General features: G+C 73.2%; 52 protein-coding genes and 1 tRNA gene (1 of these 53 running past the window's edge). 35 read left to right on the top strand and 18 right to left on the bottom strand.

The window, feature by feature from the left end; all coding sequences use genetic code 11:
- On the bottom strand, window positions 1–109 hold the start of the coding sequence (locus ACZ45Z_RS01170; RefSeq protein WP_468354174.1) for a TetR/AcrR family transcriptional regulator. 506 nt of this gene lie to the left of the window's left edge; the window shows 109 of its 615 coding nt (coding positions 1–109); its start codon is at window positions 107–109; its stop codon lies beyond the left edge, outside the window.
- Between the two features lie 34 nt (window positions 110–143).
- On the bottom strand, window positions 144–947 hold the full coding sequence (locus ACZ45Z_RS01165) for an SDR family oxidoreductase (RefSeq protein ID WP_468354172.1): 804 nt from the start codon (window positions 945–947) through the stop codon (window positions 144–146).
- A 63-nt stretch (window positions 948–1,010) separates the two neighbouring features.
- Here ACZ45Z_RS01165 and ACZ45Z_RS01160 point away from each other — a divergent pair, with 63 nt between their 5' ends.
- The 4 genes from ACZ45Z_RS01160 (at window position 1,011) to ACZ45Z_RS01145 (ending at window position 5,710) form a co-directional block, all read left to right on the top strand.
- Window positions 1,011–2,180 carry an acyl-CoA dehydrogenase family protein gene (locus ACZ45Z_RS01160; protein WP_468354170.1) on the top strand — a complete coding sequence of 390 codons (1,170 nt, stop codon included), beginning with the start codon at window positions 1,011–1,013 and terminating at the stop codon, window positions 2,178–2,180.
- Window positions 2,181–2,302: 122 nt separating this feature from the next.
- Window positions 2,303–3,337, top strand: a complete 1,035-nt coding sequence (locus tag ACZ45Z_RS01155) for an acyl-CoA dehydrogenase family protein (RefSeq protein ID WP_468354168.1) — start codon at window positions 2,303–2,305, stop codon at window positions 3,335–3,337.
- 25 nt (window positions 3,338–3,362) lie between these two features.
- Window positions 3,363–5,135 carry an FUSC family protein gene (locus ACZ45Z_RS01150; RefSeq protein ID WP_468354166.1) on the top strand — a complete coding sequence of 591 codons (1,773 nt, stop codon included), beginning with the start codon at window positions 3,363–3,365 and terminating at the stop codon, window positions 5,133–5,135.
- A gap of 68 nt (window positions 5,136–5,203) precedes the next feature.
- Window positions 5,204–5,710, top strand: coding sequence for a MarR family winged helix-turn-helix transcriptional regulator (locus tag ACZ45Z_RS01145; protein ID WP_468354164.1), 507 nt, complete (start codon window positions 5,204–5,206; stop codon window positions 5,708–5,710).
- Between the two features lie 47 nt (window positions 5,711–5,757).
- Here ACZ45Z_RS01145 and ACZ45Z_RS01140 read toward each other — a convergent pair whose 3' ends face one another.
- The 3 genes from ACZ45Z_RS01140 to ACZ45Z_RS01130 form a co-directional block, all read right to left on the bottom strand.
- Window positions 5,758–6,084: a hypothetical protein gene (locus ACZ45Z_RS01140; RefSeq protein WP_468354162.1), complete on the bottom strand. Its 327-nt coding sequence runs from the start codon at window positions 6,082–6,084 to the stop codon at window positions 5,758–5,760.
- 204 nt (window positions 6,085–6,288) lie between these two features.
- Window positions 6,289–7,512: a WD40/YVTN/BNR-like repeat-containing protein gene (locus ACZ45Z_RS01135; RefSeq protein WP_468354160.1), complete on the bottom strand. Its 1,224-nt coding sequence runs from the start codon at window positions 7,510–7,512 to the stop codon at window positions 6,289–6,291.
- Window positions 7,513–7,644: 132 nt separating this feature from the next.
- Complete coding sequence (locus ACZ45Z_RS01130; RefSeq protein ID WP_468354158.1) at window positions 7,645–8,256, bottom strand: TetR/AcrR family transcriptional regulator; 612 nt, start codon at window positions 8,254–8,256, stop codon at window positions 7,645–7,647.
- Between the two features lie 127 nt (window positions 8,257–8,383).
- Here ACZ45Z_RS01130 and ACZ45Z_RS01125 point away from each other — a divergent pair, with 127 nt between their 5' ends.
- The 4 genes from ACZ45Z_RS01125 to ssgD all read left to right on the top strand — a co-directional run bounded on the left by ACZ45Z_RS01125 (window position 8,384) and on the right by ssgD (window position 12,004).
- Window positions 8,384–8,902: a PH domain-containing protein gene (locus ACZ45Z_RS01125; RefSeq protein ID WP_468354156.1), complete on the top strand. Its 519-nt coding sequence runs from the start codon at window positions 8,384–8,386 to the stop codon at window positions 8,900–8,902.
- The gene (locus ACZ45Z_RS01120; RefSeq protein ID WP_468354154.1) at window positions 8,899–10,467 is read left to right on the top strand and encodes a PH domain-containing protein; all 1,569 of its coding nucleotides are present in this window, start codon (window positions 8,899–8,901) and stop codon (window positions 10,465–10,467) included. Before ACZ45Z_RS01125 ends, ACZ45Z_RS01120 begins: the two co-directional genes overlap by 4 nt.
- Window positions 10,468–10,664: 197 nt before the next feature.
- Window positions 10,665–11,255, top strand: a complete 591-nt coding sequence (locus tag ACZ45Z_RS01115; RefSeq protein WP_468354152.1) for a hypothetical protein — start codon at window positions 10,665–10,667, stop codon at window positions 11,253–11,255.
- A gap of 335 nt (window positions 11,256–11,590) precedes the next feature.
- Complete coding sequence (gene ssgD, locus ACZ45Z_RS01110) at window positions 11,591–12,004, top strand: spore wall synthesis regulator SsgD (protein WP_468354150.1); 414 nt, start codon at window positions 11,591–11,593, stop codon at window positions 12,002–12,004.
- Window positions 12,005–12,016: 12 nt separating this feature from the next.
- On the opposite strand, the gene ACZ45Z_RS01105 is transcribed toward ssgD, so the two are convergent.
- Window positions 12,017–12,784: a polysaccharide deacetylase family protein gene (locus tag ACZ45Z_RS01105; RefSeq protein ID WP_468354148.1), complete on the bottom strand. Its 768-nt coding sequence runs from the start codon at window positions 12,782–12,784 to the stop codon at window positions 12,017–12,019.
- Between the two features lie 159 nt (window positions 12,785–12,943).
- On the opposite strand from ACZ45Z_RS01105, the gene ACZ45Z_RS01100 reads away from it, so the two are divergent.
- The 4 genes from ACZ45Z_RS01100 to ACZ45Z_RS01085 all read left to right on the top strand — a co-directional run bounded on the left by ACZ45Z_RS01100 (window position 12,944) and on the right by ACZ45Z_RS01085 (window position 16,454).
- A complete protein-coding gene (locus ACZ45Z_RS01100; protein ID WP_468354146.1) occupies window positions 12,944–13,648 on the top strand; it encodes a response regulator in 705 nt (234 codons plus the stop codon).
- Complete coding sequence (locus ACZ45Z_RS01095; RefSeq protein WP_468354144.1) at window positions 13,645–15,321, top strand: ATP-binding protein; 1,677 nt, start codon at window positions 13,645–13,647, stop codon at window positions 15,319–15,321. The genes ACZ45Z_RS01100 and ACZ45Z_RS01095 overlap by 4 nt, the downstream gene beginning before the upstream one ends.
- The gene (locus ACZ45Z_RS01090; protein WP_468354142.1) at window positions 15,318–15,953 is read left to right on the top strand and encodes a hypothetical protein; all 636 of its coding nucleotides are present in this window, start codon (window positions 15,318–15,320) and stop codon (window positions 15,951–15,953) included. The genes ACZ45Z_RS01095 and ACZ45Z_RS01090 overlap by 4 nt, the downstream gene beginning before the upstream one ends.
- A 99-nt stretch (window positions 15,954–16,052) precedes the next feature.
- On the top strand, window positions 16,053–16,454 hold the full coding sequence (locus ACZ45Z_RS01085) for a DnaJ family domain-containing protein (protein ID WP_468354140.1): 402 nt from the start codon (window positions 16,053–16,055) through the stop codon (window positions 16,452–16,454).
- Window positions 16,455–16,465: 11 nt separating this feature from the next.
- On the opposite strand, the gene ACZ45Z_RS01080 is transcribed toward ACZ45Z_RS01085, so the two are convergent.
- Window positions 16,466–17,749, bottom strand: coding sequence for a DUF4185 domain-containing protein (locus ACZ45Z_RS01080; protein ID WP_468354138.1), 1,284 nt, complete (start codon window positions 17,747–17,749; stop codon window positions 16,466–16,468).
- 332 nt (window positions 17,750–18,081) lie between these two features.
- Between ACZ45Z_RS01080 and ACZ45Z_RS01075 the strand changes: the two genes are divergently transcribed.
- The 4 genes from ACZ45Z_RS01075 (at window position 18,082) to ACZ45Z_RS01060 (ending at window position 23,858) form a co-directional block, all read left to right on the top strand.
- Complete coding sequence (locus ACZ45Z_RS01075; protein ID WP_468354136.1) at window positions 18,082–19,968, top strand: methylmalonyl-CoA mutase family protein; 1,887 nt, start codon at window positions 18,082–18,084, stop codon at window positions 19,966–19,968.
- 153 nt (window positions 19,969–20,121) lie between these two features.
- Window positions 20,122–22,353, top strand: a complete 2,232-nt coding sequence (gene scpA / locus ACZ45Z_RS01070) for a methylmalonyl-CoA mutase (protein ID WP_468354134.1) — start codon at window positions 20,122–20,124, stop codon at window positions 22,351–22,353.
- 13 nt (window positions 22,354–22,366) lie between these two features.
- The gene (gene meaB, locus ACZ45Z_RS01065) at window positions 22,367–23,383 is read left to right on the top strand and encodes a methylmalonyl Co-A mutase-associated GTPase MeaB (protein WP_468354132.1); all 1,017 of its coding nucleotides are present in this window, start codon (window positions 22,367–22,369) and stop codon (window positions 23,381–23,383) included.
- A gap of 55 nt (window positions 23,384–23,438) precedes the next feature.
- On the top strand, window positions 23,439–23,858 hold the full coding sequence (locus ACZ45Z_RS01060) for a coenzyme f390 synthetase (RefSeq protein WP_468354130.1): 420 nt from the start codon (window positions 23,439–23,441) through the stop codon (window positions 23,856–23,858).
- A 36-nt stretch (window positions 23,859–23,894) separates the two neighbouring features.
- Here the strand turns inward: ACZ45Z_RS01060 and ACZ45Z_RS01055 are convergent, their stop codons facing one another.
- Entirely contained in the window at window positions 23,895–24,401 is a 507-nt protein-coding gene (locus ACZ45Z_RS01055) for an ATP-binding protein (RefSeq protein ID WP_468354128.1), read from the bottom strand.
- 194 nt (window positions 24,402–24,595) lie between these two features.
- Here ACZ45Z_RS01055 and ACZ45Z_RS01050 point away from each other — a divergent pair, with 194 nt between their 5' ends.
- Together ACZ45Z_RS01050 and ACZ45Z_RS01045 are read left to right on the top strand one after the other, a co-directional pair.
- The gene (locus ACZ45Z_RS01050; RefSeq protein WP_468354126.1) at window positions 24,596–24,838 is read left to right on the top strand and encodes a DUF397 domain-containing protein; all 243 of its coding nucleotides are present in this window, start codon (window positions 24,596–24,598) and stop codon (window positions 24,836–24,838) included.
- A gap of 93 nt (window positions 24,839–24,931) precedes the next feature.
- Entirely contained in the window at window positions 24,932–25,840 is a 909-nt protein-coding gene (locus ACZ45Z_RS01045; protein ID WP_468354124.1) for a helix-turn-helix domain-containing protein, read from the top strand.
- 85 nt (window positions 25,841–25,925) lie between these two features.
- Here the strand turns inward: ACZ45Z_RS01045 and ACZ45Z_RS01040 are convergent, their stop codons facing one another.
- Window positions 25,926–26,741, bottom strand: a complete 816-nt coding sequence (locus ACZ45Z_RS01040; protein ID WP_468354122.1) for an SAM-dependent methyltransferase — start codon at window positions 26,739–26,741, stop codon at window positions 25,926–25,928.
- Window positions 26,742–27,488: 747 nt separating this feature from the next.
- On the opposite strand from ACZ45Z_RS01040, the gene ACZ45Z_RS01035 reads away from it, so the two are divergent.
- The 3 genes from ACZ45Z_RS01035 to ACZ45Z_RS01025 all read left to right on the top strand — a co-directional run bounded on the left by ACZ45Z_RS01035 (window position 27,489) and on the right by ACZ45Z_RS01025 (window position 29,027).
- Window positions 27,489–27,737, top strand: a complete 249-nt coding sequence (locus tag ACZ45Z_RS01035; RefSeq protein WP_468354120.1) for an SCO4226 family nickel-binding protein — start codon at window positions 27,489–27,491, stop codon at window positions 27,735–27,737.
- A gap of 84 nt (window positions 27,738–27,821) precedes the next feature.
- A complete protein-coding gene (locus ACZ45Z_RS01030; RefSeq protein ID WP_468354118.1) occupies window positions 27,822–28,052 on the top strand; it encodes a hypothetical protein in 231 nt (76 codons plus the stop codon).
- A 162-nt stretch (window positions 28,053–28,214) separates the two neighbouring features.
- A complete protein-coding gene (locus ACZ45Z_RS01025; protein ID WP_468355500.1) occupies window positions 28,215–29,027 on the top strand; it encodes a class I SAM-dependent methyltransferase in 813 nt (270 codons plus the stop codon).
- Here ACZ45Z_RS01025 and ACZ45Z_RS01020 read toward each other — a convergent pair.
- On the bottom strand, window positions 29,000–29,536 hold the full coding sequence (locus ACZ45Z_RS01020) for a DUF6314 family protein (protein ID WP_468354116.1): 537 nt from the start codon (window positions 29,534–29,536) through the stop codon (window positions 29,000–29,002). The two genes, ACZ45Z_RS01025 and ACZ45Z_RS01020, sit on opposite strands and share 28 nt — an antisense overlap.
- Window positions 29,537–29,869: 333 nt before the next feature.
- On the opposite strand from ACZ45Z_RS01020, the gene ACZ45Z_RS01015 reads away from it, so the two are divergent.
- From ACZ45Z_RS01015 to ACZ45Z_RS01005, 3 genes are read left to right on the top strand one after another with little or no spacing between them, the layout of a single operon-like run.
- Window positions 29,870–31,339, top strand: a complete 1,470-nt coding sequence (locus tag ACZ45Z_RS01015) for an aldehyde dehydrogenase family protein (protein WP_468354114.1) — start codon at window positions 29,870–29,872, stop codon at window positions 31,337–31,339.
- Window positions 31,336–32,904, top strand: a complete 1,569-nt coding sequence (locus ACZ45Z_RS01010) for an APC family permease (protein WP_468354112.1) — start codon at window positions 31,336–31,338, stop codon at window positions 32,902–32,904. Before ACZ45Z_RS01015 ends, ACZ45Z_RS01010 begins: the two co-directional genes overlap by 4 nt.
- Window positions 32,905–32,918: 14 nt before the next feature.
- Entirely contained in the window at window positions 32,919–34,508 is a 1,590-nt protein-coding gene (locus ACZ45Z_RS01005; protein WP_468354110.1) for a GMC family oxidoreductase, read from the top strand.
- A gap of 100 nt (window positions 34,509–34,608) precedes the next feature.
- On the opposite strand, the gene ACZ45Z_RS01000 is transcribed toward ACZ45Z_RS01005, so the two are convergent.
- Window positions 34,609–34,696 (bottom strand) — tRNA-Leu (locus ACZ45Z_RS01000).
- 105 nt (window positions 34,697–34,801) lie between these two features.
- Here ACZ45Z_RS01000 and ACZ45Z_RS00995 point away from each other — a divergent pair.
- Window positions 34,802–36,127, top strand: coding sequence for a DUF2254 domain-containing protein (locus tag ACZ45Z_RS00995; protein WP_468354108.1), 1,326 nt, complete (start codon window positions 34,802–34,804; stop codon window positions 36,125–36,127).
- 19 nt (window positions 36,128–36,146) lie between these two features.
- On the opposite strand, the gene ACZ45Z_RS00990 is transcribed toward ACZ45Z_RS00995, so the two are convergent.
- The 3 genes from ACZ45Z_RS00990 to ACZ45Z_RS00980 form a co-directional block, all read right to left on the bottom strand.
- The gene (locus ACZ45Z_RS00990; protein ID WP_468354106.1) at window positions 36,147–37,844 is read right to left on the bottom strand and encodes an aldehyde dehydrogenase family protein; all 1,698 of its coding nucleotides are present in this window, start codon (window positions 37,842–37,844) and stop codon (window positions 36,147–36,149) included.
- Between the two features lie 553 nt (window positions 37,845–38,397).
- On the bottom strand, window positions 38,398–38,766 hold the full coding sequence (locus ACZ45Z_RS00985; RefSeq protein WP_468354104.1) for a chorismate mutase: 369 nt from the start codon (window positions 38,764–38,766) through the stop codon (window positions 38,398–38,400).
- 372 nt (window positions 38,767–39,138) lie between these two features.
- Window positions 39,139–39,846 (bottom strand): acetoacetate decarboxylase family protein, encoded by a 708-nt coding sequence (locus ACZ45Z_RS00980; RefSeq protein WP_468354102.1) that lies wholly within the window; start codon window positions 39,844–39,846, stop codon window positions 39,139–39,141.
- A 208-nt stretch (window positions 39,847–40,054) separates the two neighbouring features.
- Here ACZ45Z_RS00980 and fdhD point away from each other — a divergent pair, with 208 nt between their 5' ends.
- Complete coding sequence (gene fdhD / locus ACZ45Z_RS00975; RefSeq protein ID WP_468354100.1) at window positions 40,055–40,909, top strand: formate dehydrogenase accessory sulfurtransferase FdhD; 855 nt, start codon at window positions 40,055–40,057, stop codon at window positions 40,907–40,909.
- A gap of 109 nt (window positions 40,910–41,018) precedes the next feature.
- On the opposite strand, the gene ACZ45Z_RS00970 is transcribed toward fdhD, so the two are convergent.
- Complete coding sequence (locus ACZ45Z_RS00970; RefSeq protein ID WP_468354098.1) at window positions 41,019–41,462, bottom strand: MarR family winged helix-turn-helix transcriptional regulator; 444 nt, start codon at window positions 41,460–41,462, stop codon at window positions 41,019–41,021.
- A gap of 171 nt (window positions 41,463–41,633) precedes the next feature.
- Here ACZ45Z_RS00970 and ACZ45Z_RS00965 point away from each other — a divergent pair, with 171 nt between their 5' ends.
- Window positions 41,634–42,575 carry a quinone oxidoreductase family protein gene (locus tag ACZ45Z_RS00965; protein ID WP_468354096.1) on the top strand — a complete coding sequence of 314 codons (942 nt, stop codon included), beginning with the start codon at window positions 41,634–41,636 and terminating at the stop codon, window positions 42,573–42,575.
- A 51-nt stretch (window positions 42,576–42,626) separates the two neighbouring features.
- On the opposite strand, the gene ACZ45Z_RS00960 is transcribed toward ACZ45Z_RS00965, so the two are convergent.
- Window positions 42,627–43,709: a bile acid:sodium symporter family protein gene (locus ACZ45Z_RS00960; RefSeq protein ID WP_468354094.1), complete on the bottom strand. Its 1,083-nt coding sequence runs from the start codon at window positions 43,707–43,709 to the stop codon at window positions 42,627–42,629.
- Window positions 43,710–43,910: 201 nt separating this feature from the next.
- Here ACZ45Z_RS00960 and ACZ45Z_RS00955 point away from each other — a divergent pair, with 201 nt between their 5' ends.
- From ACZ45Z_RS00955 to ACZ45Z_RS00935, 5 genes are all read left to right on the top strand, one after another.
- Window positions 43,911–44,774: a LysR family transcriptional regulator gene (locus ACZ45Z_RS00955; RefSeq protein ID WP_468354092.1), complete on the top strand. Its 864-nt coding sequence runs from the start codon at window positions 43,911–43,913 to the stop codon at window positions 44,772–44,774.
- A gap of 264 nt (window positions 44,775–45,038) precedes the next feature.
- On the top strand, window positions 45,039–46,865 hold the full coding sequence (locus ACZ45Z_RS00950; RefSeq protein ID WP_468354090.1) for an AMP-dependent synthetase/ligase: 1,827 nt from the start codon (window positions 45,039–45,041) through the stop codon (window positions 46,863–46,865).
- A 110-nt stretch (window positions 46,866–46,975) separates the two neighbouring features.
- A complete protein-coding gene (locus tag ACZ45Z_RS00945; RefSeq protein WP_468354088.1) occupies window positions 46,976–47,983 on the top strand; it encodes a hypothetical protein in 1,008 nt (335 codons plus the stop codon).
- A 42-nt stretch (window positions 47,984–48,025) separates the two neighbouring features.
- Window positions 48,026–48,859 carry an aldo/keto reductase gene (locus ACZ45Z_RS00940; RefSeq protein WP_468354086.1) on the top strand — a complete coding sequence of 278 codons (834 nt, stop codon included), beginning with the start codon at window positions 48,026–48,028 and terminating at the stop codon, window positions 48,857–48,859.
- 201 nt (window positions 48,860–49,060) lie between these two features.
- On the top strand, window positions 49,061–49,843 hold the full coding sequence (locus tag ACZ45Z_RS00935; protein WP_468354084.1) for a VOC family protein: 783 nt from the start codon (window positions 49,061–49,063) through the stop codon (window positions 49,841–49,843).
- A gap of 74 nt (window positions 49,844–49,917) precedes the next feature.
- On the opposite strand, the gene ACZ45Z_RS00930 is transcribed toward ACZ45Z_RS00935, so the two are convergent.
- Window positions 49,918–50,910, bottom strand: a complete 993-nt coding sequence (locus ACZ45Z_RS00930; protein ID WP_468354082.1) for a class I SAM-dependent methyltransferase — start codon at window positions 50,908–50,910, stop codon at window positions 49,918–49,920.
- A gap of 120 nt (window positions 50,911–51,030) precedes the next feature.
- On the opposite strand from ACZ45Z_RS00930, the gene ACZ45Z_RS00925 reads away from it, so the two are divergent.
- The 3 genes from ACZ45Z_RS00925 (at window position 51,031) to ACZ45Z_RS00915 (ending at window position 54,062) form a co-directional block, all read left to right on the top strand.
- Window positions 51,031–52,158: a DUF1266 domain-containing protein gene (locus ACZ45Z_RS00925; RefSeq protein WP_468354080.1), complete on the top strand. Its 1,128-nt coding sequence runs from the start codon at window positions 51,031–51,033 to the stop codon at window positions 52,156–52,158.
- Between the two features lie 63 nt (window positions 52,159–52,221).
- Window positions 52,222–53,142, top strand: coding sequence for a YihY/virulence factor BrkB family protein (locus ACZ45Z_RS00920; RefSeq protein WP_468354078.1), 921 nt, complete (start codon window positions 52,222–52,224; stop codon window positions 53,140–53,142).
- A gap of 107 nt (window positions 53,143–53,249) precedes the next feature.
- Entirely contained in the window at window positions 53,250–54,062 is an 813-nt protein-coding gene (locus tag ACZ45Z_RS00915; RefSeq protein WP_468354076.1) for a helix-turn-helix domain-containing protein, read from the top strand.
- A gap of 31 nt (window positions 54,063–54,093) precedes the next feature.
- Here the strand turns inward: ACZ45Z_RS00915 and ACZ45Z_RS00910 are convergent, their stop codons facing one another.
- Window positions 54,094–54,513, bottom strand: coding sequence for a nuclear transport factor 2 family protein (locus ACZ45Z_RS00910; RefSeq protein ID WP_468354074.1), 420 nt, complete (start codon window positions 54,511–54,513; stop codon window positions 54,094–54,096).
- Between the last annotated feature and the right edge of the window lie 163 nt (window positions 54,514–54,676).

Raw genomic sequence — 54,676 nt, 5'->3', positions numbered from 1 at the left:
TGGTGGCGTTGTAGCCGTGGGCGGCGAAGACCTCCGCCGCGATGTCGAGCAGTTCGCGGCGGCGCTCGGGGGACGCGCTCACGGTCGTCGTCTTCTTCTTGGCTGGCACCTGGCCATTGTCGCTCCACCGTCGGGGCCGCCTCTCAGGCGTGCTGGCTGCTGACCGGGACGACCTCGCCGGTCATGTAGGAGGAGTAGTCGCTGGCCAGGAAGACGATGACGTTGGCGACCTCCCAGGGTTCGGCGTAGCGGCCGAACGCCTCGCGGGCGGTGAGTTCGCTCAGCAGTTCCTCGGTGGTGACCTTGGCGAGGTGGGGGTGCATGGCCAGGCTCGGGGAGACGGCGTTGACCCGGACCCCGTAGGCGGCGGCCTCGGCGGCGGCGCAGCGGGTCAGCGCCATCACTCCGGCCTTGGCGGCGGCGTAGTGGGCCTGGCCGCGCTGGGCCCGCCAGCCGGTGACCGAGGCGTTGTTGACGATGACGCCGCCCCCGCGTGCGGCCCGGCCGGGTGCGGCGCGCATCCGGCGCAGGGCGGCGCGGGTGCAGCGGAAGGTGCCGCCCAAGGTGACGTCGAGGACCTTGCCCCATTGGTCGTCGGTCATCTCGACGAGGTCGGCGGTGCCGCCGAGGCCGGCGTTGTTGACGAGGATGTCGAGCCGGCCGTGCCGCTGTTCGGCCAGGTCGAGGAGCGCGGCGATCTGCGTTTCCTCGGTGACGTCGCAGGGCAGGGCGGCGACGCGGTGGGGGCCGAACTCCTCGGCGAGCCGGTCGGCGGTTTGCTCCAGACGGCGGGTGTGGGCGTCGGAGAGGACGACGTCCGCGCCCTCCTCCAGCAGTTTGCGGGCGGTGGCGCCGCCGATGCCCGCGCCCGCGGCGGCGGTGACGACGGCCGTCCGGCCGGTCAGCAGCCCGTGCCCGGGGACGTACGAAGGCTTCTCGGTCGTCATGGCCGTACGCTAACCTACCAAACACTTGTTAGGGAACCGTCAGGCGACCGGAGGGACGGCTCGGTGGATCTCGAACACGCCCCGGGGGACGAGGAGTTCGGGCGGCGGGCACGCGACTGGCTGGCCGCGCACGTGCCCGCCACGCCGCTGCCCTCCCTGGAGACCGAGGAGGGGTTCGCGGCCCACCGGGAGTGGGAGCGGACCCTGGCCGCGGACCGCTGGTCGGTGGTCTCCTGGCCCGAGGAGTACGGCGGCCGGGGCGCCTCCCTCGCGCGCTGGCTGCTCTTCGAGGACGCCTACCATGCCGCGCACGCGCCCGGCCGGGTCGGCCAGAACGGCATCAGCCTCCTCGCCCCGACGCTTTTCGCGCACGGCTCCCCCGCCCAACTCGCCCGCGTCCTCCCGCCGATGGCGCGCGGCGAGGTCATCTGGGCGCAGGCCTGGTCCGAGCCGGAAGCCGGTTCCGATCTCGCGTCGTTGCGCGCGGCGGCCGAGCGGACCGAGGGCGGCTGGCTGCTGAGCGGCCAGAAGACGTGGTCCTCGCGGGCCGCCTTCGCCGATCGCGCGTTCGGGCTGTTCCGCAGCCATCCGGACGCGGACCGTCCGCACCACGGACTGACGTATGTGATGTTCGACCTCGCGGCGCCGGGCGTGACCGTACGGCCCATCGGGCGGCTGGACGGCAAGCCGGCCTTCGCCGAGATCTTCCTGGACCGGGTCTTCGTCCCCGACGAGGACGTGATCGGCGAGCCGGGCCAAGGATGGCGGGTCGCGATGAGCACGGCGGGCAACGAGCGCGGGCTGACGCTGCGCAGCCCGGGCCGCTTCACGGCGGCCGCCGACCGGCTCGTGGCGCTGTGGCGGCGGCGCGCCGATCCGGCCGATACGGCGCTGCGCGACCGGGTCGCCGACGCGGTCATCGGCGCCCGCGCCTACGACCTGTTCACCCGCGCCACCGCCGCGCGGCTCGCCGCGGGCGCCACGGCCGGAGCGGAGTCCAGCCTCACCAAGGTGTTCTGGTCGGAGCTGGACCTGGCCCTGCACGAGACCGCGCTCGACCTGCTGGGCGCGCGGGGTGAGCTGGCCGGTCACGCCGGCGAGGCCCCGGAGCACGGCGGTTGGGCGGAGGGCTGGACCTTCGCCCTGGCCGGGCCGATCTACGCGGGCACCAACGAGATCCAGCGCGACATCATCGCCGAGCGGCTGCTGGGCCTGCCGAAGGGCCGCCGGTGAGGCGCGCGGCCGGACAACCGGGGCGCGGGTGACTGCGGTGACGACGGCTACGTCGGTGACGGCGATGACGACGGCTACGTCGGTAACAGCGGTGACGGCGCACGAGGAGAGGACGGCGGCGGGTGGCTTTTCTTCTGGACGACGAGCAGCGCGAGTTCGGCCGGACGCTCGACCGGATGCTGGGCGCGGCGGACCCGGCGGGCACGGTGCGGGCCTGGGCCGTGGACGACACCGGGCCGGGCAGGAAGCTGTGGCGGCGGCTCGCGGACGCCGGGGTGTGGGGGCTCGCGGTCCCGCGTGAGTACGCGGGATCGGGCTTCCTGCCCGTGGAACTGGCCGTCGCCTTCGTGGAGTTGGGGCGGCACGCGGTGCCGGGGCCGGTCGTGGAGACGGTGGCCGCGGCGGCTCTGCTGGGGCGCCTGGGCGACGCGGCGCTCGGTGCCCGGTGGCTGCCGCACGTCGCGGCCGGCGCCCGGATGGTGTCGTACGCGGATGACGCCCACGGGCCGTACGCCCTGGACGCGGCGGCTGCCGAGGTGACGTTCGCCGTGACCGGTGCCCGGCTGCTGCGCGTGACCGACCACGGGCCGGTCCAGCCCTCCCTGGACCCGGCGCGGCGGCTCGTGCGGCCCGGGCCCGGCGGCGAAGTGCTGGCGAACGGGCCCGCGGTCCGGGCCGCCGCCGCGCACGCCGCCGACGTCGCGGCCTTCCTGACCGCCGCCCAGGCGCTCGGCGTCGGCTGCCGGCTGCTGGCCGACACGGTCGCCCACGCGCGCCGGCGCGAGCAGTTCGGCGTGCCCATCGGCTCCTTCCAGGCGGTCAAGCACCGGCTGGCCGACGCGCTGCTGGCCCTTGAGTTCGCCCGGCCGCTGGTCTTCGCGGCGGCGCTGGCCCTCAGGGCGGGGGACGCCGGGGCGGCCGGGCGGGAGGTGGCGGCGGCGAAGGCGGCGGCGGGCGAGGCCGCGTACGGGGCGGCGCGCGCGGCGCTCCAGTTGCACGGCGCGGTGGGCTACACCCGGGAGCTGGACCTGTCGCTGTGGATCGGCAAGGCGCGGGCGCTGCGGAGCGCCTGGGGCACACCGTCCGCCTGCCGGGCGCGGGTGCTGGCAGGGCGAGCCCTCGACCAGCAGTTCCTCCCCGAGCAATTCCTTCACTAGTAAAATACCTGTTAATCTCTTTCCCATGGGGAAGCACACCAAGCCCGCCGGGCCCGCACCGACCACCGCTCCGGGGACCCGGGCGCGCGTGCGCCCGCTGCCCCTCAAGAGCACCGTGCGGCTGCGCCGGCCCGTCGACATCTGGCACAAGCCGGCGCTCAGCGCGGTGGTGGCGCTGGCGATTCCCGACCTCGCGCTGCTCGCCGCGGACCGGCTGGATCTGATCCTCTACACCTCGGCCGGCGCGATGTGCGCCCTGTACGCACACGGCCTGCCCTACGCCGCCCGCGCCCGCACGCTGACCTGGGTGGTGCTCGGCATGGTCGCGAGCCTCGGCGTCGCCCTGACCGCCGCCTCGTTGACCGCCTCCACCGCGCTGCTCGTCGTCCTCGCGTCGCTGACCGCCGCGGTCCACAAGGTCGTGTGCGAGGCGACGCGGGTCGGACCGCCGGGCAATCTCATCCTGACCTTCATCGCCGCGTCGGCCTTCTTCGTCCCGCAGCGGGCCGGGCAGGTCCCGGGCCACCTGGCCCTGGCGCTCGCCGCCGGTGTCCTGGCCTGGCTGGTGTGCATGGCGCCGGGGCTCGTCCGGCCGCGCGGTCCGGAGCGGATCGCCACCGCCCGCGCGCTGGAGGCCGCCGCCGGTCTGCTGCGTACGGATCACGGGGGCGGCGCCGCGCCGGCCGGGGTGGCGCACGCCCGGCACACGGCCGCGGCCGCCGTGAACGCGGCCTGGCACACCCTCTTCCTGGTCCCGGTCCGCACTCCGGCGAAGGCGGCGGCCCGCGCCGGACTGGAACGGCTGCTCGTACGGGCCGAGGCGTCGTTGGGCGCGTCCGGTGGGGAGGCGGAGGCCGAGCGGCTCGCCGGCTGGGCGCGGGAGCTGCGCCGCGGCCGCCCGCTTCCCGAGGTTCCGCTCTCCGCCGCCCGGGCCGAGCAACGGGCCGGGTTCATCGCGGAGTCCGCGGCGGGGACAGCGGCACAAGCGGCGGCGTCCGGCCGCCCGCGCGGGCTGAAGGGGACCCGCACCGTCCTGGCCCGGCTCGCGCCGGGATCCCCGCTGCTGCCCATCGGTGCCCGCGTCGCCGTCGGCTGCGTGCTCGCGGGCTGGGCGTCGATGGCCGTCGGCGTCGGGCACCCGTACTGGGCGGTGGTCACGGCGGCCTCGATCTACCAGGCCAACACCACGCTGTCCTGGCAGCGCGCCGTGCAGCGCACCCTGGGCAATCTGCTCGGGCTCGTGCTGTTCACCGCGATGCTGCCGCTGATCCGCACCGGGCCGCTCGCCATGATCCTGCTGGCGCTGGCCTGCCAACTGGGCGCCGAGGCATGCATCACCCGCAACTACTGGCTCGGGTCGGTGTGCGTCACCCCCATGGCGCTGCTGCTGACCGGATTCGGCGGTCACCTGCCCGCCACGACGCTGATCGCCGACCGCTGGACCGACACGGTGGTGGGCGCGGTGGTGGGCCTGGCCTGCTGTGTGCTGATCACCAATCGGCGGGCCGCCGACCGTATCGACGCCGCGCTGGAGCGGGTGGCGGACGCCGAGGCCGCGGCGCGCCTGCTCCTGGCCGCCGCTCCGGTGCCGGGACGGGACGACGCAGGGGCGACCGCGCGGGCCCGCGACCGGCTCGCAGGCTGCCTGATCGAGCTGCGGGAGGCGGCCGAGGTCGCGGCCGGCGAGTGGTGGCAGCGGGCGCTGCCGCAGGAGCGGATCGCTCTCGCCGAGCGGCGGGGGCACCGCACGCTGGCGGGGCTGGTGCGCCGGCTGACCCAGCCCGCCCTCGCCGCGTGACCTGACACCCGCACCGGCTCGCGGCAGGCACAATGATCAGACGGCAGGAGGCCGGGAGGAGAGTGCGGGTGACCGAGGACATCGTCGCGGGGGTGCTGCGCCAGTGGCAGCAGGTGCACCCCGGGCTGGACACCGGCCCGATGGCGGTGATCGGGCGGCTCAACCGCTGCTCGGCGCTGCTGCAACAGGCGGCCGACGCGCCGCTGCGGCGCGCCGGGCTCACCCGTCCGGAGTTCGACATCCTCGGCACGCTGCGCCGGATGGACCGCGAACTGACCCCCGGACGAGTGGCCCGCGAGACGTTCGCGTCGGGGGCCGCGGTGACCAAGCGGGTGCGGCAGTTGGAGGTGCGCGGGCTGATCGCCCGGCGGCCCGACGACCGGGACCGCCGCGTCGCGCACCTCTCGCTCACCGACGAGGGCCGCGACATCATCGACCGGCTGCTGCCCGAACAGTTGCGGTACGAGGCGGCGCTGCTGGCCGGGATCGGCGACGAGCGGCAGGCCGAACTCTCCAGCGCGCTGGGCGAGTTGCTGGTGGTGCTGGAAGGGCGTCTGGGAAGCCTGATGGACTGAGGGGCCTCGCCGCCCCGCTCCTTCGGCCCTTCCGGCCGTCCGCCCCGTCAGCTCCTCGGGAACGGCTCGTCGCTCCAGCGGAACCACGCGCTGTCGTCGTCGAGGTGCAGCAGGAATTCCGCCACCGGTCCGGCCGGAGCCACCAGGCGTACGCCGCCGAAGGCCCGGGCGTAGGCGTCCTCCCACGCCGCCGGGTCGTCGTCGATCGTGTCGGTCAGCTCCAGTTCCCGTGCGCAGTGCGGCCGCAGTTCCGCGAAGGCCGGGCCGGGCGCGAACCGCCCGTTGAGCCAGGGGAATTCCGCGTCCGTGATCGTGATCTCGCCGATCACGTCCGCGCCCCGCTCCACCCGCCAGATCTCGCCGATGAACGGCATGCTGCCGCCTCCCCTATGTCGTGCGGTGACACGCACGACCGGCCCTCGCAGCGGCACGGGGGACACTCATCGCACGTGACGGTCGGACGACAGGATCGCAGACGGCCGCCGGGCCGCGCGGCGCTTCCGGCCGCCCGTCCACAGAGCGAGACGGGCGGTCCGGGGAACGGGCCTGCGTGGGAGCGGCGTGGGGCGGGAGAGGCCCTACGGCTCCAGGCGGGCGATGCGTCCCTGTTCGCCGGCGGCCCAGCAGCCCAGGTCCGGTGCGCAGTCGACGGTGTCGTAGGAGCCCGTGTCGAAGGCGTGCCAGGTGCGGCCGCCGTCGACGGTCAGATCGCTCCCGGTGGGGCCGACCGCGAGGGCGAGGCGCCGCGTGTGCGGCAGCCAGGTCACCCCGGAGCGGTACGCCCGCGGGGGTGCGGCGGCTCCGCTCCAGCTCGCGCCGCCGTCACCGGTGACCGCGGCGGCCGACGGGGAGGGCTGCCCGGTGCGGTAGTCACCGCCGACCGCCAGGCCGTGGGTGCGGTCGCGGAAGGCGAGGGCGAAGACGCCGCGGGCCGGATCACCCGCCGGGACGGGGGTGTCGGTCACCGACCAGGTGCGGCCGCGGTCGGAGCTGTGCAGGACACGGGCGGTGGCCGCGCCGCCGGTCGCGATCCAGGCGTCGTGGCCGCCCGAGGAGACCAGGCACTGCCCGCTCGCGGCGAAGGCCGCCTCGCCGCCGAGCGCCCGGGGCATACCCGCCGACGGCAGCACCCGCCAACTGCGGCCGCCGTCACCGGTGGACAGGATGCGGTACCTGCCGTCGACGGGGTCGCTGAGCGCGATGCCGTGCCGCCGGTCGAAGAAGGTCAGGCAGTCGTAGAAGGCCCGGGGGTCGGTGTTGCGGAAGCTCTCGGTCCAGGTGGCCCCGCCGTCGTCGGTGCGGAAGACGCGCGAGGACTCCCCCTCCCCGATCGCGAGGGCCACGGCGCGGCGCGCGTCGAACGCCTCGATGTCGCGGAACTCCAACTCGCCGGCGCCCGGCGGGGAGACGTCGCTCCAGTGCGCGCCGCCGTCCCGGGTGCGCAGCACGGTGCCCTTGGTGCCGGCGACCCAGGCGGTCGTGCGGCCGACGGCGGCCAGACCGCGGAAACGGGCGCTGCTGCCGCTGTCCTTGAGGTGCCAGCCGGCGGTGAAGGCGCCGGAAGCCGTCGGGGCGGTGTGCGCCGCGGTGGGAGGCTTCGCCGAGGTGAGCGGCTGCGCGGTGGCGGACGGTCCGGCGGTCAGCGCGGCGAGCACCGCCGCGCAGGCCGCGACCGCCGCGCGGCCCCGGCGGGTGCTCGGTCCCGGGCCGCCCGGCCCGCGCCCGCTCGGGCCGCCCCTCGTCCTGTCCTTCCCCCGAAGTCCCTCGCCCCGCACGCCCGCCGTATGCCTCAGCCGCCCCATCGCGCCCCACCCCGCGTCACGTTCCCCATGGGCCTCAGGTCTCTCCGGCCCCTCATTGCGCTGGAAGCTAGCCCAGCGCACCGGCCCCGTCCAGGCCGCCTCGCGACCGGCGGGGCATGTCCTGATCAGCCGTCAGCTCGCGTCGGAGTCCCCGAACAGCCGCGCCAGGTGCAGATCCAGCAGTCGCAACGCCTGCTCCGGCGGGTGGACGTCCAGCAGGACGTACGTGGAGAGCCCGTCGGCCAGGCTGATGAGCGTCATGGCCTCGTCCTCGGTGGCCCGGGCCGGGGCCAGTTCGCCCCGCTGCGCCGCGCGGCGCAGTTGGTCGGCGAGGAAGGCGCGGAGGGCGGGGATGCCGTCCCTGGCCTCGGCGCGCAGGGTCTCGTCGTGCACGGCGCGGGCGAAGTACGCGGCGCCGACGAGCGTGCCGATGCGGCTCTGTTCGTCCAGCGGCAGCATGCCCGACAGGCAGGCGCGCAGCACCGCGCGGGGTGACGGCTCCTCGGTCAGCGTCCGGATGCGTTCGCGGATCCGCCGGTCGGCCAGGCGGTTGATGTGCTGGAGGGCGAAGGCGAGCATCTCGTCCTTGGTGCGGAAGTAGTGCTGCAACCGGCCGAGCGAGATACCGGCCTCGGCGGCGACATCCCGCAGGCTCGCGCCGTCCAGCCCCCGGGTGCTCGCGATCCGCCAGAGCGCCTCGGAGATCTCCTGGCGCCTGGCCTCGTGGTCCACCTTCTTGGGCACCGGCGGTCTCCCTTCCTTCGGTGCGGCCCGCCGGCCGCCAGGTTCTCACCCTCGATTTTTACAAGTCGCTTGTACCGTTATAACGTACCGGCATTCAATACGTTTGACTTGGAAACCGGTGACCCGCATGCCCCAGCACGCCGCCCCCCTCCTGCGACCGCCCCGCCACCGCGTCGATCCACGCGCCCGCCGCTGGTGGACGATCCAGGCGCTGCTGACCCTCAGCGGTCCGACGCTGCTCACCGCGCTGGTCATGGCGGCGCTCTCCGCGCTGTTCTTCCCCGGCGCGCTGCCGTGGCTGGGCCCGTCGCTGCTGGTCACGCTCGTCCTGCCGGCCCTGATCTACCTCGTGGTGATGCCGCGCCGGCGGTATGCGGTACACGCCTGGGAACTCGGCGACCGCGCGGTGTACGCGGCGAGCGGCTGGTTCTGGCAGCGGCGGCGGATCGCCCCGCTGTCCCGGGTGCAGACGGTGGACACCCTGCGCGGCCCCCTTCAGCGGCGCTACGGGCTGGCCACGGTGACCGTCACCACCGCCTCCACCGCCGGCGACATCAAGATCGCCGGACTGTCCGACGCCGACGCCGAGGAGCTGTCCCGGCGGATCGGCGACATCGCGCAGGACGTTCCGGGTGACGCCGCATGAGCGCCCCGGAGTACACCCCCGCGCCCACCGGCCCCGCGCCGTGGCGCCGGCTCGATCCCCGCACGCTCCTGGTGCACTGCGGCTGGATGGCCGCCCCCCTCGGCTCGCTGGCGCTCACCGCGCTGGCGACCGGCGGCCGGATCACCGTCGGAGCCTGGATCACCCTCGCCGCGATCGCCGCCTCCTTCGCCGTGATCACCGCGATCGGCTTCGTCCGCTGGGCCCGTACGGACTTCCGCGTCACCCTCCGCCCGGGCCATGACGGCACGGCAGGCGCCCCCCTGGCCCTGGAGGTGCGCACCGGGCTGCTGACCCGGCGGCTGCGCAGCGTGCCGCTGCACCGCATCCGTACCGTCGACCTGACGGCGTCACCCCTGCACCGGCTGCTCGGCGTGACGGTGGTGCGGGCCGGCACGGCGGGTTCCGCCGACGGCGGTGGCGAGCTGTCGCTGGAGGCCCTGCCGGTCGCCGAAGCCGACCGGCTGCGCACGGAGTTGCTGGCGTACGCCGGCGGCGGGGCGGCGCAGGACCCGGTGCTGGCGCGCGTCAACTGGCGCTGGCTGCGGTACGCGCCGCTGACGTTCTGGGGCATCGGCGGAGTGTTCGTCGCGGCCGGTTCCGTCTACCGGGCGCTGGACGCCATGGGCATCGAGCCGTGGAAACTCGGCTTCGTCCAGCGGGCGTTCGCCGAATTCGGCGCCGGCATGCTGTGGCTGACGCTCCCCGCGGCGCTGCTCACCGTCCTCGCCCTCGGCTCGGCCGGCGCGGTCGCCCTGTACGTCGAGAACTGGTGGAACCACCGCCTGGAGTGGAGCGACGCCCGCACCCTGCGCGTGCGCCGCGGGCTGTTCACCACCCGCTCGGTCACCATCGAACGGTCCCGGCTGCGCGGCGTGTCGCTGCGCGAACCCCTGCTGCTGCGGGCCGGTGGCGGGGCGACGGTCCGCGCGGTGGCCGGCGGTCTCGGCAACCGGGAGCAGAACCGCAGCCGCAGCGTGCTGCTGCCGCCCGCCCCGCGCCGCGAGGCCCTGCGGGTGGCGGGCGGCGCCCTCCCGGTGCCGGACGCCGCGTTGACGGCGGACCCCGGCGCCGCCCTGACCCCGCACCCGCCGGCCGCTCTCCGCCGGCGGCGGACGCGCGGCCTGCTGTGGGCGGTGCTGCCCGGCACGGTCGTGCTCGGCGGCCTGGGCGCGGCATTCACCCCCGTCCTGGTGCACTGCGCCTGGATCTACGCGCTGCTCACCACGCCCGTCGTCCTGTGGCTGGCCAAGGACGCGTACCGCAGCCTGGGCCACGACATACGGGGCCGCTATCTGGTCACCCGCTCCGGCACCTTCAGCCGGGACACCCTCGCCCTCCAGCGCGAGGCGATAGCGGCCTGGACGTTCTCCACCTCGCCCTTCACCCGCCGGGCCGGACTGGTCACGCTCACCGCCGCCGTCGCGGCCGGCGAGGACGGCTACCGCCTCCCGGACCTCGACGCCCGCCGGGCCCCGGCCTTCGCGGCGGCCGCGGCGCCGGGCATCTTGGAGGAGTTCCTGGTGGCAGGACCCCAACCCGCCTAGGAAAACTCCGGGCGAGCACATGCGCGGGTCGTCTCGGCGCGTCAGCAGGGGACCGGCCACCGCCGAAATCACTCGAACGGGTGAGTGGCGGCGATACCGGTCATAGGGGCTGCCCGGTCGGGCACGCGGCCACACAAGAAGCCTGGCCTCACGGTCGGGCGACCACTCCGAGGGAAATCCGATGGAAAGGAGCCATCATGCACACGAAGCAGCGCCGCGTTCGGCCCAGCAGGAGGATACGCGCGAGCGGTGTGGTGCTCGCCGCCTTAGCCCTCCAGGCCCCGCTGTTGGTTACGCCGGCCGTCGCCGAGAGCCATGTCGGCCGGGCGGCCCAGGCAGGGGGCACGCCACAGTCGGGCGAGTACTGCGGTCCGTGGGAGAAGTTGTACGGCGAGGGGCGGTGGACTTACACCGAAGCCCAGGCGTGCCTGCGTCCAGGCCACGTTTTCGGCACGACCTGGGTGAAGGTCAACACGCGAGAGACCCAGTATTACTGGGGCCGCTCTTGGTACTACATCCGGCCGAGCGGCGCCGGGCAATACGGCCGCCGTGGTGCCAAGTGGGCGGCGTCGGGGAAGGTCTCGAAGGATGGCAGGCAACTGCTTGCCTACAACTTGGGACACAACCAGACCATCACTCCGGACAAGAAGTGGCACAACACGGGACAAGTCCTGAAGGAATGCGGCGATCTCGACTTCACCTTCGACTTCGACCAGGTCGGTCCATGGTGGAGCGACGTAGCGATCCACAGTGAGCGTCACTACACGCTCGACGTTCCCTGCGCGTAGTCAGCGGGGTTCCGGGGCCGGCCGTGAGGTCTCGACTCCTGGCGCCATGTCCTGGCGGACAGCGCCGGCTACCAGCCGCACCGACCCGAAGGGGTCGCCGAAACCCTGATCAGTCAGGTGCGGGGTCGACAGCGCGCGGCCGGTCCTCGTGCGGGTGACGTACGACGCCGCGAAGGGCCCCTGAGCAGGCGGGCCGCAGTCACTACCCCCGATCGGCCCGGGGATGCGTGACATGACAAAGGTCACACCCCTGTCGCATGCACGGCGAGAGCGGGCACACCGTCCTACTGGACGAGCCCGCCCATGATCCGACAGCCGTGAGGGAGCAGCCCGCGATGCCCAGTGTCATCGACCAAGCCGTCCAGGTCCGACTCATCGCGACCACGCCCGGTCCGCGCACGGTGCCCGCGGTGCTGCACTACCAGCCGGCCGATCCGCTCGCGGTGCGGATGTCCTTCCCGCCGGAGATCTCCCTGGACGGCGCGGCGGTGGACTGGGCGTTCGCCCGCGAGCTGCTCGACGAGGGGCTGCGGACGCCGGCGGGCCGGGGCGACGTGCGGGTGCGGCCGTCCGGCCCGCACCGGACGGTGATGGAGTTCCACGCGGAAGAGGGCATCGCCATGGTCCAGTTGAAGACGGCGGACGTCCGCGACTTCCTGGCCCGCTCCTACGAGGCCGTGCCCGCCGGAGCGGAACTGTCGCAACTCGACGTCGAGCGCGGCCTCGCGGAGCTGTTCGGCACGGCCTGAGCCGCGGGCCGCTCAGCGCTGCGGGAAGCCGAAGCCGTAACCCTGCTGCCGCATCCACGGCAGCAGCCGGTCCAGCGACTCGACGGTCCTGGCCCGGTTCCCGCCCCCGTCGTGGAAGAGGACCGTCGGACCGTTGGGCAGCTCGCCGCGCACGATCGCCTCTATCGTCTCCACGCTGCCGCCCTCGAAGTCCTTGCTGTCGACGTTCCAGCCCAGCGGCCGCATGCCGTGCTCGGCGGCGACCTTTCGGCTGTAGGGCGTGAAGGCGCCGCCAGGGGCGCGGTAGTACTCCACCTTCGCGCCTCCTGCCGCCTCCTCGATCATCTTCTGGGCGCCGAGGATCTGCTGCGACTGGTAGCTCTCCGGCCGATGGTCCATGCCCGTGTCGTGGTCGAGGGTGTGGTCGCACAGCTTGTGCCCGGCGGCCACCACCCGCTTGACGAGGCCCGGGTGGGCCTTGGCCTGCGGGCCGATCATGCAGAACGTCGCCTTGACGTTGTGCTTCTTGAGGACTTCGAGCACCTTGGGCGTCCAGACCGGGTCCGGGCCGTCGTCGATGGTGATGTTCAGGCTCCGGCCGGGGCGGTCGGAGGCGTGCGCGATGGACGGGTCGACCGGCGCGGCGGCGGGCGGCCGGCCGGCGGAGTCGACGGTGTCGGCGTGCGCCTGGGAGCTGCCCCCGGGTTCGGCGAAGGCGAGCGCCCCCACGACCGCCAGCGACGCGACCGCCGCCGCGGCCAACGCCATGATGCCGCCCTCGATTCCGAAGCGCCGTGCCATGTCCATCCCGTCCTTCGTGCGTGCTGTGCCGTGCTGCGTTGTTCGACCGGACGGCGGTGCCTGGGCACGCTCGCCGTCTCGCACCACGACAGATGCGCGCGGCGGCGGGCGGGATGCTCCTGTTACGGATCCATCATGAAACTTATTGATACTGGTCCCATGCCACGTGTACTTCTGATCGAGGACGACGCCGCCGTACGGGACGGGGTGTCTCTCGCACTCCGGCGGCGCGGCCACGAAGTGGCGGCCGCGGCGAGCGGCGAGGAGGGCCTCGCGACCCTGCCGGCCTTCCGGCCCGACATCGTCCTGCTGGATCTGATGCTGCCGGGCAAGGACGGGTTCGAGGTCTGCCGGCTGATCCGCGCCGAGCGGCAGTTGCCGATCATCATGCTCACCGCCCGTGGCGACGACCTCGATGTGGTGCTCGGCCTGGAGGCCGGCGCGGACGACTACATCGTCAAGCCCGCCCGCGGCGAGGTCCTCGAAGCGCGGATCCGGGCCGTGCTGCGCCGCACGGCGCTGCCCGCCGACGGCACGCCCGCCGCCGAGCCGGGGCCCGCCCCCGTCGAGACGTACGGCGAACTGGCCATCGACCGGGCGGGACTGGTCGTCGCCAAGGGCGGCCAGGACCTGGCGCTGGCTCCGTCGGAGATGAAACTGCTGCTGTTCCTGTCCGCCACCCCGGGTCAGGTCTTCAGCCGCCAGCAGCTACTCGAACACGTCTGGGAGCACAGCTACCACGGCGACGCGCGGCTGGTCGACGCGTGTGTCATGCGGCTGCGCACGAAGATAGAGGACACCCCGCGCACGCCCCGCTACGTCCAGACCGTCCGCGGATTCGGTTACCGCTTCGGACCCCTGTGAGGCGTCCCGGCCGCCTGACGGCCGCCCTCCCCCGCCTCCGCCGCGGGCGCCCCCAGTTGCTGCGCGGTCTGCGGGCCCGGCTCGTGGTGGCGTTCTTGCTGGTGGCCGCGGTGAGCGCGCTGACCACCGCGGGGCTGACCTACCGCGAGGCCCGCAACGCCATCCTCCAGCGCTCCCAGGACATAGCGGTCAACGACCTGCGCGCCCAGATCAATTCGCTGGCCCCGGAACTGGCCGTGCCGCCGTCCCGGGCGGACCTGGACTCCTTCCGTATCCAGCTCGAACGCTCGGGCAAGTCGCGGGACTGGGACATCACCGTCCACTACAGCGGCGTCCGGGAGAGCGGCGAGGGCGGGCTGCCGCGCGGCGTGGGGGTGCCGGCCGATCTGAAGGAGTCCGTCGAGAAGCGTCATGTGCCGGCCTTCCAGCGGGTGGACCGGGGCGGCGCTCCGTGGCTGCTGATCGGAATGCCGGTCCGGCAGTCCGACGGCCGGGCCTCCGCGCTGTCGGTCTACGCCCAGTTGCCGTTGAGCGCCGAGGAGGCCAACGTCGAGGCGCTGGTGAGCGCCGCCCAGCGGGGCGCGCTGCCGGTGCTCGCGCTGTCCGTGATCCCCGCGCTGTTCGCCGCGCGCGGGGTGCTGCGTCCCGTACGAGGGCTGCGGCTGGCCGCCGGGCGGATCGCCGAGGGCAAGCTGGACACCCGGCTGGAGGTCAAGGGCGCCGACGAACTCGCCGACCTTTCCATGACGTTCAACGACACGGCCGCGAAGCTGGAGGAGAGCGTGGCGGAGCTGCGCCGGCTGGAGTCCAACTCGCGGCGGTTCGCCGCCGATGTCTCGCACGAGCTGCGCACGCCGCTGGCGGCGATGACGGCGGTCACCGACGTGCTCGACGAGGACGCCGACTCCCTCGACCCCGACACCGCCTCCGCGGTCCGGCTGATCAGTCAGGAGACCGGCAAGCTGGCGCGGATGGTGGAGGACCTGATGGAGGTTTCCCGCTTCGACGCGGGGGCGGCGGCGCTGCACCTGGACGAGGTGGACGTCGCCGAGACGATCCGCAAGACGCTGCAGGCCCGGGCCTGGCAGCAGCGGGTCGCGGCCGAGCTGCCCGCGGGCGTGCGGGCCCGGCTCGATCCGCGGCGGCTGGACGTGGTCGTCGCCAACCTGGTGGGCAACGCCCTGCACCACGGCGGTGAGCCGGTCCGGGTGGTGCTGCACGCGCCGGAGCCGGGCGCCGGCCGGCTGCTGATCGAGATCTCCGACCGGGGGCCCGGCATCGACCCGCAGGTCCTGCCGCATGTCTTCGACCGCTTCTACAAGGCGGACTCGGCCCGCGCCCGCTCGGAGGGCAGCGGCCTGGGCCTGGCCATCGCGCTGGAGAACGTCCGCCTCCACGGCGGCTCGGTGCGCGCCGCCAACTCGCCCGACGGCGGCGCCGTGTTCACCGTGGACCTGCCGCTGCACCACGGCGAGGAATCCGACGAGACGCCCGGGGATCCGGAGGAGGGCCCGGACGGTGACGCCGCGGCGACGCCGGACGGTGACGCGACGGCCGACGGTCCCGGACGGGACGGCGCGGAGAGCTCCGGTCCGGACGCGGCCGACGACTCCCGACGGGACGCGGCCGACGGCTCCGGGCTGCCCGCGAGCGGGAAGGGGAACGACCGGTGAACGCCCTGACGCACCGCACACCCCGGCCGGCCGTACGGGCCGCCCTGCTGGCGGGCGCGCTCTGCGCGACGCTGGCCGGCTGCGGCATCGCCCCCACCGATGTCATCGACGCCGGGTCGCCCGCGGCCGGGGTCAAGGCCCCCGGCCAGCCCGAGGCCGATGTGCAGCTCTTCTTCTACGGGCAGGCGGGGCTGCGGTCCGCGACCCGGCCGGCGAAGGCCCCGGCCGATCCGCAGGAAGCCATCGCGCTGCTGCTGGAGGGCCCCAACCACGCCGAGCGGCAGCGCGGGCTCTCCAGCGTGCTGCCGAAGTTCCCCGGCCCGCTGACCGCCGGCACCCGCGAGGGCACGGTCGAGATCACGCTGCCGATGAACGCGAAACTGCTGGACTCCGCCTCGCTGAACCAGCTCGTGTGCACCGCTGCCAACGCGCGGGTCCCCGGCAACAAGCCGCCGGGCGAGGTCATGGTGACGCTGGTGGGCGCCGGTGTCCGCGTCGGTCCGCTGGTCTGCGGCGGAAACAACGCCTTCCCGGTGGTCGAGCCGTCACCGAGCGGGCCGCGGTCGGAAGCGCCGGAGACCGGCGTGCCGGAGCCGGGCTCGCCGGAGACGGACGTGCCGAGCGAGGACTGAGCGAGGGCTGAGCGGTACGGCTCAGCGGTACGGTGGCAGGAGGCACCCGCGTGCGTGCCTGGAGGACCGGTCGGCCACTGAACCTCGGGAGATCACGCGATGACCGAGCGCAAACCACCCGGTGTCAGCTTCGAGACCTGGGTCGACAAGCAGATCCGCGAGGCGACGGAGCGCGGCGACTTCGCCCGTCTCCCCGGCGCCGGCAAGCCCCTCCCCCAGCTCGACCAGCCGTATGACGAGATGTGGTGGGTCAAGGACAAGATGCGCCGGGAGAACCTCTCGTATCTGCCGCCGACGCTCGTCCTGCGCAAGGAGGCCGAGGACGCGCTGGAGGCCGCGTCCCGGGCACCCACCGAGGCCGCGCTGCGTCGCGTCCTGACGGCCGTCAACGACAAGATCCGTGCGGCGCTGGTCACTCCGCTCGAAGGGCCGCCGCTCAACCTCCGGCCGTTCGACATCGAGGAGATCGCCCGCGAATGGCGGGAGCGGCACGCGGGCTGAGGGCGCGCGGCTCACGGCCCGGCGGCGCCCAGCCGCACCCGCAGGAACCGCGGCCGGTAGAGGGCCGCGTTGCCGTTGACCTTGGGGTCGGCCGGGACGCCGGGCGGGCCGAGCCAGTTGACGTCATAGCTGAGCAGGAGCCGGCCGTCGGCGGTGAACTCCGGGTGGACCTGGGGGTTGTAGACGGCGATGTGGCGGGCGTCGGGGTCGGGCGGGCGGGGCGGGGTGAGCCGGCCGTGGGGACCGTGCCAGGGGCCCCGCGGTGAGCAGGACCAGTAGCCGGTCAGCGTGGTGAGTCCGGCGGCGCCCTGGCCGCCGGTGTCCATGGTGAACAGCACCCAGGTCGCGCCGTCCCGGGCGACGGTGTAGGAGCTGCCGACGCCGCGCCGTCCGCCGGCGCGCAGCACCGGGGCGGCGCGCTCGGCCCGCCGCTGCCAGTGGGCGCCGTCCCAGAACCGCCATCGGCCGCGCTCGGCGAGCCGGCCGACCGGGACCCGGGCGAGGTAGGCGTTCGAGGCGGGTGCGGCCGGGTCGTCGTCCGCGCCGAAGACGTAGGTCCAGCCGCCGTCGCGGACGGCCGCCGCGCCGTAGAGGACGCGCCGGCCCGGCTCGGCGACGGAACTCTGGTCGACGGCTTCGGTGATGCCCTCCAGGTGGAGACCGGGGAGCGAGAGGGTGGCGACCTCGGTGCCGCGCGGCACACCGAAGACCCAGGGGCCGGTGCCCGGGGCGCGGTTCCACAGCAGGACGCGCACGACCTTCTCCCGCGCGCCGGGGAAGCGGGGTTCGACGCGCGCGCGGACCGGCCAGCGCCAGCCGCCGGGCGGGTCGGGGAAGAAGGGCCCCGGGGCGGCGGCGGAGGCGCCGGTCAGGGTGCGCTCCAGGCGGCCGGAACGGGACATCACGACGACGGAGTTGTGCCGCAACAGGGGTGTGGTGCCCTGGTCCGTGGTGCGCCAACTGTAAGGCTGCCCTTGGGGGTTGGGCGGTGGCTGGATCCGGTCGAGGAAGGTGTCGGAGAAGAGCCAGAGCGTGCGGCCGTCGGGCAGGCGCGTGGAGTGGGTGCCGTCGCCGCCGGTCCAGTCGTCGGTCCTGGTGTTGTCCTCGCCGTAGCGGGCGAACTCCGCGGTGTGCGGCGCGTCCGGCGTCCAGGCGGCGATCCGGCGCCCCGCGCAGGCGGGCGCGGGCGTGGTGTCGGGGCGGGGGCCGGGCAGCGCCCACAGGAGGGCGGCGGTCAGGAGCAGGCTCAAAAGCGCGGCGGCGGTCCTCGCGCGGGTGGGCTGCGGCCTGGCCATTCCGCTCCTCGGTCGGGTGCCGTGCCCCACCGTACAGAACCGGGGGCGGCCGGCCGCCGGACGACATCGCGGCGCCCGCGCGCGCCGACCACCCCTCCACCGCCACGGGCGATACGAGGCTTTTGCGGCTTTCTCCGGTCCTGTCGGCGCGCCGAACGCCGGGCCGGGACAGGCGAGTGACGCGCCCCACCTCGGCCCCCTCCGCGCCGCCCGCCCCGTCCCGCATGTCCCCCCGAATACGGACAAGCGCGAGGTCAACGCGAGGTCAAAGAGTGCAAGGTCACAGCCGGAGCCTCTGCTCCGGCTAACGGTCGTTCGCCTAGCCTGCTGCCATGACCGCCGAGTCCCCCGAACTCCCCCTGGCCGCCGCATTCCCGGACGCCGACCGAGCGCAGTGGCAGCGCCTCGTGGAAGGCGTGCTGCGCAAATCGGGCGTAGCGGCTGCGGGTGCCGCCGCCGAGGACGCCCTCGCCACCGACCTTCAGGACGGCATCCGCGTCCGTCCGCTGTACACCGCCGAAACCGATCCGAGCCCCGCCGTGGGCCGTCCCGGCTTCCCGCCGTTCCTCCGGGCCGGCCGTCCCGAGGGCACCGCCGTCGCCGGCTGGGACGTACGCCAGCGCCATGTGCACACCGACGCGGCGCGCGCCAACGAATCCGTGCTCGCCGACCTGGAGAACGGCGTCACCTCCCTGTGGCTGACCGTCGGGCACCACGGCGTGCCGGTGGCGGAGCTGCCCCGGGCGCTGGAGGGCGTCTACCTGGACCTGGCCGCCGTCGCGCTGGACGCCGGCGCCGATTTCGCCGCGGCCGCGGAGGAGTTGCTGCGGCTCTACCCCGCGTCCGGCGTGCCGGTCGCCGAGGCCACCGGCAACCTGGGCGCCGACCCGCTCGGGCTGCTGGCCCGTACGGGCGACGACGACGCGCTCGGCACCCACCTGGAGAGGGCCGCCGAGCTGGCCGCGCGCTGCGCCGCCGACGCGCCCGGCCTGCGGGCGCTGGCGGTGGACGCGCTGCCGTACCACGAGGCGGGTGGCTCGACCGCCGAGGAGCTGGGCGCCTCGCTGGCCACCGGCGTCGCCTATCTGCGGGCGCTGACCGCGGGCGGGCTGAGCGTCGACCAGGCGTGCCGGCAGGTGGAGTTCCGCTACGCCGCGACCGCCGACCAGTTCCTGACCATCGCCAAGCTGCGCGCCGCCCGCCGCCTGTGGGCGCGGGTCGCCCAGGTCTGCGGCGCCTCGCCCGCCGCGTCCGCGCAACGCCAGCACGCGGTGACCTCCACGGTGATGATGACCCGTCGGGACCCGTGGGTGAACATGCTGCGCACCACGGTCGCCGGGCTGTCCGCCGGCGTGGGCGGCGCGGACGCGGTGACGGTGCTGCCGTTCGACTCCGCGCTGGGCCTGAGCGACGCGTTCGCCCGCCGGATCGCCCGCAACACCCAGTCCGTGCTGCTGGAGGAGTCGCACCTGTCGAAGGTCATCGACCCGGCGGGCGGTTCCTGGTACGTCGAGAGCCTCACCGACCAACTGGCCGGCGCGGCCTGGGCGTTCTTCCAGGAGATCGAGGGCGCGGGCGGCCAGGCGGCCGCGCTGCGCTCGGGCATGCTCGGCGAGCGGCTGGCGCGGACCTGGCAGCGGCGGTCGGAGGAGCTGGCCCGGCGCCGCGAACCGATCACCGGTGTCAGCGAGTTCCCGCATCTGGCGGAGCCGCCCGTACACCGCGAGCCGGCCCCCGCCCCGCCGGGCGGCGGACTGCCGCGGGTGCGCCGGGACGACGCCTACGAGACGCTGCGCTCCCGTTCGGACGCGCATCTGGCCGCGACCGGGGAGCGCCCGAAGGTGTTCCTCGCGGCGCTGGGTCCGGCCGCGGTGCACACCGGGCGGGTCTCGTTCGCCGCCAATCTCTTCCAGGCCGGCGGCATCGAGACGGTGCAGGAGCCGGCGCCGGTGGACGCGGAGTCGGTCGCCGAGGCGTTCGCGCGCAGCGGGGCGCGGATCGCCTGCCTGTGTTCGAGTGACGCGCTGTACGGCGAGCAGGCCGCGGCCGTGGCGGGCGCGCTGAAGGCGGCGGGTGCGGTGCGGGTGCACCTGGCGGGCAAACCGGGCGAGCGCCAGCAGGCATACGAACGAGCCGGCGTGGACTCGTTCGTCTTTGCCGACTGCGATGCTGTCGGGGTGCTCACCTCGGCCCTAGATGTCATGGAGGTGGCGTGGTGACTCCGCTCCCCCATCTGAAAGAGGGGGGCTTCCAACCCGAGGGGTGCGGTCCAGCCCGAACCGATCCCTTGCGGGACGGACAAAAGGTACCACGAGCCAGCGAAGCGATTCCCTCACCGGCCGAAACCGGTGGCCCACTCGCCAGGAGTCTTAATGGGTGACACAACACAACACGCGGGCGCCATCCCGGACTTCAGCACCGTCGAGCTGGGCGACTCTGGCGCGCCAGACGGCTCGGGCGACGCCGCCCAGTGGGCCGATGCGGTGGCGGAGGCCACCGGCAAGAGCGTCGAGGACCTGACGTGGGAGACCCCGGAAGGCATCGACGTCAAGCCGCTCTACACGGAGGCGGACCTCGACGGTCTGGACTTCCTGGGCACCTACCCGGGGATCACGCCGTATCTGCGCGGCCCGTACCCGACGATGTACGTCAACCAGCCCTGGACGATCCGGCAGTACGCCGGGTTCTCCACCGCCGAGGAGTCCAACGCCTTCTACCGGCGCAATCTGGCCGCCGGCCAGAAGGGCCTGTCGGTCGCCTTCGACCTGCCCACCCACCGCGGCTACGACAGCGATCACCCCCGGGTGACCGGTGACGTCGGCATGGCGGGCGTGGCCATCGACTCGATCTACGACATGCGGCAGCTCTTCGAGGGCATCCCGCTCGACAAGATGACCGTGTCGATGACGATGAACGGCGCGGTGCTGCCCGTTCTCGCCCTCTACATCGTGGCGGCGGAGGAGCAGGGCGTACCGCCCGAGAAGCTGGCCGGGACCATTCAGAACGACATCCTCAAGGAGTTCATGGTCCGCAACACCTACATCTACCCGCCGCAGCCCTCGATGCGGATCATCTCCGACATCTTCGCGTACACCTCGCAGAAGATGCCGCGCTACAACTCCATCTCGATCTCCGGCTACCACATCCAGGAGGCGGGGGCCACCGCCGACCTGGAGCTGGCGTACACCCTCGCCGACGGGGTCGAGTATCTGCGCGCGGGCATGGCGGCGGGCATGGACGTGGACTCCTTCGCGCCGCGGCTGTCGTTCTTCTGGGCGATCGGCATGAACTTCTTCATGGAGATCGCCAAGCTGCGGGCGGCCCGGCTGCTGTGGGCGCGTCTGGTGCAGCGCTTCGATCCGAAGAACCCCAAGTCCCTTTCGCTGCGCACCCATTCGCAGACCTCGGGCTGGTCGCTCACCGCGCAGGACGTGTTCAACAACGTCACGCGTACGTGCGTGGAGGCGATGGCCGCCACCCAGGGCCACACCCAGTCGCTGCACACCAACGCGCTGGACGAGGCGCTGGCGCTGCCCACCGACTTCTCCGCCCGCATCGCCCGCAACACCCAGCTCTTCCTCCAGCAGGAGTCGGGCACCTGCCGGGTCATCGACCCGTGGGGCGGCAGCGCGTACGTCGAGAAGCTCACCCACGATCTGGCGCGGCGGGCCTGGCAGCACATCGAGGAGGTCGAGGCGGCCGGCGGCATGGCCAAGGCCATCGACGCGGGCATCCCGAAGCTGCGGGTGGAGGAGGCCGCGGCCCGCACCCAGGCCCGGATCGACTCCGGTCGGCAGGCGCTGATCGGCGTCAACAAGTACCGGGTGGAGACCGATGAGGAGATCGATGTCCTCAAGGTCGACAACTCCTCGGTGCGCGCCCAGCAGATCGAGAAGCTCAAGCGGCTGCGGGCCGAGCGCGACGAGAGCGCCTGCCAGGACGCGCTGCGGGCGCTGACCGAGGCGGCGAAGTCCGGCCCCGGCGCGGGACTTGAGGGCAATCTGCTGGCGCTGGCGGTGAACGCGGCGCGCGCGATGGCGACGGTCGGTGAGATCTCGGACGCCCTGGAGACGGTGTACGGGCGGCACTCGGGCCAGATCCGTACGATTTCCGGTGTGTACCGAGACGAGGCGGGCCCCTCCTCGGGTGTGGAGCGCACCCGGGCGCTGGTGGCCGAGTTCGAGAGCGCCGAGGGGCGCCGGCCGCGCATCCTGGTGGCCAAGATGGGCCAGGACGGCCATGACCGCGGCCAGAAGGTGATCGCCACGGCCTTCGCCGACCTGGGTTTCGACGTGGATGTCGGCCCGCTGTTCCAGACGCCGGCCGAGGTGGCCCGGCAGGCGGTGGAGGCCGACGTGCACATCGTCGGGGTGTCCTCGCTGGCGGCCGGCCATCTGACGCTGGTGCCCGCGCTGCGGGAGGCGCTGGCCGCGGAGGACCGGGAGGACATCACGATCGTGGTGGGCGGGGTGATCCCGCCGCAGGACGTACAGCCGCTGCGCGACATGGGCGCGGCCGCGGTCTTCCTGCCCGGCACGGTCATCCCCGATGCCGCCCACGACCTGGTGCGGGACCTGGCGTCGGTCCTCGGCCACGAGCTGTGAGCCGGTGCCGTTGATGCCACCGAGGTTCGATGTCGAACGGTACGCCGAGGGCGTCCGGGCGGGCTCCCGGGCGTGGATCGCGCGTGCCGTGACGCTGGTGGAGTCCACCCGCGCCGACCACCGGGCGGCGGCCCAGCGGCTGCTGATCGAGCTGCTGCCGCATTCCGGTGCGGCGCGGCGGGTGGGCATCAGCGGTGTGCCGGGCGTGGGCAAGTCGACGTTCATCGACGCGCTCGGTTCGCTGCTGACCGGTCTGGGGCACCGGGTGGCCGTGCTGGCCGTCGACCCGTCCTCCAGCCGGACCGGTGGCTCCATCCTGGGCGACAAGACCCGGATGGAGCGGCTGGCGACCGATCCGGCGGCGTTCGTCCGCCCCTCCCCCACGTCCGGGACGCTGGGCGGCGTGGCGCGGGCCACCCGCGAGTCGATGGTGGTGATGGAGGCCGCCGGCTACGACGTCGTGCTGGTGGAGACGGTCGGTGTCGGCCAGTCCGAGACGACCGTGGCGAACATGGTCGACACCTTCCTGCTGCTGACCCTGGCCCGCACCGGCGACCAGCTCCAGGGCATCAAGAAGGGCGTCCTGGAGCTCGCGGACCTGGTGTCGGTCAACAAGGCGGACGGGCCGCACGAGCGGGACGCCCGTTCCGCGGCCCGCGAACTGTCCGGCGCGCTCCGACTGTTGCAGCCCCCGGACGCCGCGTGGACACCGCCCGTCCTGACCTGCAGCGCCCGTGAGGGAACGGGTCTGGAAACGGTGTGGGAGCGGATCGAGCAGCACCGCACGCTGCTGGAGTCCACCGGGGCGCTGGCCGAGCGGCGCCGCGCCCAGCAGGTCGACTGGACCTGGGCGATGGTTCGCGAACGCCTGATGGACCGCCTCAAGGAGCACCCCGACGTGCGCCGCCTGGGCCCCGAGGTCGAGCGGGAGGTGCGCGAGGGCCGGCTCACCGCGACCCTGGCCGCCGAGCGGCTGCTGACGGCCTTCGGACTGCCGGACGCCAACGGCACTGGCACCTCCGGTTCCTGACGCAGCGTCGGCTCGGGTGCGGGCTACTCAGCGGCCCATCTGAGTAGCCGCACTCATGACGCCTCGCGGCGCGGCGCGGAGGATTCGGGGTGACCACACCACCTCGTTCTTGGGGGCCGTCATCGATCCGCAGGACGTCGCTCGCGGGCTGTACGACGACAATCCGCTCGCGGAGCTGATCGAGGGATTCTGCCTGGCGGTCGACACGGGCGGCGATCTGGAAGCGCCGCCGGTCGTCCATGTGCAGCTACGGCGCGGGGCGGCCCCGTCGCCCGCCGAGGCGGACCGGCTGGCGAAGGCGTGCCAGCACGGCGTTCTGCGTCAACTGGCCGCCTGCGGCGGTGAGTCGGCACGGGCGCTGGAGGACGATCCGTCGGCGCGGGAGATCGCGCTCGTGGTGCATCCTTTCGGCGGCGGCCCGTTCGCGGCGTGCGCGGCGAAGGATGACCGCTACCTGTTCCCGGAAGACCGCTGACGCGCCTCCCCTGGGGCCGCGGCCTCCCGTCGGGCGTCAGCCCCGCGTCGAGACCGTGGCCCAGACCGTCTTGCCGGAGCCGTCCGGCGGTGTCCAGCCCCAGGCGTCACTGAGCCGGTCGACGATGTGCAGTCCGCGGCCGGACTCGGCGAGATAGTCGGGGGTTTTGACGACCGGTGTGCCGGTGCCGGCGTCCGAGACCGCGCAGAGCACGCCGGCGTCCTGCCGGGTCAGCGCGAGCCAGGCGGGACCCAGGGCGTCGGGCCGGTCGTCTCCGAGGGCGCCGGGGTCCTCCCGGATGCCGTACCGCAGGGCGTTGCTGACGAGTTCGGAGACCACCAGCGCGGCGTCCTCGGCGACGCCGGCGCACATCTTCCAGCCGCCGAGCGTGACGCGGGTGAAGTTCCGGGCCTCCGCCACCGTGCGCGCGGAGCCGCTGAGGGCGCAGGCGGCGAAGCCGTCCGGGGCGGGCATCCACCAGGTGTCCTCACACGGTTCCTCCCGAAGGGCGTCGTGCACGGTCTCTGCCGGATGTGTGGTCATCACGATCTCCGCGAAGCGAATTCGGGGCTGGGCGGGAATGCCCGGGAGGGCTAATATCCTCGGCAGCCGACCCCCGCTGCAAGTGCATCTGCACTTACATCGGTAAGGACGGTGACTCAGGGGCCTGTTCACGCCAACGTGATCGCGGCCCGGAACCGGTCGGAGGCCCAACCTCCAGCAAGGGAGCAGCGGTTATGGAGTCGGTGACGAACGGCATGCGGGCGACCAGCATCGAAGGTGCCGTGTGGCGCAAGAGCCGTCGCAGCAATCCCAGCGGCAACTGCGTTGAGCTGGCCGTTCTTTCGGACGGCGGGGTGGCGGTACGCAACTCGCGCCACGCCTCGGGCCCGGCGCTGATCTACACGCGGGACGAGATGGTGGCCTTCGTCCAGGGCGCCAAGGACGGAGACTTCGACGATCTGCTGCCGCGCGACTGACGGGCATATGTCGTCCGGATAGTCGCCGCGACTGTACGTTCGCTTCGGGCAATGGGACACTGAGCGTTCGCCCGACCACTCAGGGGAGTCAGCATGATCGCCGCGCAGCCGAGCAGCGACCCGTCCCTGCGCCGCCACCTTGAGCACCCGCGCGGCGGCCCGACCGTCCTGCGCATCGTGCTGGGCACGCAGCTTCGGCGGCTGCGTGAGGGCGCGGGCATCACCCGCGAGGCCGCCGGGGACGCCATCCGCGGTTCGCACGCGAAGATCAGCCGCCTCGAACTCGGCCGGGTCGGCTGCAAGGAGCGGGACGTCGCGGATCTGCTGACGCTCTACGGCGTCACGGACGAGTCCGAGCGCGCCGGCTTCCTGGCCCTGGCCCGCCGGACCAGCACTCCGGGCTGGTGGCACCAGTACGGCGATGTGCTGCCCAGTTGGTTCGAGACGCACATCGGTCTGGAAGAGGCCGCGTCCGTCATCCGCACCTACGAAGTCCAGTTCGTACCGGGCCTGTTGCAGACGCCGGAATACGCGCACGCGGTGACGCAGCTCGGTCATCCGCGGGCCGACGCGGAGGAGATCGAGCGCCGGGTCGCACTGCGCGTACAGCGGCAGAAGCTACTGACCGTCCCGGAGGCGCCCCGGGTGTGGGCGGTGATCGACGAGGCGTCGCTGCGCCGACCGCTGGGCGGACCCGGAGTGATGGAGGGTCAGCTACGTCATCTGCTGTCGGTGGCGCAACTGCCGAACGTCACGTTGCAGGTCGCGCCGTTCAGTCTCGGCGGGCTCGCGGCGGCCGGTGGCCCGATCACGATCCTGCGGTTCCTGGAGCCGGACCTGCCGGACATCGTCTATCTGGAGCAGTTGACCAGCGCGCTCTATCTGGACAAGCGCGACGACGTCGATCACTACCTCGCCGTGATGGACCGGCTCAGCGCTCAGGCCGCATCGCCGCGCGAGTCCTTGGCGCTGCTGGAGCGTCTGCTCAAGCAGGAGGGCTGAGCCCGAGCAGGAGAGCTGACGGGAGGGAGTCGCGGGGCCCCGGTTTCAACGGGCCCCGCCGCTCCCTCTCTACGCGCCGTCGCCGCTACGGCTTGCGGGCGACGCCGCCGAACTCGATCCACTCCATGGTGAGTTGCTTGGGACCGAGATCCCCGTCGGGCAGCCAGGTGGAGACCTCCACCAGCCCCGGCTCCATGATCTCCAGACCCTCCAGGAACCCCGCCAGCTCATGCTCCCGCCGCACCCGGCCCCACTGGCCGTGCGTGCTGACGCGCATGAACTCGGTCACGAAGTCGCGGGTCGCCGCGTCCTCGCTGACGAGCTGGCAGACCACCAGGAAGCTGCCGGGAGCGAGCCGGTCGGCGACCCGCTTGATCAGACCGGCCGGGTCGTCGGAGTCCGGGATGCAGTGCAGTACGGAGACGAACAGCGCGGCGACGGGCTGCTCGAAGTCGATCAGCCGCTCCACCTCGGGGCTGCTGAAGATCCCCTCGGTGTCGCGCATGTCGGCCTGGATGACGGCCGTGTTGGCGTTCTCCTCCAGCAGCGCGCGGCCGTGCGCCAGCACGATGGGGTCGTTGTCGACGTAGACGACGCGGGAGCTGGGATCGACGGCTTGCGCGACCTGGTGGACGTTGTCCTGGGTCGGCAGACCTGAGCCGTGGTCGATGAACTGCCGGATGCCGTGGTCGCGGGCCAGCCGGCGCACCGCCCGCTGGAGGAAGCGCCGGTTGTTGATCGCCAGCACCTGCGTGCTGGGCACCACCTTGCTCAGCTCGTCACACGCCTCGCGGTCCACGGCGTAGTTGTCCTTGCCGCCGAGGTAGTAGTCGTACATCCGCGCCACGCTCGGGACACTGACGTCGACGGTGCCGGCCTGCGGTCGCGATTCCTGGCTCATTCCACACTTTTCCCGTCGCTCGACATCCACCGTCATGGGGCAGCGGGCGGCCACGCCACGACGGACGTCCGCTCTTCCGGTGCGGTTTCCAACATACCCACCGACCGGCGGTCGTCGCAGGCGAGCGGCACAGTCGGTAGCCGGGAGTGGGGAGTTGGGTCACCGCCGGTCCGTGGCGAACCGAACTTCCGTACGGCTAAAGGGGGTTCGCCGCTCGTCCTGCGGGCCGGGGGTGACCCGACCGGCGGCCCTCATGGCCGGAATCGAGGGGGTACGGGCCGCCACCACGCCACTCAGGGGCGACGGCCCGTACCGGGTCCCCGGCGACACCCGGCGCCGGGACGCACCGCGGCGGGGTCCGGCCCGCAGTCAGGGAACAGGCCCGGCCCCACACCGTTCCCCGCACGGCAGGCACCCGAGCAACTGCCGTCGCGGAGCGGAGCGTTGTGTCAGATCGCCTACCACGCGCCGCCCGCTTTACACCTGCCCCGTAGGCCACCGCTCCCCCGGCGCGGCCCGCCGTGACCGCTCCCGCTCACCTGCCTCCCGCTACGACCGGGGCTCCGCGAGCGTGACGTACCGCGTCCACCCGACCACGGACGGCAATCGACCGCGCGCGGGTCGCCTGCCCAGACCCGCCCAGGCCCGCCTGTCGTCGGCGCCGCGAGTGGAGGCGCCGCACCGAGAGAGGCACCATGGAAGAGGTACATGGGGCATATCCGCCTGCCGGGCCGAGGAGTGAGTTCGATGGCGAAGTTCATGGACGTCCATCACGGCATGAAGAACCTCACGGCTGACCAGTTCAAGGAGGCCCACGCCGCCGACGTGGCCATTCAGGACCAGGAGAACGTCCGCTTCGAGCACGCCTGGGCGGACCCCGCGTCCGGTGACGTGTTCTGCCTGTCCGAGGCGCCCTCCGCGGATGCCGTCCAGCGCATCCACGAGCGGGCCGGCCACCCGGCGGACGAGATCCACCCGGTACCGCTGACGGTCTGACCCGCCGCCGACGGTCTGACCGGCCACCCGGCCGTTCGTCGCGTTCGGGCTGCGCCGCGGGCCCGGACGCAGCAGGCTGGGTGCATGCACGGGCAAGCCCCGATCGTGGTGCACCGCCCCTCGCCGACCGGCGGGCGGCGGGTCACCGTGCGCGACCAGATCCTGGGGCTGGCGCACGACGACCGGGACATGATCGAGTTCCTGCGCCGGGCCGGCGTGGCCGAACCCGCGGCCATCCTCGACGATCCGCTGTGGGTGGAATGGCGGGACGGCCCGGCCCATGAGTACGGCCTGCCGGACGACGACAGCGCGTGAAGCCGCCCCGGCGGGTACAAGCACGGCATGACCACAGAGAAGAGCGAGCCGGCGGCGGGGCCACCCCGCTCGGCCCCCGCCGCCCCTGCGGCCTCCCCGGCCCCGCCTGCCACCGCCGCTTCCACCGCTACCACCGCGAACCCCCTCCCCACCACCGACGAGATGCTCCGCGCCAACCAGGCGAACTGGGACGCCCGCACCCCCGTCCACGTGGCCAGTGACTTCTACGGCCTGGACGGCTCCCGCATACCCGAGGACTGGTTCGCCCCCTTCGAATGGGCGGATCTCGGCGACCTGACCGGCCGGGACGTCCTCCACCTCCAGTGCCATCTCGGCACGGAGACCGCCGCGTTCGCGGACCGGGGCGCGGCCTGCACCGTGGGGCTGGACTTCTCGGCCGCCGCGGTCGCCGAGGCCCGGCGGCTCGCCCGTGCGGCCGGGCGGGACATGGAGTTCGTCCGGTCCGACGTCCACCGGGCCCCCGCCGCGCTCGGCGACCGCCGGTTCGACGTGGTCTACACCGGAAAGGGAGCGCTCTGCTACCTCCCGGACCTGACCCGGTGGGCCGGCGTCGTCAGCGCGCTGCTGCGGCCGGGCGGGACGTTCTACCTCGTCGAGTTCCATCCCCTGCTCAACGCCCTCGGCCCGGTGCCCGCCCCGGACGGCCCGCAACTCCTGCTGCGCCACGACTACTTGGCCGGTCGCGGGCCCCTGAGGAGCGATACGCCGCACACGTACACCGACGGCCCACCGGTGGAGGGCGCGACGACGAGTTACGAGTGGCGGCACGGCATCGGCGAGGTCGTCTCCGCCGTCGTCGGCGCCGGCCTGACCGTCCAACTCGTCCGTGAGACGGAACTCCTACCGTGGAAGCGGTTCGACTCCATGGTCCCGGCCGGCCGCGGATGGTGGCGGCTGCCGCCGTCGGAGCCGGTCATCCCCCTGCTCTACGCCCTTCGGGCGGTGAAGCCCTGATGTTCCCCGGGCCCCTCACCCGTCCGCGCGCGGCGGTAGACCGACCGCAGCAACTGGTCCTTCGCCGGCCCGCCGACCCGCCACTGGAGGTGCCACAGCGCCGGGGAGACGACGGTGAACGTGCCCGCGTACCGGTCCGCGGCGCAGGGGTGGACGGTGGTCCACCGGCCGGTGCGCAGGTCCAGGGCGTGGAAGGGGCGGCCGTCGGCGAAGGCGACCTCGGCGGTGCCGTCGGGCAGCGGGCGCAGCCGCAGGGTACGGCTCGCCGGGTGGGCCACGCCGTCCCAGGTCAAGGTGCCCTCTTCGGTGTGGAGCAGCGCCCGGGCGGCGGCCGGCGCGTCGTCGGCCGGGTCGGGCCGGAAGACGGCCGTGCCGCGGAAGGCTCCCTCGGCGCCGGTCCGCAGGTCGTACACGGCGCGTTCGACGCTCCAGCGGCCGGCCAGATACGCCGCGGCGTCGGGGACGGGCAGCACGGTGGTCGCCGCTCCGGGCGCCAGGGGCGAGGTCATGGCCCCATTGTCCCCGCATCGGTGAGCGGTCGGCCGGCCGTGTCTCCGGGGCCGTACGGGCGAGCGGCCGGCCCCCGCGTGGCCGGGTCCTTCCGGGTGAGCGGCCCGCCGCACCGTCACCGCCGGGCCGCCGGGCCGCCGTCCGACACGCGCCGCGCCGCCCGGCGCTCCATCGTGCGGACCCGCGACGACCGCCTTACTCTCGGTGCAGAGATCGCCGCCGAGGTCCGCACGGCCGGGCCGCCCGGCGCCCCGGAGGCCGTGCTCCGCCGCCGGGGCGCCGCGTCCGCCGCAGCCACCTCGTTACGAGACCGGAGACCGGAGGCACCACCCATGCCGGAGCTGTTCATCGGCGGTCAGTGGACCGCAGCGGCCGACGGGCAGGTGCGTGAGATCCGCTGTCCGGCGGACGGCACGCTGGTCGCGACCGTCGACGAGGGCGGTCCGAAGGACGCGGCCGCGGCCGTCGCCGCCGCCCGTACGGCCTTCGACGACGGGCCGTGGCCCCGGACCCCGGCCGCCGAGCGCGGCCAGTTGGTGCTGCGCGTCGCCGACCTGCTGCGACGCGACAAGGACGCGCTGGCCAGGGCCGAATCCCTGGACACCGGCAAGCGGCTGGTCGAGAGCGCGTACGACATGGACGACATCGCCAACTGCTTCCGCTACTTCGGCAACCTCGCCGCGGCCGGCGGCAACGACCGGGTGGTGGACGCGGGCAGCGCCGAGGCGGACAGCACGGTGCGGCACGAGCCGGTCGGGGTCTGCGCGCTGATCACCCCGTGGAACTACCCGCTGCTGCAAACCGCCTGGAAGGTCGCCCCCGCCCTCGCCACGGGCAACACCATCGTCCTCAAGCCCAGCGAGCTGACCCCGCACACCGCGATCCACCTCATGCGGCTGCTGGCCGAGGCCGGGCTGCCGGACGGCGCCGCCAACCTGGTGCTGGGCACCGGGCCCCTGGTGGGTGCGCCGCTGACGGAAGACGTACGGGTGGACATGGTGTCGTTCACCGGCGGGCTGGCCACCGGCCGGCGCATCATGGCCGCGGCGGCGCCCACCGTGAAGAAGATCGCCCTCGAACTGGGCGGCAAGAACCCCAACATCGTGTTCGCGGACGCCGATTTCGAAGCGGCCGTCGACTATGCCCTGATGGCGGTGTTCCTGCACTCCGGGCAGGTCTGTTCGGCGGGCGCCCGGCTGCTCGTGCAGGACGATCTGCACGACGCGTTCGTCGACGAACTGGTCTCCCGGGCCCAGCGCATCCGGCTCGGCGGCCCCTTCGACGAACACGCCCGTAGCGGCCCGCTCATCTCCGCGGAGCACCGCGCGAAGGTCGAGGCGTATGTGACGGCGGGGCTGGAGGAGGGCGCCGTGCTGCTCTGCGGTGGTTCGGCGCCGGACGACCCGGCCCTGGCCGACGGCTACTACTACCTGCCGACCATCCTCGACGAGTGCACCCCGGACATGTCCGTCGTCCGCGACGAATCGTTCGGCCCGGTGCTGACCGTCGAGCGGTTCCGCGACGAGGCGGAGGCGGTCTCGCTCGCCAACGACACGGTCTACGGCCTGGCCGGGGCGGTGTGGACGCAGGACAGCGAGCGGGCCCACCGGGTCGCCGGCCGGCTGCGCGCCGGAACGGTGTGGATCAACGATTTCCACCCCTACGTGCCACAGGCCGAATGGGGCGGCATGAAGCAGTCCGGCATCGGCCGCGAGCTGGGGCCCGCCGGAATGGGTGAGTACCAGGAAGCCAAGCACATCTGGCGCAATACCGCACCGCGGCCGCAGAGGTGGTTCGAGTGAGCGATTCCGGCCCCGATCCCGTACGCCCGGGCACCCGGGCCGACGGTTCCCACGACGACGACTCGCTCAGCGAACTCGGCTATCAGCCGCAGCTCAAACGCACGCTGGGCAACTTCCACACCTTCGCGGCCGGCATCAGCTACATCTCCATCCTCACCGGCACCTTCCAGCTCTTCTACTTCGGTATCAGCAACGGCGGCCCGGCGTACTGGTGGTCGTGGCCGATGGTCTTCCTCGGCCAGCTCATGGTGGCCCTGTGTTTCTGCGAGCTCGCCGCCCGCTATCCCGTCGCCGGGTCGATCTACAACTGGGCCAAGCAGCTCGGCGGTCCGCATGTCGGCTGGCTCGGCGGCTGGATGATGCTGACCGCCACCATGGTCTCGCTGTCCGCGGTGGCGCTCGCCTACCAGGTGACGCTGCCGCAGATCTCCTCGTGGTTCCAGTTCATCGGTGACGGCACCGGCAGGACCGACGCCGCGGCCAACGCCGTCCTGCTGGGCACGGTCCTGGTGGCGTTCACGACGCTGGTCAACGCGTTCGGCGTCAAGCTCATGGCCTGGATCAACTCCGCGGGCGTCGCCATCGAGCTGATCGCCGCGATCGTGCTGATCATCCTGCTGGCGGCGCATCTGACCCGCGGCCCCAGCGCGGTGACCGAGACGTTCGGGCTGGGCCGCGGCGAGAGCCTCGGCTACTTCGGCGCGTTCCTGACCGCGTCCCTGGCCTCCGCCTACGTCATGTACGGCTTCGACACCGCCTCCTCGCTCGGTGAGGAGTCCAAGGACCCCGGCCGCAACGCGCCGCGCGCCATCCTGCGGGCCCTGGTCGCCTCGTTCTTCATCGGCGGGCTCATCCTCCTCTTCGCGCTGCTGGCGGTGCCCGACCTGCACGCCAAGGAACTGTCGGTGGACGGCCTGCAATTCGTGGTGCTCTCCACGCTGGGCTCGACCATCGGTCAGATCGTGCTGTGGTGTGTGGTCATCGCGATCACCGTGTGCGAACTGGCGGTGCACACCGCCGGCATCCGGCTGGCGTTCGCGATGGCCCGCGACAACAACCTGCCCGGCGCCTCGCTGCTCGCGAAGGTCAGCCCGCGCTTCCAGACCCCGGTGCTGCCCGCGGTCATCATCGGCCTGGTGGCGGTCGGCATCCTCTTCCTCAACGTGAACCAACCGCAGATCTTCTCGGTGATCACCAGCATCGCGATCATCATGATCTATCTGGCGTACCTGCTGGTCACCCTGCCGATGCTCATCCAGCGGCTGCGCGGCAACTGGACCCCGGTCAAGGGGAAGTTCTCCCTGGGGAAGTTCGGTCTGCCGGTGAACGTCCTCGCCGTCCTGTGGGGCGCCGGCATGTCCGTGAACCTCGCCTGGCCGCGCGCCGCCGTCTACAACGCGACCGGCCCGCAGCACTGGTACCTGCGCTGGGGCGCCTTCTTGTTCGTCGGGGTCGTGGCGCTCGGCGGCTTCGCCTACTACTGGTTCGTCCAGCGCAAGCGCACGGGTGTCCTGGCCGGCCACGCCGTCGACGTCCCGGACCCCGACCGGCCTCCGAATCCCTGACTGGAGAAGGCACGATGCCCCAACAGGCGCCCGCGGGCGACCCTACGGACGACGTTCCGCCGGACACCTTCGACTACGTCGTGGTCGGCGGCGGGACGGCGGGCGCCGTCGTGGCGGCCCGGCTCAGCGAGGACCCGGCCGTCAGCGTCTGCGTCCTGGAGGCCGGCCCCTCCGACGTCGGCGATCCCAACGTCCTGCGCCTGGACCAGTGGATGGCGCTGCTCGAATCCGGCTACGACTGGGACTATCCCGTCGAACCGCAGGAGAACGGCAACAGCTTCATGCGGCACGCCCGCGCCAAGGTCCTGGGCGGCTGCTCGTCGCACAACTCCTGCATCGCCTTCTGGGCACCGGCCGAGGACCTCGACGAGTGGGCCGCGAAGGGCGCCACGGGCTGGAGCGCGGCGGACTGCTTCCCCCTCTTCCAGCGGCTGGAGACCAACGACGCCCCCGGCGACCACCACGGCCGCTCCGGCCCGGTCACCCTGCGCACCGTCCCGCCCCGCGACCCGTGCGGCGTGGCGCTCCTGGAGGCGTGCGCGGCGGCCGGCATCCCGACCACCCCGTTCAACACCGGTCGGACCGTCATCCGCGGCGCGAACTGGTTCCAGATCAACTGCCGGCCCGACGGCACCCGTTCCTCCGCCTCGGTCTCCTACCTCCACCCCGTGCTGGGACGGCGCCCGAACCTGGAGGTCCGTACCGGCCTCCAGGCCAAGCGCCTGCGCTTCGACGCCGACCGGCGCTGCACGGGCGTCGACTACCTCGCCCCCGACCTGTTCCGCACCCGCACGGTCGGCGCCCGCCGCGAGGTCATCGTCTCGTGCGGCGCCATCGACTCCCCCAAGCTGCTGATGCTCTCGGGCATCGGCCCGGCCGACCACCTGCGTGACGTGGGCGTGCGGCCCCTGGTCGACTCCCCCGGCGTGGGCTCCGGCCTCCAGGACCACCCGGAGGGCGTGATCATGTGGGACGCCAAGCAGCCGATGGTCACCTCCTCCACCCAGTGGTGGGAGATCGGCATCTTCGCCGACACCGAGCCGGGCCTGGACCGCCCCGACCTGATGTTCCACTACGGCTCGGTGCCGTTCGACATGAACACCTACCGCCGCGGCTACCCCACCTCGGAAAACGCCTTCTGCCTCACCCCGAACGTCACCCGCGCCCGCTCCCTGGGCACCGTCCGCCTGCGCACCCGCGACTTCCGCGACAAGCCCAAGGTCGACCCGCGCTACTTCACCCATGAACACGACATCCGGGTGATGACCCACGGCCTGCGCCTGGCCCGCGACATCGTCTCCCAGGCCCCCATGGCCGACTGGGCCGGCGCCGAACTCGCCCCCGGCCCGGACCTGCGCACCGACGACGAACTCCTCGACTACATCCGCACCACGCACAACACCGTCTACCACCCCGCCTGCACCGTCCAGATGGGCGCGCCCGCCGACCCCACCACCCCTCTGGACCCCCAGCTCCGCGTGCAGGGCGTCACCGGCCTCCGCGTCGCCGACGGCTCGGTCATGCCGTTCCTGACCGCCGTGAACCCGTGCATCACGACGATGATGATCGGCGAGAAGTGCGCGGACATGATCCGCGGCGGGTGAGCACGCGGAGACGATCCGCGCGAGCGGGACCCGAAGACCCCCATACACGAAAAGACCCCACATGATGTGGGGTCTTCGTCGGGATTCTCGTGAAATCCGCTGGTGTCCGAGGGGGGACTTGAACCCCCACGCCCGATAAAGGGCACTAGCACCTCAAGCTAGCGCGTCTGCCATTCCGCCACCCGGACCAGGTGTCATCGGCGCGGGGCGTTGCCCGCGGCGACATGGACAACAATACCAAGGTTTCGGAGTGCCTTTCACCTGCGTATCCGGGCGAGACATAAGCTCGATTTATGGGCAATGAGGGATACGTCGCACCTCGTCGCGGGCCTCGCAGGCCGAGGGCGCTCTCGCCGTTGCGGGAGCATCTGCGGGACACGTTCTGGTTCGCGCCGACGGTGGGGCTCCTCTGCGCACTGCTGCTGTGGTGGGGCGCCTCCGAGCTGGATCTGGCGATCGTCGCGTATTTGCAGGAGATGAAGGCGTACGACGACGTCCGGGATCTGGTCTCGATCGCCGAGGACGCCAAGACGATCGTGACGACGATCAGCTCGGCGATGATGACCTTCATCGGTGTGGTGTTCAGCATTTCGCTGGTCGCGGTGCAGATGGCCAGTGGGCAGCTCACGCCCCGGGTGGTGCGGATCTTCGTCCGGAGCCGGATCAGCAAGTTGACGCTCACCGTGTTTCTGGCGACGTTCCTGTTCTCGCTGCTGGTGCTCACCTCGTACGAGAGTGAGACCGATGTGCGGCGGGTCACCTCGGTGCCGTTGGTGCAGAGCCTGCTGACCATGGTGTTGGTGGTGCTGAGCCTGGTGCTGTTCATCGCGTATGTCTCGGCCACGCTGCGGCTGATGCAGGTGGGGCCGGTCGTCGACCGGATCGCGCGGGAGTCCTTCCGGATGCTGGCGCGGCAGCCGGCGGGTGACCGGGACGAGGCGGCACCGGCTCCCGAGACGGCCCGGGTCGCGCATCACGGGCGGGCCGGGGTGCTGCTGGACGTGAATGTGGCGCGCCTGGTGCGGGCCGCCCGGCGCCAGGGTGTGGTGTTGCGGCTGCTGCCCCGGATCGGGGATTTCGTGGTGCCCGGGACGCCGCTGCTCGCCGTGCACGGTGGGGCGGCGCCGCCCCGGCGGGCGCTGCGGTACACGGTGTCCGTGGGCGTGGAGCGCACCTTCCACCAGGACCTCGGGCTGGGGCTGCGGCAGTTGTCGGACATCGCGCTGCGGGCGCTGTCGCCGGCGGTGAACGATCCGACGACGGCCGTGCAGTGTCTGGACCGGATCGTGCAGTTCCTGGCGACGGTGGTGGAACGGCCGCTGGGGCAGGTGCACTACCGGGACGGCAAGGGGGTGGTGCGACTGGTGCAGGACGTTCCGGAGTGGCGGGATCTGGTGGATCTGGGTTTCGCGGAGATCCGGGCGTACGCGGTGGGCAGCCCGCAGGTCACGCGGCGGCTGCTCGCCGGGATCGACGACCTGCTGCTGCTCGCGCCCCCGGCGCGCCGGGATCCGCTGGCGCGGCACCGCACGCTCCTGCTCCAGGCGGTGGAGCGTACGGCGCCGACGGCCGCCGAGCGGCGGTTCGCCTCGCACCCGGACCGTCAGGGGATCGGGTAGGGGGATCGGGTGGTGAGCTCTACGGCATGAGGTGGTGGTCGGGGAAGTTGCCGGGCAGCCGCTCGGTGGCCGGGCCCTCGGTCACGGCACGGACGAGGAGGGCGCCGCCGACGAAGGCGCCGCTCCAGGAGTTGCCGAAGCCGCCGAAGAGTTCGTCGCGGTCGCCGCGCGAGCGGGGCGTGCCGTGGCCGACCTTGAAGGCGCGGATCTGGGGTGCGAGACGCGCGTAGGTCTCCTCGTCGTCGCAGGACAGGGTGGCCACCAGCGCGCCGTTGCTGGCGTTCATGGCGGCGAGGAGTTCGGCTTCGGTGTCGACCAGGACGACGGTGTCGACGGGGCCGAAGGGTTCGGCGTGGTGCAGGGGTGAGGAGGGCGGCGGGGCCAGGAGGGTGGTCGGGGGGAGGTAGGCGGAGGTGTCCTGGGCGGACAGGAAGCGGCCGTCGGCGAGGCTGCCGCGGTGGAGGGGGACGGCGCCCCGGGAGATCGCCTCGGTGGTGAGGTCGGCGAGTTCCTTGGCTTTGGCCGCGTTGATCAGGGGGCCGAAGTCGAGTTCGGGGAGCGGGTCGTCGGGGGCCGCGACGGCCAGCGGATGGCCGAAGCGGACGGCGCGTACGGCCGGGAGGTAGGCGGCCAGGAAGTCGGCGAAGGCGGCGCGCTGCACGACGAAGCGGGGGTAGGCGGTGCAGCGCTGCTTGGCGTAGTCGAAGGTCTTGCGCAGGAGAGGGGTGAGGGACTGCCAGTCGGTGTGGTTCCAGATGCCCCAGGCGTTGAGGCCCTCTTGTTCGAGGATGTGGCGTTTGCCGAGGTCGGCGACGGCGGTGGCGACGCGGGCGCCGGTGTCCCGGCCGCCGACGAAGGAGACGCAGCCGATCTCGGGCGAGCGGACCAGGGCGGGCGAGAGGTGCCGTCCGCTGCCGCTGACGAGGGTGACCGGGACGCCTTCACGGGCCGCCAGGGCACAGGCGAGGGTCAGGCAGGACAGGCCGCCGTCGGTGGGTGTCTTGGCGATCACCGCGTTGCCGGCCAGCGCCTGGACGAGCAGGGCGTGGACGAGGACCGACATCGGGTAGTTCCAACTGGCGATGTTGCTGACCGGGCCGGACAGCGGGGTGCGGTCGGCGAGCATCCCGTCGATCTCGCCGACGTACCAGTGGACGCCGTCGATGGCGCGGTCGACGTCGGCCCGGGCGAGTTTCCAGGGTTTGCCGATCTCCCAGACGAGGAGCAGGGCGAGCAGGTCGCGGTGCGCGGTGAGAGCGTCGAGGGTGGCGCGGACGCGGGCCTTGCGGTCGGCGAGGGGTACGTGGCGCCAGGCGCGGTGCTGGTCGAGGGCGGCGCGTACGGCGTGCCGGGCGGTGTCCGCGTCGAGGAGGGGCGGCCCGGCGATCGGTGTGCCGTCGAGGGGGCTGGTCGCGGCCGGCGGATCGCCGTCCGCCCGCCAGGCGCCCGCCCAGAGGTTGCCCACCCGGTCGTCATGGAACGCCTCGGGGGCGGCGGCGCGGGCACGTCGCCAGGCGTCGGGCCAGGAGGTGCCGGGTTTGAGGGCGAGGGGGTGGGCGTGGGGGCGGGGGTGGGCCGGGGTCGAGGTCGCGGCCGCCGGGCTCAGGGGTTCCGGGGCCGAGGTCGGGGCCGCCGGGCTCAGGGGTTCCGGGGCCGGGGTCGGGGCCGCCGTGGGTTTCGGGCGCGGGTCGGGATTCGTACCGCGGGTGGGTGCCATCGTTCATCTCCGCTCTCGGTGCACAGCCGGAGGGGCAGGGTGGTGGCGCTCGGGCGGCTCCGGTGGGGAACCGCGTGTTACCGGACGGTAGTGGCCCGTGGCGGTGCGGTGGGACGGTCCCGGGTCAGGTATGGCGAGGGTCACTCATGGCGGGGTGGAGTGGGCGCGCCGTACGGGGCCGGGCGGGACGGGAGCGACGCGTGGGGCGTCGGCCGGGGGCAGGCGTGCCGAGGGGGGCGGTGGGGCTTCCGGGGGCCAAGTGGCGGTGGGGCGGGGGGATGTGACGCGGGTGGCCCGGGATTCGGGTGGCTTTGCCCGGCGGATTCAGGTGGCTGCGTCCGGACCGTTCAGGTCGCCGTGCCGGGCGGATTCGGGTGGCCGTGCCCGGTGGATTCAGATGGCCGTGTCCGGCGGATTCAGGTAGCTGTGCCCAGACGGTTCAGGTCGCCGTGCCGGGCGGATTCAGGCTGCCGTGCCCGGCGGACGACGGCCGGGTGGGGCAGCCGGGGGCCGTGGCCGGGCGTCCGGGCCCTTGTGGTGGGCGGCGTCGCTCTCAGTCGGCGGTGGGGCGGGCCGGCTGCTCATGGGTGCGGTCGGCGATCGCGCGGTGGTGGCGGACGACCTCATCGATGATGAAGTTGAGGAACTTCTCGGCGAACGCCGGGTCCAGGCGGGCGTCGGCGGCCAGGGTCCGCAGCCGCTCGATCTGCGCGGCCTCGCGGGCCGGATCGGCGGGCGGCAGGCTGTGCCGGGCCTTGAGCTCGCCGACCTGCTGGGTGCACTTGAAGCGCTCGGCCAGCAGGTGCACCAGGGCGGCGTCCAGGTTGTCGATGCTGCTGCGGAGGTAGAGCAGCCGCTCGCGGGCCGCCTGGTCGGCGACGGAGGCCACGTCGTCGGCCACCGGTGCTGTCCCCTCGCTCATGCGCGTCTCGCCTTTTCGTCGTCCGGGTTGCGTGATCGCCTGCACATTACCGGGCCGGGGGCGTACGGACCGGAGGGTCTCGCGGACCGGACGGGAGGGGAGGGCGGAAGGGCGCGCGGGCCGGGCCCTCTTTCAAGGGCCCGGCCGCGCCGTACGCCCGGCAGCGGGATCCCCCACAGAGCCCGCCACCGGGCCGCTCATGCCGGGCGGCGTCGGTGCACCGCTTCCGGACTCCCTTCTACCCGGGATGGCCGGGAAGCCACCTCATTCGCGCACAGTTCTTGGCTCACGCCCTGTCGACTCGGCCCACAACGCACCATCCGCAGCCCAACTCGGGGAAGGGTAAGGGGACTTGATCGGCGCGTGCGCCGTTCAGGCACGGCCGTCGGCGGGCCGCTTTTCCCCGGCGGGGCGGCCGATTTGCCCGGTGGGGCGGCCGAAGTCCATCCGCAGGTCCCGCAGCGCCAGGCTGATCAGCGGTCGACGGCGTCCCGCGAGGTATCCCAGCGGGCCGGTGGCGGGGAAGACCCAGTGCGCGCGGCAGAGTTCCCCCTGGGCGCTGAAGCGGACGGGGGTGGTCTTCAGGGCGCCCGCCAAAGTCTGGGCGATCCGGCCGGAGACCCGTAGCCGGCCGGGCAGCCGTACCCGGCGCCGGAAACGGGCCGCGCAGATCCGGCCGCGCTCCTCGCGTGCGGCGGCCGTCAGACCCGCGTCCCGGGTGAGGGTGAACGCGGCGAGCTCCTTGGGCAGGCCCCACAGTTCCCGGCCGCCCGCGCGGGAGACGTCGCTGTCCACCCAGATGTCGGTGACCGACGGCATCAGGCGCCGGCCGTGCCGTACGAAGACGGCGGCGAGCACTTCGTTGTAACGCAGCACGCCGCCGCCCTCGTAGACGACCCAGGCGGTGGCGACCACGGCCCGGCCTGCGAGGACGAGAGGGCGGGTGCCGGGCGGCGGTCCGCCGGGCAACCGCTCCCGGGGCACCAGCCATACGGAGAGGTGGAGCTGCCCTTGAAGGTGCCACGGCTCGGCGGGATAGCGCGGGGGCGTCGGGAGGGGCGGTGTCGTGAGGGGTGTCATGGGGTTTCCCTGCCCGGTGCGGAGCGGGTGGACTCGGGGCTCCGGGTGACTCGGGGCTACCACGGGGCCGGAGCCGGCAGGGCCTCGACCGCGGGCTCGCGCGCGCTCCCCGTGCAGGAGAATGAGACGGGCGGGGCAGCGTGGCAGGCCATGGACCAGCCGCCCACGGCCGTGCACCCAGCCGGACTAAGGACGGAACTGATCAGACATGGGACGGGTCACCGAACGACGCCGCGTCATCCGCGTCCGCGACGGCGCCGTGAGCACGCGCCCCGACACCCTGGTGGCCGAGGAGCCGCTGGAGATCCGCCTCGGCGGCAAACCGCTGGCGATCACCATGCGGACGCCGGGTGACGACTTCGCGCTCGCGGCGGGCTTCCTCGTCAGCGAGGGGGTACTGGCGGCCGCCGACGACCTGGCGAACATCGTCTACTGCGCGGGCGCGACCACGGACGGCTCGAACACCTACAACGTCGTCGACGTCCGGCTCGCCGACGGCGTGCCCGTGCCGGACATCAGCCTCGAACGCAACGTGTACACCACCTCCTCCTGCGGGCTGTGCGGCAAGGCCAGCCTCGACGCGGTCCGTACGACCGCCCGCTGGGCTCTGGACGCTTCCCCGGCGGCCTCCCCCCGGATCACCGCGGCGACGCTGGCCGCCCTCCCCGACCGGCTGCGGGCGGCCCAGCGCGTCTTCGACCGGACCGGCGGGCTGCACGCCGCCGGCCTGTTCTCCGCGGACGGCGAACTCCTGGACGTGCGCGAGGACGTGGGGCGTCACAACGCCGTGGACAAGATCGTCGGGCGGGCGCTCCAGCAGGGGTTGCTGCCGTTGTCGTCGTGCGTCCTGATGGTGTCCGGCCGGGCGTCGTTCGAGCTGGCGCAGAAGGCCGTGATGGCGGGCATCCCGGTCCTCGCGGCGGTCTCCGCGCCGTCCTCGCTCGCGGTCGATCTGGCCGTGGAGACGGGGCTGACCCTGGTGGGGTTCCTGCGCGGGACTTCCATGAACGTCTACGCGGGCGAGCACCGCCTGGCCCTGCCGGCTTCGTCAGGGACAGGCTGAGGGCACGGCTTTCCCGGTCACCGCTCGCCCCGGGGCAACCACCCACCCCGGGGCACGGGTTACTCCCCGGCACCGCTCACTCCCCGGGCACCGCTCCCCCGAGCACCGCTCACTCCCCCGGCGCCACGATCTTCGTGAGCAGCGCGACCAGTTGCTCGCGCTCGGCGGGCGTCAGGGCCTCGGTCAGCTCCGCGTTGGCCCGGTCGCCGAGCCGTTGGGTACGCCGCAGCCGCCGACGGCCTTCCGCCGAGACCTCGACGGCGTTCTTGCGCCGGTCGCCGGGGTCGGGGGTGCGGGTGACCAGACCCTCCTTCTGGAGGTCGTTGACGAGCGCGACCATGTCCTTGGGGTCGATGCCCAGCGTCCGGCCCAGCTCCGCCTGGGAGACGGGCCCGAGTTCCGCGACGGCCGACAGCACGGCGTGGTGCGTCATCCGCATGCCCTCGGCGGCCAGCGCCTCGGCGACGAGCCGGTGGCCGCGGGCGGCCGCCCGGCCCAGCAGCCAACTGGGGAGCGCGCGGATACGGCTGGGGGCATAGGGGATCTCGGCCATGGGAGCAGCGTAGCGAGGAAGCGGAATCCGTGGGTGCCCCCAACGAAGAGGGCGGGAACCGGGGAGAGAAAACCATTGGCTCGCCCAATGAAATCCGGTTATCGTTGGGGAACCCAATGAAAGTGAGCGGTCGGCGGGCGCCGATCGCCGACCCCTGGGAGGTGCGCACCCATGCGCCGAGTCCGATTCCATGCCTACGGCGGCCCCGAAGTCCTGCGCGTCGAGGAGTGCGAGGCCCCCGTGCCCGGCGCCGGTGAGCTGTTGGTGCGTACGGAGGCGATCGGCGTGACGCTGCCGTCGGTACGGCGCGTGCGCGGCGACGGCAAGGGCGGCGGCGATCCGCTGCCCGGTGTCCTCGGCGGGGAGATCGCGGGTGAGGTCCTCGCCCTCGGCCCGGAGGTCACCGGCTTCGCGGTCGGCGACCGCGTCACCTCGCTGCCCCTCAAGGGCTCGTACAGCGAACTCGCCGTCGCACCCGCCGCCCTGACGAGCCGCATACCCGACGGGGCGAGCGCCGTCCTCGCGGTCGCGCTGGTGCGCGGCGGGCATGTGGCGCTCGCCGCGCTCAGCACCGCCGCGCCCGTCGGCGCCGAATCCGTCCTGATCACCGGCGCGGCCAGCGGTACCGGCCATCTCGCCGTGCAGCTCGCCAAGCTCCGGGGCGTGCCCCGGGTGGTGGCCGCCGTCAGCTCCGCGGCGAAGGCGGAGTTCCTCTACGGACTGGGCGCCGATGAGGTGGTGACGTACGACCAGGAGTCCTGGGGCGAGCCGGTGGACATCGTGCTCGACGGCGTCGGCGGCGATCTGCTGCCCCGCGCGCTCGCGGCGCTCGCCCCCGGCGGCCGGCTGGTCTTCTTCAACTCCGGTGGCGGCACGGTCCCCGCCTATGAACTGCTGGCGGGCGCCAAGACCATCACGGGGCTGACGATGCGGCGCTTCTCCACCGTCCACCGGGAGCTGTACGACGCGCACCACGCCGAGCTGTGGGAACGGGCCGGGGCGGGGCGGCTGCGGGCCGCCGTGCACGCCGAACTGCCGCTGGCGCGGGCCGCGGAGGCGCACGCGATCATCGAGGCGCGGGCCAACGTGGGCAAGGTCGTACTTCGGCCGTGAGGCGTCCGGCTCCCGGCGTCCTGGGGATGTCCCGGCCGCCGCGCGTCGCTCTCAGGCCCTGGGGCCCGTCACGGCGGCCGGGGCGCCGCCACCCGAGTCGGTGACCCACGCCCCGGGACCGGCCTCCTCCGGGGCCTCGGCTCCCACCGGCGTGGCCTCAACGCCCCGCGCCGCGTACCGCTTCGCCAGCACCGCGCACACCATGAGCTGCATCTGGTGGAAGAGCATCAGCGGCAGTACGGCGAGTCCGGCCTGGGCGCCGAACAGGACGCTGGCCATCGGGAGTCCGGCCGCCAGGCTCTTCTTCGAGCCGGCGAAGGTGATCGCGATCCGGTCCTCGCGCCGGAAGCCGAGTTTCCTGGAGCCGTAGGACGTGCCGGTGAGCATCACGGCCAGGAGGACGGCCTCCACCCCCAGCAGGCACAGCAGGCGCGGCGGCGAGACCTGGTGCCAGATGCCCTGGACCATGCCGGCGCTGAAGGCGGTGTAGACGACGAGCAGGATCGAGCCGCGGTCGACGTAGCCGAGCGGCTTCTTGTACCGGGTAAGGAAGCCGCCGACCCAGCGGCGCAGCAGTTGCCCGGCCACGAACGGCAGCAGGAGCTGGCAGCCGATCGACAGCAGCGAGCCGGCCGAGAAGCCGCCGCCATGGCTGTGCAGGACCAGCCCGGCGAGCAGCGGGGTCAGCACGATGCCGGCGAGGCTGGAGAACGATCCGGCGCATATCGCCGCCGCGACATTGCCGCGGGCCAGGGAGGTGAAGGCGATGGAGGACTGGACGGTGGAGGGCACCAGGCACAAGAACAGCAGGCCGGTGTAGAGGGTGGGCGGCAGGACGTACGGGACCAGGCCGCGGGCGGCCAGGCCGAGCAGCGGGAACACGGCGAAGGTGCAGGCCAGGACCGTGAGGTGGAGCCGCCAGTGGCGCAGCCCGGCCATCGCCTCGCGGGTGGAGAGCCGGGCGCCGTAGAGGAAGAAGAGCAGGGCCACGGCCCCGGTGGAGGCGCCGTCGGCGACGCTCGCGGCCGGTCCGCGCGCGGGCAGCAGGGCGGCCAGGGCCACGGTGCCCGCCAGCGCCAGGAGGTATCCGTCCACGGGCAGCCAGGAGGGCAGGGTGGGCAAGCGGGGGCGCATGGGCTCTCTTCGGTCGGGGGGCTCGTGGGCGTGGTCGGCGACGGCTCCCCTCCCGAGCGATGACGGTCGAGGCGCCGGGCGTGGCTGGAACTGTGCCGTCTCCAGGGTGCCGGTCAGGGCGGCGATCGGGAAGCCCGTTTACCGTGGTGACTGTCATCGCGGATCGCGATGAGCGTGCTCCTGTGATGCGAGGAGAGGGCCGTGTTCGATCCCGTACAGCTACGGACCTTTCTCACCGTGGCGCAGACGCTCAGCTTCACCCAGGCCGCGCACCGCCTGGGGCTGCGGCAGTCGACGGTCAGCCAGCACGTGCGGAAGCTGGAGGAGGCGGCCGGGCGGCGGCTCTTCGCGCGCGATACGCACGCGGTGGAGCTGACCGAGGACGGTGAGGCGATGCTCGGCTTCGCCCGGACGATCCTGGAGGCCGACGAGCGGGCCGCGAACTTCTTCGCCGGGACGCGGCTGCGCGGCAGGCTGCGCTTCGGCGCGTCGGAGGACTTCGTGCTGACCCGGATGCCCGAGGTGCTGGAGGGGTTCCGGCGCGAGCACCCGGAAGTCGATCTGGAGCTGACGGTGGAGCTGTCGGGGACGCTGCACGAGCTGTTGGCGGCCGGCCGGCTCGATCTGGTCCTCGCCAAACGGCGCCCGGAGGAGGCACGCGGGCGGCTGGTGTGGCGCGACCGGCTCGTGTGGGTGGGCGCCGAGCGGTTGCGGCTGGACTCCGGTCGGCCGGTCCCGCTGGTTGTTTTCCCGCCGCCCGCGGTGACCCGCGCCCGGGCGCTGGAGGCGCTGGAGCGTCAGGGCCGGGAATGGCGGATCGCGTGCACCAGCGGCAGCCTGAACGGGCTCATCGCGGCGACCCGGGCGGGCCTGGGCGTCATGGCGCACACGCTCGGCATGATCCCGCCGGGCCTGGTGCGGATCGGGCCGCGCGCGGGCCTGCCGGAGCTGGGCGGTGTGGATTTCGTGCTGCTGTACGGGCGGCTGGAGGGTTCGGCGAGGGGCCCGGCGGAGGCGTTGGCCGACGCGATCCTGGCGGGCGGGGACCGGCTGCAACTGCCGTAGCCGTGCCGGTCCGCCGGCCACCCGGAGCGGGGGCGCGCCATGCCCGGGGCGGGTGCAGAGATTTGGTGCAGATGATGTCCGGACATCGTGAGCGTTCGGCGCCGAAAACCCCTGGATCATGTCGCCCTTCTCCGAACTCACCCGATTTGGCCGGTTGGCCGCTTCCCGTACCATCTCTCTCACGCCGTGGTACGGCACTCCCTTCCGCCGCCGCCTTGGGGTAGCGTCGCGGCCTTGTGAGGAGCACCACGAGGAGCTGGGTCATTGCGCGAGTTCACCGTCCCGCCTTTGGCGACCGCGCCCCGGGTCGGCGGGCTGGCGGACGCCGTCTTCGATCATGCCGAATCCGAACCGGGACGGGTCGCGCTCGCGCGTAAGGACGAGGCGGGCCGCTGGGAGAACGTCACCGCCGCGCGGTTCCGCGACGAGGTGATGGCGCTCGCCAAGGGCCTGCTCGCCCAGGGTGTCCGGTTCGGTGACCGGATCGGCATCATGGCGCGCACCCGCTACGAATGGACCCTGTTCGATTTCGCGCTGTGGTCCGTGGGCGCCCAGTCCGTCCCGCTGTACCCGACCTCCTCCGCGGAGCAGGTCTTCTGGATGCTGCACAACGCGAACGTCACGGCGTGCCTGGTCGAGCACGAGGACCACGCGATGACCGTCGGCTCGGTCATCGACCGCCTCCCCCAACTGCGCAAACTGTGGCAGCTCGACGCCGACCCGGTGGCCGAGCTGACCGCCGCCGGGGCGCACATCGACGACGAGGTCGTGCACCGCCACCGGATGGCCGTCACCCCGGACGCCACCGCGACGATCATCTACACCTCCGGCACCACCGGCCGCCCCAAGGGCTGCGTCATCACGCACGCCAACTTCATGGCCGAGTCGGACAACATCGTCCTGCGCTACGAGCGGGTCTTCCACTCCAAGCCCGGCGACGAGGCCGCCACCCTGCTCTTCCTCCCCCTGGCCCACGTCTTCGGGCGGATGGTGCAGGTCGCCGCCATCCGCGGCCGGGTCAAGCTCGGCCACCAGCCCGAGCTCGTGGCGAGCGCCCTGCTGCCCGACCTCCAGACGTTCCGCCCCACCTTCATCCTGGCCGTGCCGTACATCTTCGAGAAGGTCTTCGCCGCGGCCCGGCGGCGGGCGGAGGCGGACGGCAAGGCGGGGGCGTTCGACAAGGCCGCCGATGTCGCGGTGCGCTACGCCGAGGCGCTGGAGAACAAGGCGTTCGGCCTGGCCTCGGGCCCGAGCGCCTCGCTGCGGATGCAGCACCAGCTCTTCGACAAACTCGTCTACAGCAAGGTCCGCGAGGCGATGGGCGGCCGGGTGCGGCACGCCATGTCGGGCGGCTCGGCCATGGAACGCCGGCTGGGGCTGTTCTTCGCCGGCGCGGGCGTGACGATCTACGAGGGCTACGGCCTGACGGAGAGCACGGCGGCCGCCACCGCGAACCCGCCCGAGCGCACCCGCTTCGGCACCGTCGGCACGCCCGTACCCGGCACGACCGTGCACATCGCGGAGGACTCCGAGATCTGGCTGTACGGCGGCCAGATCTTCCACGGCTACCACAACGACCCCAAGGCGACCGACGCCGTGCTGCACGACGGCTGGTTCGCCACCGGGGACCTGGGGGCGCTGGACGAGGACGGCTATCTGACGATCACCGGCCGCAAGAAGGAGGTGCTGGTCACCTCGGGCGGCAAGACGGTCTCGCCGGTGGCGCTGGAGGACCGGGTACGGGCGCATCCCCTGGTCGCCCAGTGCATCGTCGTCGGCAACGACCGGCCGTTCATCGCCGCCCTGGTCACGCTCGACCCCGAGGCGGTCACGCACTGGCTGGCCATGCGCGGCAAGCCGGAGCTGGCACCGACCGAGCTGGTGCGCGATCCGGACCTGGAGACCGAGATCCGGCGTGCCGTGGTCGCCGCCAACACGCTGGTGTCGCAGGCCGAGTCGATCCGCACGTTCCGGATACTGGCTCACCAGTTCAGCGAGGAGCACGGCCTGCTGACGCCGTCGCTGAAGCTCAAGCGCAAGGCGATCGAGGCGGCGTATTCGGTCGAGGTGGACGCGCTCTACAGGTCGTGACCGGCGGGCGCCGCGCGCCCGCCCCGGCCCGGCCGCCTCCCCCGTGCGGCGGAGCCGGTTCATCCCCCGGCCCGACGTGCGGCGTGCCGGGCCGCAGAAGACTCCGCCCCATGGAAAACCGTCGTCTCACCCTGCTCGGCCGGACCGCCGTCGCCGCCTGCGCCCCGTATCTCGCCCTGAAGCTGCTGTGGGTGGTGGGCTTCGACATCGGCGTCGTCGACATGCGGGGCATCGGCCGCACGACGTGGGTCGCGGCCAACGCCTTCACCTTCCTCCTCGACGCCGTCGCCGCCCTCGTGGCGTACACCCTCAGCCGGCCGGCGGGCCACCGCGCACCGGCCTGGCTGCTGGCCTTCCCGCTGTGGATGGCGTCCGGGCTGCTCATCCCGCTGTTGCTGGGTGTCTCGGGCGGCACCCTCGCCGGCCTGGTCAGCGGCGCGCCCCACCCGATGCTCGCCGGCGACTTCCTTCAGCCGTGGGTGTTCGCCGTCGTCTACGGAGGATTCCTGATCGAGTGCCTGACCCTGTGCGGCGCGTTCTGGGTGTACGCGCACCAGCGGTGGGGCACGCTGCTGCGCCGCCCGCTGCGCGACCTGCCGGACACCGGAACCCGAGCGGTGCAGCGGGTGTTCGCCGTCCCCGCCGCCGTACTGATCGCCGCCTTCGGTGTCGTACGGCTGATGTGGGCGATGGGAGCCGAGGTGGGCGTGACGGGGCCGGGGGCGCCCGCCCGTACCGTCATCACCGCGGCCTCCGACTGGTCCGGTGGCCTGCTCGCGCTCGCCGGTGCCGCCGGCGTCCTGCTGCTCCTCTTCCCCCGGTCGCTGCCCCGCGGCGGGCCGCTCGCCGGGCTGCGCGTACGGACGCCGCTGGCGCTGGCCTGGACCGGTTCGGCGGCGGTCTTCGCCACGGGCGGCTGCCTGTGGCTGGCGGAGTCGGTGGGCGCCGTGCTGTCCGGCGGCGCGGCGCCCGCCGGCCTGATCGGCCTCAGCGGTGCGGCGGACCTCTTCAGCGGTCTGGTGGTGCTCTGCGCCGGCGCGTTCACGCTGTGCGAACTGACCGCGGTGGGCCGGCCCCTCCGAGGGGCGCGGGAATGTCCGGCGGCGGATGATCGTTGACGTACCGGAACACGAAATGTCGACGTAAGGATCGAATCACCCGTGAGCAAGGTCCCCTCCATCACGCTCAACAACGGCGTCGCGATGCCCCAGCTCGGTTACGGCGTCTGGCAGATCCCGGACGACGAGGCGTTCAGTGCCGTCGGCACCGCGTTGGACGCCGGCTACCGCAGCATCGACACCGCGGCGATCTACGGCAACGAAGAGGGCACGGGCAAGGCCCTCGCCGCCTCCGGCATCGACCGTGACGAACTGTTCGTGACGACGAAGCTGTGGAATTCCGAGCAGGGCTACGACGCCACGCTCCGCGCCTTCGACCTCTCCCTCAAGAAGCTGGGCCTGGACCACGTGGATCTGTATCTGATCCACTGGCCGCTGCCCGCCAAGGACCTGTACGTCGACACGTACAAGGCTTTCGAGAGGATCTACGCGGACGGCCGCGCGAAGGCCATCGGCGTCTCCAACTTCCAGCCCGCCCACCTGGAGCGGCTGCTGGGCGAGACGTCCGTCGTCCCGGCGGTCAACCAGATCGAGCTGCACCCGCGGTTCCAGCAGGCCCAGGCGCGTGCCTTCCACGCCGGGCGCCGCATCGCCACCGAGGCGTGGTCGCCGCTCGGCCAGGGCAAGGGCCTCCTCGAGGAGCCGGTGATCGCCGAGCTCGCCGCGAAGCACGGCAGGACACCGGCCCAGGTCGTGCTGCGCTGGCACCTCCAGCTCGGCAACGTCGTCATCCCCAAGTCGGTGACGCCGTCGCGGATCGAGGAGAACATCGACGTCTTCGGCTTCGAGCTGGACGACGCGGACCTCGCGGCCGTGGCCGGCCTCGACGCGGGCAAGCGCCTCGGCCCGGACCCGGACACCTTCGACGTGGCCTGATCCCGCCTTCCGTACGACGCCGCCCGGCCGGTCCGGGCGGCGTCGCGTCGTGTGTGCGGGCGCCCGCGGTGGTGCGTGACGGGGTGTGGAGCAGCGCGGCGGCGTCCGAGTGGCGAGCCCGGCGGGCGCCGGGAAGTGTGGGAAACGAGGGGAATTCCCCGCGCCCGGCCCTCGGGCACGCACCGCTTCCAGGAGGCATCGATGCCTGACGTGACCACGCCCTACCCGACGGGAACGCCCTGTTGGGTCGACCTCGCCGCCCCCGACCAGAAAGCCGCCCTCGACTTCTACGCCGGCCTCTTCGGGTGGACCGGCGAGGTCGGGCCGTCGGAGACCGGCGGCTACGCCGTCTGTGAGCACCGGGGCAAACCGGTGGCCGGCATCATGGCCGCGGTGCCCATGGGTGACCAGCCCGCGCCGCCGACCGTGTGGACCACCTACCTGGCGAGCGGCGACGCCGAAGCCACCGCCCGGGCGGTGGGTACGGCCGGCGGCACCGTGGTCTTCCCCGCCATGGACGTCATGACGCTCGGTCGGATGGCCGTGGCGGCCGACCCCACCGGCGCGGTGTTCGGCATCTGGCAGGCCGTGGACTTCCCGGGCGCCGGCGTCGTCAACGAAACCGGCGCCGTGGTGTGGAACGAGTTGAACACCACGGACCGGGACGCCGCGGCCGACTTCTACAAGGCGGTCTTCGGCCTGGAGGCGGCCGCCATGGAGAGCGCCGACGACTACTTCTCCCTGACCGCCGAAGGCCGGGTCGTCGGCGGGCTCCAGCAGATGCCGGCGGGCATGCCGGCCGGGACGCCCTCGCACTGGCTGACGTACTTCGCGTCGGTGGACGCCGACGAGACGGTGGCGAAGGTGCGGGCGGGCGGCGGCTCGGTGCTCCAGGAACCGTTCGACACGATGGCGGGGCGCATGGCCGTCGTGAGCGACCCGCAGGGTGCGACGTTCGCCGTGATCACCCCGAAGCCGATCTAGCCGATCCAGCCGGTCGAGGCGGCCCGCGCGGTGGACGCCCGGCGCTCCCCGGCCTGGACGGCGGCGCGCGGCGGCTACTGGGCGCGGGCCGTGTGCACGGTGTGGGCGGACAACAGAAAGACATCGGGGCGGCGGGTGACGCCCGCCGCGTCACCCGGGTCGGTCAGGCGGGCCACGGTGGTCAGGTCGTCCTGGTCGAGTCGGTCGCCGTACCGCTCGACGGCGCGGGCGAGATGGGCGAGCAGGTAGTCGCGTGCGGCGGTGGACAGCGGCGCGGGCAGGTCCAGCAGGAAGCTGCGGGTGCGCGGGGTGCGCAGGCCGGCGTCGGCGAGGAAGGCGGGCCAGTCCTCGATGGCGTTCGCCGCGTCCGGCAGCGCCGCGCGCATCTGGGTGAACCACTCCTCACCGACCGCGTCGAGACGGGACTGGAGCCCCGGGCGGCCGATGCCGATGTCGCGCGGCAGGAAGCGGGGGGCGAGACCGCCCTCGGCGATGGCGAGCAGGCCGCCGGGCCGCAGATGACCGGCCAGGGCGGCCACCGCGCCCCGCTGGTCGCCGACGTGGTGCAGCGCCTTGCTCGACCAGATGAGGTCGGCGCCGCCGAGGGCGTCGAGCCCGTCGGGGACCTCGGCGCGATGGGTGTGGACGCGGTCGCCGAGTCCCAGCCGTACGGCGCGGGCGCGGGCGCGTTCCAGGAGGGCCGCGGCCGGGTCCACCGCCACGACTTCGGCGGCGGGGAAGGCCCGTGCGAGCAGGCAGCTCACGACGCCCGGTCCGCTGCCGACGTCGAGCACCCGGCGGACCCTGCCGGGCCCGGTCCCGCCGTCGGTGGTGAGCAGGTCGCGCAGCCACGCCGCGGCCTGCTCGTAGAACGGCGTCTGGAGTTCGGCGCCCCGCTCCAGGAGCGGGCCGAGCACCTCCCAGTCGATGTGCGCGGTGTCGGGCGCGTGCCCGTGCGGGTGGATGTCGGCGCGGTCGTCGGGGTAGGTGCGGGGGGCTTGGCCGAGCGGGACGGCGGCGGTCGGGGGAAGGGCGCCGACCGGTCCGGGGCGGGGGTGGTCGCTCATGACATCGAGCCTCCGATACGGGCGTTATCCGGGCAATCCGTCCCGCCGGTCCGCCAACCCCCGATTCCGGCCGGTCCGCCGGCTCACCGTAGGGTCTGGCCTGTGGGTACTCCAGGATGGATGCCGCCGACCGATACGGAACGGCGGCTGTGCGAAGCGACGGCGCGTGGTGACGGGGAAGGACAGGTCGCGGCGATCGCCGGCGAGGATCTGTATCTGGCGGTGCCGCAGCAGGGTCAGGACCCGCTGCCCGTCTACGACGATCCCGCGACGGGCGGTAAGTGCATTCCCGTCCTGACGCGCGGCATGCTGCCGCCGTGGCACCCGCAGCAGTTTTTCGACCGGGTCTCGCTGGACGACCTGGCCCAGGACTGGCCCCACGACAAATGGCGGCTCGCGGTCAATCCGGGAACGCCCTGCGCCGCGTATCTGGCGGCGTCACCGGCGCACCGGGCCGCCTGGACGCGGCTGCGGGCACGGATCGGGGTGCGGCCCGGCGGGTTGCTGACCACGCATCTGGCCGGCCCGCTGCACGGTCCGCTCGCGCGGGGGCTGGCCTGCGGGGCGCCGCTCGCGGTCCAGCACAGCGTGCCGTGGAACGAACTGGGCACCGCCTTCCTCGACCACGCCACGGACGCCCAGTCACTGCGCGAGCAGTGGTCGGTGACCGATCCCGCCACCTGGCGGCAGCGGCTCGACCACCTGCTGGGCGGCGGTTTCGTACCGGCCGACACGGAAGCGGCACTGCGCGCCCGGGCGAGCGAAGCGGGGGAAGGCGTCAAGGCGGGCGTCGACAAAGACTCCGAGACAGGGGGCATGGAAGGCTCCGCGGGTGACCGGGCGGTCGCGGCGGACGGCTCCGGGGCCACCGCTACGGCGCCCGCGATCCCCGAGCTGGTGAGCCGGTACGAGGAGCGGTTCCGCGCGGACGGACTGCTGCCGGCGGACGGCCACGTGGTGTCCCTGGTCGCGCTGGACCTCGCCCACGCGGTGGCCCTGGTCCGCTGGGGCCTGGGCGCGCGGCTGTGCGCACCGCCCGAGGCCGAGCAGGCCGTGCAGGCGGCCGGGGCACGGGCCGCCGAGGCGTACGGCTCGTGGGAGGAGTTCGCCGCCGGCTACGCGCTGGGGCGGATGCTGGCGTTCGACAACGGCTGGTTCGGCCCGCAGTACGCCGAGGCCGTCCACGTCCACCGCGTGCTCACCCAGGACCCGGCCTCACCCTGGCGCGGCTTGGCCTTCGCCTGTTGATGATGGGCAGCATCGGGGTACGTGCCGCCGCGCGCGGAACGTAGGAGAGGGGACGGACACGTCATGGGCTCGAACGGTATGCGCGGCGACGACGGCAGGGAGGACGGCGAGTCCGCCCGAACGGCGCGGCCGACGTGGGCGCAGTGCCGCACCGCGCTGCGCCGTACGCCGCTGTCGGTCTGGAACGACGATGTGACGGACTGGGCGGCGAGCCTGACGTACTACTCGGTGCTGGCGCTGCTGCCGTCGCTGATCGTCACGGTCTCGCTCATCGGGCTCGCCGATCCGGCGGCCACCGAGCAGCTCATCAACCACCTCGCCGCCCTCGCTCCCGCCGAGTCCGGGCCCACGGTGCGCCGCGCCCTGGTGACGATGGCCCATCAACAAGCGGCCGCCTGGGTGGTGGTGAGCGGCGCGATGATCAGCGCGCTGTGGTCCTCGTGCAGTTATCTGGCGGTCTTCCGCCGGGCGCTGCACGCCATGCACCGTACGAAGGACGACCGGCCGCCGTGGCGCAAGGCGCCGCGCATTCTGGCGACGGCGTTCCTGCTCATGGCCCTGTTGATCACCAGTGCGGTGGCGCTGATCGTGAGCGGGCCGCTGGCCGGCGCCGTCGGCCGGGCGCTCGGGCTGAGCGCATCGGGCGAGACGGGCTGGAACGTGCTGAAGTGGCCGCTGTTGTTGCTGCTGGCCATCGTGTTGGTGATGGTGCTGTTCCGCTCCGGGCCGCCGAGTTCTCGAGGCGTCCGGCGGGCGGCGCCGGGCGGGCTCGTGTCGGTACTGCTGTGGCTGGTGTCCTCGGGCGCCTTCGCGATCTACGCCTCGTACGTCGGCACCTTCAACCGGCTCTACGGCTCGCTGGCCGGCCCGGTCGTCTTCCTGATCTGGCTGTGGTTCTCGCACCTGTCGCTGCTGTCGGGCGCCCAGTTCAACGTGGAGCTGCTGCGCGCGGGGCGGGTCGTGAAGGTCCGCGACGACGGCTGACGGGGCTGACGGCGCGCTCCTCCGTGGTCGAACCGCCCATGGCGGCAGGGTCGCGGGGCCCGGAGGGGCGCTGGGCCCGGCGGCGGTCGTCGGTTACCGTCCCTCCCATGACGACTGCCGCGGCGCTCTCGCCGAAGACCGCCGGAGTGGGGGCGCTGCTGCGCGAATGGCGCGACCGTCGGCGGATCAGCCAGTTGGAGCTCGCGCTGCGCGCCGACTCCTCCGCCCGCCACATCAGTTTCATCGAAACCGGCCGGTCCCGGCCGAGCCAGGAGATGGTGCTGCGGCTCGCCGAGCACCTGGACGTCCCCGTGCGGGAGCGCAACGCCCTGCTCATCGCGGCCGGTTACGCGCCGACCTATCCGGAGACGCCGCTGGACGACCCGGCGATGGACGCCCTGCGCGCGGGCATGGAACGGCTGCTGACCGGATACGAGCCGTTCCCCGCGCTGGTGGTGGACGGCACCTACCACGTACTGGCCGCGAACCGGGGCATCGCCATGCTGCTGGAAGGGGTCGACGCGGACCTGCTGCGGTCGCCGATGAACGCCATGCGGATCACCCTCCACCCGGCGGGGCTGGCGCCGCGGATCCGCAACTTCCTGGAGTGGCGCGGTCATCTCCTCGCCCAGATGGAGCGGCAGTTGGCGCTGCTGCGGTCCGCGCCGCTGCGCGCGCTCTACGACGAGGTGAGCGGCTATCCCCTGCCCCCGGGCGGGCGGGAGACGGCGGCCGGGGGCGAGCACCCGCCGTTCGCGCTGCCCATGCTGATCGAGCACGACGGCGCGGTGCTGTCGTTCACTTCGACCATCGCGACCTTCAACACCCCGATGGACGTGACCGTCTCGGAGCTCGCCGTCGAAACGTTCCTGCCCGCCGACGCGGCGACCGTCGCCCACCTGCGGCGGCAGGCCCCCTAGTCCGCCCTCGCACCGCGCCGCGCACCGCGGCTCACGCCGCCGGCACCCGGTCCAAGAACCCCAGGACGGTGCGGATCCGGCCGTCCTCGGCCAGGCGCACCGCGTCGAAGCCGGCGACCGGCGCCGATCCGTCCGCCACCGCGACCAGCTCCCAGCCGAACCGCGCGACGTCGTGGTGCCCGTCCACGTCGCCCGTCGGCCGGAACACGAACCCGGGGAACTGCGCGTGCGCCCCGGCGATCACCGCGGCGATCCCGTCATGGCCGGTGACGTCGGCCAGCGGGTCGGTATAGCTGCCGTCCTCGGTGAACGCCGCCGCCACCGCCTCGGCGAGCGCGCCCGCCCCGGTGGCGTTCCACGCCTCGAAGTACCGGGCGACGGCGGCCGCGTAACGGTCACCGGGCCGCGCGGTGGCCTGCGCCTGGGTGGTCCGCTGCTCGTGCTGCGTCATGAGGGCTCCTTGGGTCTGCCGGTGCCGGTGGCACGGGTGTCGGGAGCGGGGGGGGGGGGGGGGGGGGGGGGGGCGGGGGGGGGGGGCCCCCGAAGGCTCGGAGGGGGGGGGCGGGGGGGCTTCCCCGGGGGGAAGTATCGGAGTCAGGGGACCTTCCCCCCCC

Source organism: Streptomyces sp. NPDC031210 (genome assembly GCF_055570395.1).
The sequence above is the reverse complement of the archived record's forward strand: the minus strand, read 5'-3'. Positions and strand labels throughout refer to the sequence as shown.

What these genes read in the sequence shown, in the direction of transcription:
- ACZ45Z_RS00925 (WP_468354080.1), top strand. Translation starts at nt 51,031, where the DNA reads ATGCCGCCGACCGATACGGAACGGCGGCTGTGCGAAGCGACGGCGCGT.
- ACZ45Z_RS01005 (WP_468354110.1), top strand. Translation starts at nt 32,919, where the DNA reads ATGCCCCAACAGGCGCCCGCGGGCGACCCTACGGACGACGTTCCGCCG.
- ACZ45Z_RS00910 (WP_468354074.1), bottom strand. Translation starts at nt 54,513, where the DNA reads ATGACGCAGCACGAGCAGCGGACCACCCAGGCGCAGGCCACCGCGCGG.
- ACZ45Z_RS01165 (WP_468354172.1), bottom strand. Translation starts at nt 947, where the DNA reads ATGACGACCGAGAAGCCTTCGTACGTCCCCGGGCACGGGCTGCTGACC.
- ACZ45Z_RS00930 (WP_468354082.1), bottom strand. Translation starts at nt 50,910, where the DNA reads ATGAGCGACCACCCCCGCCCCGGACCGGTCGGCGCCCTTCCCCCGACC.
- scpA (WP_468354134.1), top strand. Translation starts at nt 20,122, where the DNA reads ATGGGTGACACAACACAACACGCGGGCGCCATCCCGGACTTCAGCACC.
- ACZ45Z_RS01150 (WP_468354166.1), top strand. Translation starts at nt 3,363, where the DNA reads ATGGGGAAGCACACCAAGCCCGCCGGGCCCGCACCGACCACCGCTCCG.
- ACZ45Z_RS01105 (WP_468354148.1), bottom strand. Translation starts at nt 12,784, where the DNA reads ATGGCACGGCGCTTCGGAATCGAGGGCGGCATCATGGCGTTGGCCGCG.
- ACZ45Z_RS00960 (WP_468354094.1), bottom strand. Translation starts at nt 43,709, where the DNA reads ATGCGCCCCCGCTTGCCCACCCTGCCCTCCTGGCTGCCCGTGGACGGA.
- ACZ45Z_RS00915 (WP_468354076.1), top strand. Translation starts at nt 53,250, where the DNA reads ATGACGACTGCCGCGGCGCTCTCGCCGAAGACCGCCGGAGTGGGGGCG.
- ACZ45Z_RS01075 (WP_468354136.1), top strand. Translation starts at nt 18,082, where the DNA reads ATGACCGCCGAGTCCCCCGAACTCCCCCTGGCCGCCGCATTCCCGGAC.
- ACZ45Z_RS00980 (WP_468354102.1), bottom strand. Translation starts at nt 39,846, where the DNA reads ATGACACCCCTCACGACACCGCCCCTCCCGACGCCCCCGCGCTATCCC.
- ACZ45Z_RS01035 (WP_468354120.1), top strand. Translation starts at nt 27,489, where the DNA reads ATGGCGAAGTTCATGGACGTCCATCACGGCATGAAGAACCTCACGGCT.
- ACZ45Z_RS00995 (WP_468354108.1), top strand. Translation starts at nt 34,802, where the DNA reads ATGGGCAATGAGGGATACGTCGCACCTCGTCGCGGGCCTCGCAGGCCG.
- ACZ45Z_RS00935 (WP_468354084.1), top strand. Translation starts at nt 49,061, where the DNA reads ATGCCTGACGTGACCACGCCCTACCCGACGGGAACGCCCTGTTGGGTC.
- ACZ45Z_RS01030 (WP_468354118.1), top strand. Translation starts at nt 27,822, where the DNA reads ATGCACGGGCAAGCCCCGATCGTGGTGCACCGCCCCTCGCCGACCGGC.
- ACZ45Z_RS00945 (WP_468354088.1), top strand. Translation starts at nt 46,976, where the DNA reads ATGGAAAACCGTCGTCTCACCCTGCTCGGCCGGACCGCCGTCGCCGCC.
- ACZ45Z_RS00920 (WP_468354078.1), top strand. Translation starts at nt 52,222, where the DNA reads ATGGGCTCGAACGGTATGCGCGGCGACGACGGCAGGGAGGACGGCGAG.
- ACZ45Z_RS00970 (WP_468354098.1), bottom strand. Translation starts at nt 41,462, where the DNA reads ATGGCCGAGATCCCCTATGCCCCCAGCCGTATCCGCGCGCTCCCCAGT.
- ACZ45Z_RS01085 (WP_468354140.1), top strand. Translation starts at nt 16,053, where the DNA reads ATGACCGAGCGCAAACCACCCGGTGTCAGCTTCGAGACCTGGGTCGAC.
- ACZ45Z_RS01060 (WP_468354130.1), top strand. Translation starts at nt 23,439, where the DNA reads ATGACGCCTCGCGGCGCGGCGCGGAGGATTCGGGGTGACCACACCACC.
- ACZ45Z_RS01055 (WP_468354128.1), bottom strand. Translation starts at nt 24,401, where the DNA reads ATGACCACACATCCGGCAGAGACCGTGCACGACGCCCTTCGGGAGGAA.
- ACZ45Z_RS01140 (WP_468354162.1), bottom strand. Translation starts at nt 6,084, where the DNA reads ATGCCGTTCATCGGCGAGATCTGGCGGGTGGAGCGGGGCGCGGACGTG.
- ACZ45Z_RS01080 (WP_468354138.1), bottom strand. Translation starts at nt 17,749, where the DNA reads ATGGCCAGGCCGCAGCCCACCCGCGCGAGGACCGCCGCCGCGCTTTTG.
- ACZ45Z_RS00990 (WP_468354106.1), bottom strand. Translation starts at nt 37,844, where the DNA reads ATGGCACCCACCCGCGGTACGAATCCCGACCCGCGCCCGAAACCCACG.
- fdhD (WP_468354100.1), top strand. Translation starts at nt 40,055, where the DNA reads ATGGGACGGGTCACCGAACGACGCCGCGTCATCCGCGTCCGCGACGGC.
- ACZ45Z_RS01050 (WP_468354126.1), top strand. Translation starts at nt 24,596, where the DNA reads ATGGAGTCGGTGACGAACGGCATGCGGGCGACCAGCATCGAAGGTGCC.
- meaB (WP_468354132.1), top strand. Translation starts at nt 22,367, where the DNA reads ATGCCACCGAGGTTCGATGTCGAACGGTACGCCGAGGGCGTCCGGGCG.
- ACZ45Z_RS01040 (WP_468354122.1), bottom strand. Translation starts at nt 26,741, where the DNA reads ATGAGCCAGGAATCGCGACCGCAGGCCGGCACCGTCGACGTCAGTGTC.
- ACZ45Z_RS01045 (WP_468354124.1), top strand. Translation starts at nt 24,932, where the DNA reads ATGATCGCCGCGCAGCCGAGCAGCGACCCGTCCCTGCGCCGCCACCTT.
- ACZ45Z_RS01025 (WP_468355500.1), top strand. Translation starts at nt 28,215, where the DNA reads ATGCTCCGCGCCAACCAGGCGAACTGGGACGCCCGCACCCCCGTCCAC.
- ACZ45Z_RS01125 (WP_468354156.1), top strand. Translation starts at nt 8,384, where the DNA reads ATGCCCCAGCACGCCGCCCCCCTCCTGCGACCGCCCCGCCACCGCGTC.
- ssgD (WP_468354150.1), top strand. Translation starts at nt 11,591, where the DNA reads ATGCCCAGTGTCATCGACCAAGCCGTCCAGGTCCGACTCATCGCGACC.
- ACZ45Z_RS01020 (WP_468354116.1), bottom strand. Translation starts at nt 29,536, where the DNA reads ATGACCTCGCCCCTGGCGCCCGGAGCGGCGACCACCGTGCTGCCCGTC.
- ACZ45Z_RS01015 (WP_468354114.1), top strand. Translation starts at nt 29,870, where the DNA reads ATGCCGGAGCTGTTCATCGGCGGTCAGTGGACCGCAGCGGCCGACGGG.
- ACZ45Z_RS01135 (WP_468354160.1), bottom strand. Translation starts at nt 7,512, where the DNA reads ATGGGGCGGCTGAGGCATACGGCGGGCGTGCGGGGCGAGGGACTTCGG.
- ACZ45Z_RS01120 (WP_468354154.1), top strand. Translation starts at nt 8,899, where the DNA reads ATGAGCGCCCCGGAGTACACCCCCGCGCCCACCGGCCCCGCGCCGTGG.
- ACZ45Z_RS00965 (WP_468354096.1), top strand. Translation starts at nt 41,634, where the DNA reads ATGCGCCGAGTCCGATTCCATGCCTACGGCGGCCCCGAAGTCCTGCGC.
- ACZ45Z_RS01100 (WP_468354146.1), top strand. Translation starts at nt 12,944, where the DNA reads ATGCCACGTGTACTTCTGATCGAGGACGACGCCGCCGTACGGGACGGG.
- ACZ45Z_RS01115 (WP_468354152.1), top strand. Translation starts at nt 10,665, where the DNA reads ATGCACACGAAGCAGCGCCGCGTTCGGCCCAGCAGGAGGATACGCGCG.
- ACZ45Z_RS00985 (WP_468354104.1), bottom strand. Translation starts at nt 38,766, where the DNA reads ATGAGCGAGGGGACAGCACCGGTGGCCGACGACGTGGCCTCCGTCGCC.